62 protein-coding genes (2 of these 62 only partly in view) are annotated in these 53460 nt (G+C 67.4%); 23 read left to right on the top strand and 39 right to left on the bottom strand.

The genetic code is table 11. The features are described 5' to 3' along the window. Together J2Y49_RS05480 and J2Y49_RS05475 are read right to left on the bottom strand one after the other, a co-directional pair. A protein-coding gene (locus tag J2Y49_RS05480; protein WP_310113044.1) for a terminase gpA endonuclease subunit crosses the window boundary here: on the bottom strand, positions 1-1068 show its 5' portion. It extends 879 nt beyond the left edge of the window; only the first 1068 of its 1947 coding nucleotides appear in the window; it begins with the start codon at positions 1066-1068; the stop codon falls past the left edge of the window. After that, a complete protein-coding gene (locus tag J2Y49_RS05475; RefSeq protein ID WP_310113042.1) occupies positions 1058-1555 on the bottom strand; it encodes a hypothetical protein in 498 nt (165 codons plus the stop codon). Before J2Y49_RS05475 ends, J2Y49_RS05480 begins: the two co-directional genes overlap by 11 nt. Before the next feature lie 396 nt (positions 1556-1951). Here J2Y49_RS05475 and J2Y49_RS05470 point away from each other — a divergent pair, with 396 nt between their 5' ends. Continuing rightward, positions 1952-2233 carry a type II toxin-antitoxin system RelE/ParE family toxin gene (locus tag J2Y49_RS05470; RefSeq protein WP_310113041.1) on the top strand — a complete coding sequence of 94 codons (282 nt, stop codon included), beginning with the start codon at positions 1952-1954 and terminating at the stop codon, positions 2231-2233. Between the two features lie 2 nt (positions 2234-2235). Next, positions 2236-2538 (top strand): addiction module antidote protein, encoded by a 303-nt coding sequence (locus J2Y49_RS05465; protein ID WP_310113040.1) that lies wholly within the window; start codon positions 2236-2238, stop codon positions 2536-2538. Positions 2539-2553: 15 nt separating this feature from the next. On the opposite strand, the gene J2Y49_RS05460 is transcribed toward J2Y49_RS05465, so the two are convergent. The 14 genes from J2Y49_RS05460 to J2Y49_RS05395 all read right to left on the bottom strand — a co-directional run bounded on the left by J2Y49_RS05460 (position 2554) and on the right by J2Y49_RS05395 (position 9551). Further along, positions 2554-2787: a hypothetical protein gene (locus tag J2Y49_RS05460; protein ID WP_310113039.1), complete on the bottom strand. Its 234-nt coding sequence runs from the start codon at positions 2785-2787 to the stop codon at positions 2554-2556. Further along, the gene (locus tag J2Y49_RS05455; RefSeq protein ID WP_310113037.1) at positions 2784-3029 is read right to left on the bottom strand and encodes a hypothetical protein; all 246 of its coding nucleotides are present in this window, start codon (positions 3027-3029) and stop codon (positions 2784-2786) included. Before J2Y49_RS05455 ends, J2Y49_RS05460 begins: the two co-directional genes overlap by 4 nt. An 11-nt stretch (positions 3030-3040) precedes the next feature. Next, positions 3041-3688, bottom strand: coding sequence for a DUF6441 family protein (locus J2Y49_RS05450; protein WP_310113035.1), 648 nt, complete (start codon positions 3686-3688; stop codon positions 3041-3043). 4 nt (positions 3689-3692) lie between these two features. After that, complete coding sequence (locus tag J2Y49_RS05445) at positions 3693-3878, bottom strand: hypothetical protein (RefSeq protein WP_310113033.1); 186 nt, start codon at positions 3876-3878, stop codon at positions 3693-3695. 34 nt (positions 3879-3912) lie between these two features. Then, positions 3913-4233, bottom strand: coding sequence for a hypothetical protein (locus J2Y49_RS05440; protein WP_310113032.1), 321 nt, complete (start codon positions 4231-4233; stop codon positions 3913-3915). A gap of 314 nt (positions 4234-4547) precedes the next feature. After that, positions 4548-5222: a hypothetical protein gene (locus J2Y49_RS05435; protein WP_310113031.1), complete on the bottom strand. Its 675-nt coding sequence runs from the start codon at positions 5220-5222 to the stop codon at positions 4548-4550. Further along, positions 5219-5521, bottom strand: coding sequence for a hypothetical protein (locus J2Y49_RS05430; protein WP_310113030.1), 303 nt, complete (start codon positions 5519-5521; stop codon positions 5219-5221). The genes J2Y49_RS05435 and J2Y49_RS05430 overlap by 4 nt, the downstream gene beginning before the upstream one ends. Then, positions 5518-6576 (bottom strand): hypothetical protein, encoded by a 1059-nt coding sequence (locus J2Y49_RS05425; RefSeq protein ID WP_310113029.1) that lies wholly within the window; start codon positions 6574-6576, stop codon positions 5518-5520. The genes J2Y49_RS05430 and J2Y49_RS05425 overlap by 4 nt, the downstream gene beginning before the upstream one ends. A 3-nt stretch (positions 6577-6579) precedes the next feature. Continuing rightward, on the bottom strand, positions 6580-8013 hold the full coding sequence (locus J2Y49_RS05420) for a DnaB-like helicase C-terminal domain-containing protein (RefSeq protein WP_310113028.1): 1434 nt from the start codon (positions 8011-8013) through the stop codon (positions 6580-6582). After that, the gene (locus tag J2Y49_RS05415) at positions 8010-8216 is read right to left on the bottom strand and encodes a hypothetical protein (RefSeq protein WP_310113026.1); all 207 of its coding nucleotides are present in this window, start codon (positions 8214-8216) and stop codon (positions 8010-8012) included. Before J2Y49_RS05415 ends, J2Y49_RS05420 begins: the two co-directional genes overlap by 4 nt. Continuing rightward, positions 8209-8490, bottom strand: a complete 282-nt coding sequence (locus J2Y49_RS05410; RefSeq protein WP_310113025.1) for a hypothetical protein — start codon at positions 8488-8490, stop codon at positions 8209-8211. The genes J2Y49_RS05415 and J2Y49_RS05410 overlap by 8 nt, the downstream gene beginning before the upstream one ends. Beyond that, a complete protein-coding gene (locus J2Y49_RS05405; RefSeq protein ID WP_310113024.1) occupies positions 8487-8753 on the bottom strand; it encodes a hypothetical protein in 267 nt (88 codons plus the stop codon). Before J2Y49_RS05405 ends, J2Y49_RS05410 begins: the two co-directional genes overlap by 4 nt. 29 nt (positions 8754-8782) lie before the next feature. Beyond that, positions 8783-9322, bottom strand: a complete 540-nt coding sequence (locus J2Y49_RS05400) for a hypothetical protein (protein ID WP_310113023.1) — start codon at positions 9320-9322, stop codon at positions 8783-8785. 58 nt (positions 9323-9380) lie between these two features. Then, the gene (locus J2Y49_RS05395) at positions 9381-9551 is read right to left on the bottom strand and encodes a hypothetical protein (protein WP_310113021.1); all 171 of its coding nucleotides are present in this window, start codon (positions 9549-9551) and stop codon (positions 9381-9383) included. 138 nt (positions 9552-9689) lie between these two features. On the opposite strand from J2Y49_RS05395, the gene J2Y49_RS05390 reads away from it, so the two are divergent. Together J2Y49_RS05390 and J2Y49_RS05385 are read left to right on the top strand one after the other, a co-directional pair. Beyond that, complete coding sequence (locus tag J2Y49_RS05390; protein WP_310113020.1) at positions 9690-10061, top strand: hypothetical protein; 372 nt, start codon at positions 9690-9692, stop codon at positions 10059-10061. Positions 10062-10088: 27 nt separating this feature from the next. After that, on the top strand, positions 10089-10391 hold the full coding sequence (locus tag J2Y49_RS05385; protein WP_310113019.1) for a hypothetical protein: 303 nt from the start codon (positions 10089-10091) through the stop codon (positions 10389-10391). 50 nt (positions 10392-10441) lie between these two features. On the opposite strand, the gene J2Y49_RS05380 is transcribed toward J2Y49_RS05385, so the two are convergent. Continuing rightward, a complete protein-coding gene (locus J2Y49_RS05380; protein WP_310113017.1) occupies positions 10442-11365 on the bottom strand; it encodes a hypothetical protein in 924 nt (307 codons plus the stop codon). Positions 11366-11679: 314 nt separating this feature from the next. On the opposite strand from J2Y49_RS05380, the gene J2Y49_RS05375 reads away from it, so the two are divergent. The 3 genes from J2Y49_RS05375 to J2Y49_RS05365 all read left to right on the top strand — a co-directional run bounded on the left by J2Y49_RS05375 (position 11680) and on the right by J2Y49_RS05365 (position 13425). Next, complete coding sequence (locus tag J2Y49_RS05375; RefSeq protein ID WP_310113015.1) at positions 11680-11934, top strand: BrnT family toxin; 255 nt, start codon at positions 11680-11682, stop codon at positions 11932-11934. Beyond that, a complete protein-coding gene (locus J2Y49_RS05370; RefSeq protein ID WP_310113013.1) occupies positions 11931-12239 on the top strand; it encodes a BrnA antitoxin family protein in 309 nt (102 codons plus the stop codon). The genes J2Y49_RS05375 and J2Y49_RS05370 overlap by 4 nt, the downstream gene beginning before the upstream one ends. A 67-nt stretch (positions 12240-12306) precedes the next feature. Beyond that, positions 12307-13425 carry a site-specific integrase gene (locus J2Y49_RS05365; RefSeq protein ID WP_310113011.1) on the top strand — a complete coding sequence of 373 codons (1119 nt, stop codon included), beginning with the start codon at positions 12307-12309 and terminating at the stop codon, positions 13423-13425. Positions 13426-13673: 248 nt separating this feature from the next. On the opposite strand, the gene J2Y49_RS05360 is transcribed toward J2Y49_RS05365, so the two are convergent. The 4 genes from J2Y49_RS05360 to J2Y49_RS05345 form a co-directional block, all read right to left on the bottom strand. Then, on the bottom strand, positions 13674-13877 hold the full coding sequence (locus J2Y49_RS05360; protein WP_310113009.1) for a hypothetical protein: 204 nt from the start codon (positions 13875-13877) through the stop codon (positions 13674-13676). 290 nt (positions 13878-14167) lie between these two features. Next, positions 14168-15241: a linear amide C-N hydrolase gene (locus J2Y49_RS05355; RefSeq protein WP_310113007.1), complete on the bottom strand. Its 1074-nt coding sequence runs from the start codon at positions 15239-15241 to the stop codon at positions 14168-14170. Positions 15242-15445: 204 nt separating this feature from the next. Continuing rightward, positions 15446-15610, bottom strand: a complete 165-nt coding sequence (locus J2Y49_RS05350) for a hypothetical protein (RefSeq protein ID WP_310113004.1) — start codon at positions 15608-15610, stop codon at positions 15446-15448. A 97-nt stretch (positions 15611-15707) separates the two neighbouring features. Beyond that, a complete protein-coding gene (locus tag J2Y49_RS05345) occupies positions 15708-15848 on the bottom strand; it encodes a DUF1289 domain-containing protein (RefSeq protein WP_310113002.1) in 141 nt (46 codons plus the stop codon). Between the two features lie 203 nt (positions 15849-16051). Here J2Y49_RS05345 and J2Y49_RS05340 point away from each other — a divergent pair, with 203 nt between their 5' ends. Beyond that, complete coding sequence (locus J2Y49_RS05340; RefSeq protein WP_310113000.1) at positions 16052-17197, top strand: ATP-grasp domain-containing protein; 1146 nt, start codon at positions 16052-16054, stop codon at positions 17195-17197. 4 nt (positions 17198-17201) lie between these two features. Here J2Y49_RS05340 and J2Y49_RS05335 read toward each other — a convergent pair whose 3' ends face one another. The 3 genes from J2Y49_RS05335 to J2Y49_RS05325 form a co-directional block, all read right to left on the bottom strand. Next, positions 17202-17420: a DUF6494 family protein gene (locus J2Y49_RS05335; RefSeq protein WP_310112999.1), complete on the bottom strand. Its 219-nt coding sequence runs from the start codon at positions 17418-17420 to the stop codon at positions 17202-17204. A gap of 211 nt (positions 17421-17631) precedes the next feature. After that, positions 17632-18051 (bottom strand): RNA polymerase-binding protein DksA, encoded by a 420-nt coding sequence (gene dksA / locus J2Y49_RS05330; protein WP_012974451.1) that lies wholly within the window; start codon positions 18049-18051, stop codon positions 17632-17634. Positions 18052-18240: 189 nt separating this feature from the next. Further along, positions 18241-18666 (bottom strand): flagellar assembly protein FliX, encoded by a 426-nt coding sequence (locus J2Y49_RS05325; protein ID WP_310112997.1) that lies wholly within the window; start codon positions 18664-18666, stop codon positions 18241-18243. A 230-nt stretch (positions 18667-18896) separates the two neighbouring features. Here J2Y49_RS05325 and J2Y49_RS05320 point away from each other — a divergent pair, with 230 nt between their 5' ends. From J2Y49_RS05320 to J2Y49_RS05295, 6 genes are all read left to right on the top strand, one after another. Next, positions 18897-20039: a flagellar basal body P-ring protein FlgI gene (locus J2Y49_RS05320; RefSeq protein WP_149221907.1), complete on the top strand. Its 1143-nt coding sequence runs from the start codon at positions 18897-18899 to the stop codon at positions 20037-20039. A gap of 5 nt (positions 20040-20044) precedes the next feature. Beyond that, positions 20045-20368 (top strand): rod-binding protein, encoded by a 324-nt coding sequence (locus J2Y49_RS05315; RefSeq protein ID WP_310112995.1) that lies wholly within the window; start codon positions 20045-20047, stop codon positions 20366-20368. Next, positions 20361-20870 (top strand): flagellar basal-body protein, encoded by a 510-nt coding sequence (locus J2Y49_RS05310; RefSeq protein WP_310112994.1) that lies wholly within the window; start codon positions 20361-20363, stop codon positions 20868-20870. Before J2Y49_RS05315 ends, J2Y49_RS05310 begins: the two co-directional genes overlap by 8 nt. 297 nt (positions 20871-21167) lie before the next feature. Beyond that, the gene (locus J2Y49_RS05305; protein WP_310112993.1) at positions 21168-23075 is read left to right on the top strand and encodes a flagellar hook-length control protein FliK; all 1908 of its coding nucleotides are present in this window, start codon (positions 21168-21170) and stop codon (positions 23073-23075) included. A 62-nt stretch (positions 23076-23137) separates the two neighbouring features. Continuing rightward, positions 23138-23887 carry a flagellar hook capping FlgD N-terminal domain-containing protein gene (locus tag J2Y49_RS05300; RefSeq protein ID WP_310112992.1) on the top strand — a complete coding sequence of 250 codons (750 nt, stop codon included), beginning with the start codon at positions 23138-23140 and terminating at the stop codon, positions 23885-23887. 201 nt (positions 23888-24088) lie between these two features. Then, positions 24089-24415 (top strand): DUF1153 domain-containing protein, encoded by a 327-nt coding sequence (locus J2Y49_RS05295; protein WP_310112991.1) that lies wholly within the window; start codon positions 24089-24091, stop codon positions 24413-24415. A gap of 102 nt (positions 24416-24517) precedes the next feature. Here J2Y49_RS05295 and J2Y49_RS05290 read toward each other — a convergent pair whose 3' ends face one another. After that, positions 24518-25216: a TetR/AcrR family transcriptional regulator gene (locus J2Y49_RS05290; protein WP_310112989.1), complete on the bottom strand. Its 699-nt coding sequence runs from the start codon at positions 25214-25216 to the stop codon at positions 24518-24520. A 148-nt stretch (positions 25217-25364) separates the two neighbouring features. Here J2Y49_RS05290 and J2Y49_RS05285 point away from each other — a divergent pair, with 148 nt between their 5' ends. Further along, the gene (locus J2Y49_RS05285) at positions 25365-25808 is read left to right on the top strand and encodes a MaoC family dehydratase (protein ID WP_310112988.1); all 444 of its coding nucleotides are present in this window, start codon (positions 25365-25367) and stop codon (positions 25806-25808) included. 85 nt (positions 25809-25893) lie between these two features. Here J2Y49_RS05285 and J2Y49_RS05280 read toward each other — a convergent pair whose 3' ends face one another. The 3 genes from J2Y49_RS05280 to J2Y49_RS05270 form a co-directional block, all read right to left on the bottom strand. After that, positions 25894-26982 carry a TRAP transporter substrate-binding protein gene (locus tag J2Y49_RS05280; protein ID WP_310112986.1) on the bottom strand — a complete coding sequence of 363 codons (1089 nt, stop codon included), beginning with the start codon at positions 26980-26982 and terminating at the stop codon, positions 25894-25896. Positions 26983-27725: 743 nt separating this feature from the next. Continuing rightward, on the bottom strand, positions 27726-28601 hold the full coding sequence (locus tag J2Y49_RS05275; protein WP_310112985.1) for an S-methyl-5'-thioadenosine phosphorylase: 876 nt from the start codon (positions 28599-28601) through the stop codon (positions 27726-27728). Between the two features lie 86 nt (positions 28602-28687). Next, complete coding sequence (locus J2Y49_RS05270) at positions 28688-29392, bottom strand: rhomboid family intramembrane serine protease (RefSeq protein WP_310112983.1); 705 nt, start codon at positions 29390-29392, stop codon at positions 28688-28690. A 234-nt stretch (positions 29393-29626) separates the two neighbouring features. Here J2Y49_RS05270 and J2Y49_RS05265 point away from each other — a divergent pair, with 234 nt between their 5' ends. Then, a complete protein-coding gene (locus tag J2Y49_RS05265; protein WP_310112981.1) occupies positions 29627-30424 on the top strand; it encodes an oxepin-CoA hydrolase, alternative type in 798 nt (265 codons plus the stop codon). A 14-nt stretch (positions 30425-30438) separates the two neighbouring features. Here J2Y49_RS05265 and J2Y49_RS05260 read toward each other — a convergent pair whose 3' ends face one another. Next, complete coding sequence (locus J2Y49_RS05260; RefSeq protein WP_310112979.1) at positions 30439-31917, bottom strand: PAS domain-containing methyl-accepting chemotaxis protein; 1479 nt, start codon at positions 31915-31917, stop codon at positions 30439-30441. A gap of 683 nt (positions 31918-32600) precedes the next feature. Here J2Y49_RS05260 and dprA point away from each other — a divergent pair. From dprA to J2Y49_RS05230, 6 genes are all read left to right on the top strand, one after another. Beyond that, positions 32601-33737, top strand: a complete 1137-nt coding sequence (dprA, locus tag J2Y49_RS05255; protein ID WP_310112976.1) for a DNA-processing protein DprA — start codon at positions 32601-32603, stop codon at positions 33735-33737. 46 nt (positions 33738-33783) lie between these two features. Beyond that, positions 33784-36585 (top strand): type I DNA topoisomerase, encoded by a 2802-nt coding sequence (gene topA, locus J2Y49_RS05250; RefSeq protein ID WP_310112975.1) that lies wholly within the window; start codon positions 33784-33786, stop codon positions 36583-36585. A 35-nt stretch (positions 36586-36620) separates the two neighbouring features. Further along, positions 36621-38435, top strand: a complete 1815-nt coding sequence (locus J2Y49_RS05245; RefSeq protein WP_310112973.1) for a tetratricopeptide repeat protein — start codon at positions 36621-36623, stop codon at positions 38433-38435. A 227-nt stretch (positions 38436-38662) separates the two neighbouring features. Further along, positions 38663-39469, top strand: a complete 807-nt coding sequence (locus J2Y49_RS05240; protein WP_310112971.1) for an enoyl-CoA hydratase — start codon at positions 38663-38665, stop codon at positions 39467-39469. Next, the gene (locus J2Y49_RS05235; protein WP_310112970.1) at positions 39466-39987 is read left to right on the top strand and encodes a CoA-binding protein; all 522 of its coding nucleotides are present in this window, start codon (positions 39466-39468) and stop codon (positions 39985-39987) included. The genes J2Y49_RS05240 and J2Y49_RS05235 overlap by 4 nt, the downstream gene beginning before the upstream one ends. 21 nt (positions 39988-40008) lie before the next feature. Further along, the gene (locus tag J2Y49_RS05230) at positions 40009-41304 is read left to right on the top strand and encodes an O-acetylhomoserine aminocarboxypropyltransferase (RefSeq protein ID WP_310112969.1); all 1296 of its coding nucleotides are present in this window, start codon (positions 40009-40011) and stop codon (positions 41302-41304) included. 21 nt (positions 41305-41325) lie between these two features. Here the strand turns inward: J2Y49_RS05230 and J2Y49_RS05225 are convergent, their stop codons facing one another. The 7 genes from J2Y49_RS05225 to J2Y49_RS05195 form a co-directional block, all read right to left on the bottom strand. After that, positions 41326-42567 (bottom strand): MFS transporter, encoded by a 1242-nt coding sequence (locus tag J2Y49_RS05225; protein ID WP_310112967.1) that lies wholly within the window; start codon positions 42565-42567, stop codon positions 41326-41328. 133 nt (positions 42568-42700) lie between these two features. Beyond that, entirely contained in the window at positions 42701-43120 is a 420-nt protein-coding gene (gene arfB, locus J2Y49_RS05220; RefSeq protein ID WP_310112965.1) for an alternative ribosome rescue aminoacyl-tRNA hydrolase ArfB, read from the bottom strand. Next, complete coding sequence (rsmA, locus tag J2Y49_RS05215; protein WP_310112964.1) at positions 43117-44025, bottom strand: 16S rRNA (adenine(1518)-N(6)/adenine(1519)-N(6))-dimethyltransferase RsmA; 909 nt, start codon at positions 44023-44025, stop codon at positions 43117-43119. The genes arfB and rsmA overlap by 4 nt, the downstream gene beginning before the upstream one ends. Before the next feature lie 56 nt (positions 44026-44081). Beyond that, the gene (locus J2Y49_RS05210) at positions 44082-44390 is read right to left on the bottom strand and encodes an AzlD domain-containing protein (protein ID WP_310112963.1); all 309 of its coding nucleotides are present in this window, start codon (positions 44388-44390) and stop codon (positions 44082-44084) included. After that, positions 44383-45117, bottom strand: coding sequence for an AzlC family ABC transporter permease (locus tag J2Y49_RS05205; protein WP_310112962.1), 735 nt, complete (start codon positions 45115-45117; stop codon positions 44383-44385). The genes J2Y49_RS05210 and J2Y49_RS05205 overlap by 8 nt, the downstream gene beginning before the upstream one ends. Before the next feature lie 33 nt (positions 45118-45150). Then, positions 45151-46035: an AraC family transcriptional regulator gene (locus tag J2Y49_RS05200; protein WP_310112961.1), complete on the bottom strand. Its 885-nt coding sequence runs from the start codon at positions 46033-46035 to the stop codon at positions 45151-45153. 64 nt (positions 46036-46099) lie between these two features. Next, entirely contained in the window at positions 46100-47650 is a 1551-nt protein-coding gene (locus J2Y49_RS05195) for a tetratricopeptide repeat protein (RefSeq protein WP_310112959.1), read from the bottom strand. Between the two features lie 170 nt (positions 47651-47820). Between J2Y49_RS05195 and J2Y49_RS05190 the strand changes: the two genes are divergently transcribed. Then, on the top strand, positions 47821-48330 hold the full coding sequence (locus tag J2Y49_RS05190; protein ID WP_310112957.1) for a DUF4405 domain-containing protein: 510 nt from the start codon (positions 47821-47823) through the stop codon (positions 48328-48330). Positions 48331-48333: 3 nt separating this feature from the next. Here J2Y49_RS05190 and J2Y49_RS05185 read toward each other — a convergent pair whose 3' ends face one another. From J2Y49_RS05185 to J2Y49_RS05175, 3 genes are all read right to left on the bottom strand, one after another. Continuing rightward, a complete protein-coding gene (locus J2Y49_RS05185; protein ID WP_310112956.1) occupies positions 48334-51864 on the bottom strand; it encodes a DEAD/DEAH box helicase in 3531 nt (1176 codons plus the stop codon). Between the two features lie 188 nt (positions 51865-52052). Then, positions 52053-52718: a phosphatase PAP2 family protein gene (locus J2Y49_RS05180; RefSeq protein ID WP_310112955.1), complete on the bottom strand. Its 666-nt coding sequence runs from the start codon at positions 52716-52718 to the stop codon at positions 52053-52055. A gap of 90 nt (positions 52719-52808) precedes the next feature. After that, on the bottom strand, positions 52809-53460 hold the 3' end of the coding sequence (locus tag J2Y49_RS05175; protein WP_310112954.1) for a PleD family two-component system response regulator. 743 nt of this gene lie beyond the right edge of the window; only the last 652 of its 1395 coding nucleotides appear in the window; its start codon lies beyond the right edge, outside the window; its stop codon occupies positions 52809-52811.

Genomic DNA, 53460 nt, shown 5'->3' with positions numbered 1-53460 from the left:
ATAGAGGACGCGCCATTGCGGCGCTTCGCCCTTCACCTCGTAGGTTTCGGCCAGCACCTGATTGACGAACACCCGGAGCTTGTTCGGGTCCTTCCGCGCCCGGACGAACTCCCTGGCGATCTCCAGCCACGCGGCACCGGGGAACTGGCTGTAGGCGGCCCAGATGTGGAAGGAGCGGTGCGGCCAGTTCTGCGGCGCATGCGCCCGCCACTCGCCCCGTTCGTCCATATCGGCCTTGTGCTCCTCCTCGATGACGCAGCCGTTGACGCAGACGTACCACGCCTTGTCCGGTGCCTCCTTCGGCCCCCAGCGGAGGCCGGCGCCGCTGCCGTCGCCGAAGGTGAGGATCTGCATCTCGCCGCAATGCGGACAGGGGACGTAGCGGTATTCCTGCGTCCCCTGCTCGAACAGCGCGTCGATCTTGGAATGCCCCTTGATCGTCGGGGTGGAGCCGGCCGCCTTCAGCGGATCGTCGGAGGTCAGACACCGCTTGAAAGCAAGCTCCACTTGGTCGCCTTCGACGCCGGCCGTCGGCGGATAGCCGTCCGGCTCCTCCAGGATCACCTTGTCGGCGGTGATGCGGCGGAACTCCTTCGGGCTGTTCGCCCCCTTGATCTTGATCCAGCCGCCGGGAAAGCGCTTCGACCGGATGGTGTTGTTGCTGTTCCGCGTCTTGGTGGAGAACAGGCGCCGCACCGCCGGCCACAGGATCAGCTTGGCGACGTCGTCCTTGGCGAAGTCCTCCGCATCGTCGATGGTCGGCTGATAGACCAGCACCCGGCTGGGCAGCTGGTCGGCGCAATAGGCGATGTAGTTCTTGACGATCTGGCTGTAGCCGATGCGACTCGACTTCTTCGCCGTGATCTGCCGCACGCCCGGCTCGGTGAAGGCATCCATCATGCCGACCTGGAAGGGGAACGGGCGGTAGCGCGTGCCGTCCTCCAGCCGGGCATTGCGGAGCGACCAGTCCGACAGCGTCATCCGGCGGCGGGGCTTCAGCGCCAGCAGCCAGCGGGCGACATGCTCCGCCAGCAGGGCGCCGCGAACGCGGACGACGTCACTCGCCATCTTCGTCGTCTCCGTCATCGTCCCCGCCGCCACGCTCTTCAGCGATCCGGGCCGCACTCAACTCGTCCAGCGCATCCTCCAGCGCGTCGGCGATGCGGCCCTTCAGCCGGCTGTCGGTCTTGGCGACCTTGGCCGGGATTCGCAGCAGCTTCGCCTTGACCATCTCGATGACGGACACCACCGCGGCGGTGTAATCGGCGACCGGCACCAGCTCGCCGCGCTTCTCCGCGTTGCGCATGGCGTAGTGGTCGGCCTGCTCCTTCGCCAGCCGCGCTTTCTCCGCGACGAGGTCCAGGCCTTCCGCTTCGGCCTCGTCCGAAGTCCGGCCGGCGGCACGTTCGCGAAGGTGGCGGATGTAGGCGACGCGGCATGCGTCCAGATTCATCTGTCCACGCCCGTCAGCGTTGAAAACACCGCGCTTTTTGAGGTCGCGGACGGTGCGGTCGGTCAGATCGAGATGCGCTGCGATCTCAGCCTGGGTTGCCATGGTTGCACCTCACCGGACGGCCCAACCGGAAGCGGAACCCCCCTATGGAATTTTCATACCTGGACGATGATCGGACTTGTCCCACCCCCTATAGGGGGGCCACCCGGAAGGACCCACGATACCCCCCCTACCCCTGCCCCACCGTGGGGCGACCCCGTCCTGCCCGTCAGGCGGCCCGTGGGTGGCCTCTCCCGCATCGGACGTGCGATGGAGCGTCCCGACGAACAACGCATCAGCGGGCGCCCTATGGACCGGCCCTCTATGGGAGGGTCAGTCTCCCGGCTGGCTTCTGGCCCTGCGGATCGGAGGGGTTTCGCGGTCGATCACCCCACATTCGTAGCCTATGAGCTACGATTTCCCGTTGACACTCTGTAGCCTGTGGGCTACATTGTTCCCATGAAGACGATCCGCACCACTCCCGAATACGACGCTTGGTTCGCTGGTCTCCGTGACACCCGCGCCCAAGGCCGCATCGACGTTCGCATCACCCGCCTGTCGCTGGGCAACGCTGGTGATGCGAAGTTCTTCGACGGCATCGGCGAACTGCGGATCGACTACGGCCCCGGTTACCGGGTCTACTTCGTGGAGCGGGCGGGCGTGATCCTGTTGTGCGGCGGCGACAAGAGCACGCAGAAGCGCGACATCAAGGCCGCCAAGAAGCTGGCAGAGGAGTATTGAGCATGGCGAAGGAAACCAAGGCATGGGACCCGGCGGAACGCCTCACCACACCAGAGGCGATTGCCGACTATCTCGACGCAGCGCTTGAGGATGGAGACCCGAAGGTCATCGCCTCCGTGCTGGGCGATATCGCTCGCGCCAAGGGCATGGCCGAAGTCGCCCGGTCTGCCGGGCTGTCCCGTGAAAGCCTCTATCGCGCCCTCAGTGATAGTGGCAACCCTTCCCTTGCTACGGCCTTGTCGGTCGTCAGAGCGCTTGGCCTGTCTCTGGCAGTCAGAGGGACTGACCACGCGGATGCGGCGTAGCCGACCGTTGTATGGTCACCACCCCACCATGACCCACCCCGCGGCGATGCCAGCCACAGCGGTGAGGATGCCGGCGGCGTAGCCGGTGGCGAACCCAAGGGCGATGCTGTCCCCGTCGGGGAGGCGGTGAGTTGCCGCCCCCTGCGTCGGGACGGAAGGAGTGGCCAAGACGTCCACCGCGGCGATGGTCGACCGCATGGAGCGAGGCGCCCCGTTGATCCAGACGGGCGGGGGAGGAGGAGGCTTCATGCTGGTGCCCCGAAGTAGGCACGGGCCAGCGTGACGAACTCGCTCACCAACCCTTCCGCGTCCCGCTCATAGTCTGCTTCGTCGTCGAAGGTCATGCAGTAGGGGCGCTTGTCCGTGTCGGGCTTGGCGATGGAGACCGTCAGCAGGTCACCCACCAGCGAGGCACTGACCGAGAAGCACGGGCCGAACGCATCACGGATCGTGCGGAGCGTGTCGCGCTGTTCGCTGAAACGGTTCGTCATGGTGCCCCCTCTCACTCGTCCTTCAGCGCTTCAGCGATCATCGCGGGGAAGCGGGTCTCCCACTGCCGGATGACGGCGTCCAGATCGAGGCGCTTGCGAATCGTCGCTTCCTTCACCAGGACGAACATCAACGTCAACTTGGCCTCTCGGCCCTGTGCGAGGCGTCCCGCCGTGGCCTTGCGGACACCACCGGACTTGCCCGCGATGATGTCAGCGAACAGGAGGACCGACTTGCCCGCGGCGATGGAGCGCAGCGGGCCGAACCGTTCGGCGACTTGGTCCGGGGTGAGGTAGCGACCGCGCGAACCCTTGGGGCAATTCTTCGTCGGGATGGCCAGCCAGCCACGCTTGGACCGGATCGTGGCGCCGTCGTTGAAGGCGTCGATGATCCCTTCCCACTTGGCAGCCGATGCGGCTTTGCCCCGGACGAACACCTCCGCGGCGGGGTGGATGCTGTAGTTGCCGCCTCCCGGATAGCCGGCATGGCCCAGAGCCCGCCCCAGTTTGCCAAGACCGGCATTCGACATGGCAGCCCGCATCTCGTCACGCACGGTGGACGCGGCATGCTCCGTGGCGTCGGTCAGCCGGCGGGCCGTCCCTTCCGTCCACTCGTTGAAGGCGTCCTCCAGGCTGCCAGTGATGGTGACGCTGGCGCGCATGGCTTCAGGCCGTCACAGGCGCGTCGAGGGTCCATCCGTCCATGGTGCCGGCAGGCATGCGGTCGGCGACGCGCTCCAGGCTCGGACCGATCAGTTCAGTCGCACGGCGATAGGCTTCGCGCTGGGCGACGCAGTCGATCAGATCGGCCGCGTTGGCGATGCTTTGCGACAGGTTGCGTTCACTCGCCATCGTTCGTCTCCTTGAACAGCGTGGGTGTGATCGGTCAGCCCTGCCCACCGGGAAGCTTGCCGGCCCGCCATGCCAGCAGCGTCTTGAGGATCTCGGAGCCCGCATAACCGGCGCAGGTGCCGATGCCCGTCGCCGTCAGCGTGTCGGCGTTGAGCTGCTGGGCGACTGAGCCGGCGGCAATGGTCAGCGCTCCCATGGTCGGCAAGTCCAGGACGACCATACGCACCAAGCCCCGCCATCCGCTGTTGCGTGCTTCACGAGACCAGCGCGCAACCATGCCGGCGGTAACGCCGATGGCTGTGGGGGAGAGCGACTTCGCCATCTGGACGAGGTCGTGAGCGGCGGGATCGGCCATGGCGGAACTCCAGAAACGACGAAGCCCGCCACAGCTGAAGCCGGGCGGGCGAAGGATGGCGATCGTAGCTGATCGATGGTGTATGCTGGCGACGCTTGCGGCCTCGACAACCGGGAAACCGCCGGTCCGGTTCGGTGGGCGGGAAGCCGCCGACCGTCACGGGGAGAGTGGCGTACCCCCAGGCCGCAAGCGTCACCCGTACCGCCCACTGCTCCAGAAACGACAAAACCCGCCGCGGCGGAACCGGGCGGGTTTGGCGATCAGGCTGGCGGATTAAGTCGAGCCTGAATTAATGACACTCACAGCCCTACCCCTTATCCGTTAACAAATTCTGAAGATTGCACCACTTCCGACTTTCGCGACCCGCCCTCTTCCAGCGGCAGGCGGAAGTGCTCGGCCACCCGATCCAGAGCCACCCGCAACAGCGGCAACCAATCGCGCACCGCCGGCGCGGCCTCTTCGACGCACACCGCCTCCAGCACCGCCACAGCCTCACCCTGCCCAATCAGGCGCTCGAGTTTCCGGAGGTGCAGCTTGGCCCGAAGCCACGCACCGTCCAGGTCCGATTCCCGTTCCAGCGCCAGCAGGTCGATCACCTGTGGCGCGAGGTCTTGCGGGCACTCGGACGCGATCGGCAGGCGCGCGACCTTTGCATGCCGGCTCGGCACTTCGGCCAGGCGGTCCCAGCGCCGGCGGAGGATGGCGTAGCTGGCGCCGGCCCGGAATTGGCGGTCGGTGATCGCCCCCAGCAGCCGCAGCCGGCCGAGCGGATATCCGGCCCACTCGTCCTGCATCGCCTTCCGGAGCTTCGCGTCGACGGTCATGCAGTCCACCCCAATCGCCCTTGCCCGCTGCGCCAGCGCCTCGTCGAGGATCACCGGCCCGTGCTGTTCCTGGCTGGCTCGGCTGACCCGGCCATTCGGTTCTCGGATCGCCACGGACCGCTTGCGGCCGCGGCGGTTCGCCTTGCGCTTCGCCCTCATGCTCACGCAGTGCCCCTCCCCTTCACCTCGCCGAACAGATCCTGCATGGCCGGCGGCTCAGCGCTCTGCCGTCGCCGCGCTGGACGGATCGGCACGTAGACCACCCGCTCCCGCTCGACGACCCGCTCCACCGGCACCAGCACCCTGCGGACGGCCGGCTCCGGAGCCTGCCGGGCCAGCCGGCGCAGGTCGGCGACCAGCTCGGACTTCGCCTCGTGGAACCTCTCCGGGTTCTGCCAGCTGGGCGTCAGCCGGCGGAGACGGGCGGCGAGTTCGTTCAGCGCCTCGGGTAAGGGGGCCGTCATGCAGCACCTCCGGCTCCATTGGCGGCCGCGGCGGGAGGACGCCAACCGGGCTTGAAATCCGGGATGACCTCCCGGACCACCCGGTCCGGGATCAGGCAGCTGCGGTGCCCAGGCATCTCTCCCCACCGCGGTTCCCACCAGCCGGTGCGGACCCAGTGCCGCAGCCGCTGGCGGGACTGGTCGTGCGGATCGACGTCGAGCAGGTCTCCGGCCGAGCCGGATGCACTGCGACCGCCGCCGCCGTCCAGCGCCCGGCGATGCTGCGCCACCCGATCGGCCAGCGAGTTCTTTAGCGCGGCCAAGCTCGTCGGCGGGGTCGGGTTCTTCCAGTCCCGCACGGCACGCTGGATGACCTCGGTCAGCAACTCGACCGTGCCGCCGGCGTCGAGGTGTTGCTGGGCCAGCGCCTCCAGGGTCATCCGGGGGGCGATCTGCTCGGCATGCTCCGGCCATCGGGCGTCCTTCGCCGCGACGAACGCATCGACCACCGCCGCCGCTGCCGGCGACCGAGCCTTCGAGGCGGGGGTAGGGGGTGGTGAGTCTTTCTCTTCTCTACTCCTTTCCTTTCCATTCCCTTCCGGGGGTGAACGCTCGTCGAGCGTTTGGTGATCGTTCGCCGATGCGTCGTCACCTGTTCGCCGAACGCTCGTCGAACGTTCGTCGTCGCCTTTCGGAGCGTTCGGCGAATTCCCACCACTGCGACGTGACGGCGCGGCGGGTACTTCACCACCCGGAAGTGGGTGCCGGTAGTTTGGCTGGTCGATCTTCTGGTGTTTCCGCCACCCGGTTACCCGCAGGAAGGATGATCCTGCCACCTCGTAACGCTCCAGCAATCCGGCAGCGATCAACTCGTCCACCATGGCCGCGACATCCGCCGCGGTGAAGTCGTCGGCCGGGAACACCTCCATCTTGAGCCGCTTCGCGCTGTCGGGGTGGATGCCGCTGTCGTCACAGAAGCACCACATGCAGACGAACAGTAGCCGAGCGTTCGGCGAACACTCGGCGACCTGTTCGGACGTGCAGAACTCGGGCTTGATGGTGCGGATCCGTGCCATGGCTCAGGCGTTCCCGTGGTCGCGATGGAGGTTGCTGAAGAGCGTGCGCGGCCCGTCGAAATGGGCGCGGATGGTGCCGATCGGGCCGTCGCGGTTCTTCTCGATGATGATCTCGGCGATGCCGCGGGCCTCATCCGAGCGCCGGCTCCAGCGCTCATGCCGTTCGTTGAACTTGTCGTCGGATTCGTCCGGCCGGCGGCCGGGCTCGGTGCGGGAGAGGTAGTATTCCTCTCGGTAGAGGAAGGCGATGACGTCGGCGTCCTGCTCGATGGAACCGGACTGCCGGAGGTCGGCCATGCTGGGGCGCTTGTCGTCCCGCGTCTCCAGGCCGCGGTTCAACTGGGCCAGCAGCAGGACCGGCACCTGGAACTCTTTCCAGATCGAACACAGCGCGGCGGTGATCTCGGTGATCTTCGCCGTCTCACCCTGCTTCTCCGCCTGCGGCGAGGCGCGCATGCGGTGGAGGTGGTCGACGATGATCAGGTCCAGTCCGTGGCGCCGCTTGTGCCGGCGGCAGGTGCGGCGGATATGGGAGACGGTGACGCCCGGTGTGTCATCGATGTGGATGGGCAGCGCGCCCAACTCCGCCTTCGCGTCGATCAGCCGGCACCACTCCTCGTCGGTCAGATCGCCCTGGGCCTGACGGTCGGCCGGAATCCCGGTGTGGGCGGCGAGGTGCCGGCGGGACACCTTCTCCGCCGCCATCTCGGTGGAGAAGCCCAGGACGCGGGCACCGGTGCGCGCGGCCGCCAGCATGATGGTGTTGAATGCCAGCGCCGACTTGCCCATCGAGGGCCGGGCGCCCAGCACATAGAGGCCGGGCAGAAGACCGCCCAGCTTCGCGTCGAGATCTGCCAGCCCCGTCGTGATGCCGAGAGGCTGCCCCCGGTTCCGCCAGGCGCGTTCGGTGGCCGCGAGGGCAGCCTCCACCCCTTCGGCCGATGACAGCACTGGGCGCAGGGCACTGCCGCGGTCGCCCAACTCGAAGAGCTGCGATTCGGCTTCCTCGATCAGCGCCGCCGCGTCCTTGTCCAGCCCCGGCCGGCCGGCGGTCTCGATCATGTCGAAACCAATCTCGATCAGCTGGCGACACAGGAAGGCATCACGGATGGTCCGGCCATAGTCGTAGGCGTTCACCACCGTCACGACGCCGCCGACCAGCTCCGCGAGATAGGCGATCTCGTCCCGGCCGCCGTCGCCCTGGCGCTCGAAGGCGGACTGCAGCGTCACCGGGTTGGCCGTCTGCCCTCGGTCGATCATCACCGCGATGGCGGCGAAGATGCGCTGGTGGAGAGGATCGTGGAAATGCTCCGGCCGCAGGAAATCGGCGACCCGCTCGAAAGCACGATTGTTGACCAGGATCGCGCCCAGTAGCGCCTGTTCGGCCTCCTCGTTGCTCGGGACCCTGACTTCCGGCAGGGCGATGGCATGGCTCACGTCGGCATACCCTCCAGATCGCGAGCGAGCGCATCCAGGCGCTGGGTGATGACACGCAGCTCGTCCCGGCTGAGTTCCCGCTCCGCGATGGCCTCGCGCAGGTCGGCGGCGATGCCACGCGCCCGCTCGGCCGGAGGGTGGCGCGCGACGATCCTGCGGGCGGGCTGAACCGGGAGACGCGTGACGTTCGGCAGGTCAGGCAAGGGCGCCTCCCGTGAAGGATGAGGTGCGAAACGGAGACGATTCGTTCGCCGGCTCCGGCAGGTCCATTGGCGGAGCGGGGTCCAGCACCTCCCAGATCATCTCGTCCAGGCATCCGGCGATCAGCCGGGCGCCCATTGGGGAAATGAACCGGGCGGTCGGGCCGGTCGGCCGGCAGTGCGGGCGGGTGATCCGCAGTTGGTCCGCCAGCCGCCGGAAGCGCGACCGGCGGCGCGGACGCGGCGGCTCCTTCAGGGCGGGGATCCTGCGCTTCATGCCGCTCCTCCCCCGCCCTGGGCGGCTTCCTGCTGGGCGATCCAGTTCAGGATGGTGGATTTCCGTGCGCAGATGATGGCGCCGATCCGGAACGTCGGGATCCGGCCATCGGCGACGAAATGGTATGCTTGGCGGCGCGTAACGCCCATGAACTTCGCGATGCTGTCGGCGCCCTGGAGGAGATCGTCGGCGAGCTGCAGCGGGGCGGCGGGAGGAGCGATCTGGGCGACAGGCGCCGGGCAGGCCGGGGCGGTGGCGATCATGGTTGCCGTCTTAGTGGAGGCGCGGCGCATTAGGCGGCCCTCCCCCACTGCCCGGCGGCGATCAGCCGGCGCAGGTCGTTGGCGGCGGCACAAGCGAGGCGGTGGTCGCTTTCGCCATCCGCCGGCACACCCTGCTCGGTCTGCCAGATGACCAGCTTCGCCAGCACGCCGGCAGGAGTGGTCGCCGGGGTGGCAGCGATCTCGGCGCGAACGGCATCAAGAACTTCTTCCTGCGCCTCCAGTTCGGCGTTTAAGTCGGCCATGGCGATGTCGTCGCCCAACGGCTCTCCCTGCGCCCGCAGGTCAGCCGCGCGAGCGGACATCTGATCAGCGCGCTCCTTCGCCTGGGCTTCGACCTCCAGCCAACGCAGGCAGAGGGAAACCGCCCGATCCGGCAAATAGGCCGCCTGATCCGGCAAACAGATCAACAGAGCGCGAGCTTCCGCCTCGAAAGCCGCGGTGGCCACGTCGAAATTGCCGGCCGGTGCGCGGTCATCCTGTTGAAAGCCCGGCGGCGAAGGCGGAGCCTCCTTGCGCCGCGGGCGTACCAAGGGCACATTCACTTTCATCGCTTGTCCTCCTCTTGGGTAAGCGGAAAGCCGGCGCGGTGGGAGTTTCCTAGGCCCTTCACCGTTCGCCGGCTTTCATGTTTGCAGTGCTCGCATTGACGGTGTTTGCCGCTTCCGCCTCCAACCCGGCCTCGATCAGCCTGACCAGGGCTTCCGTCTCAGTTCGGAAGCGCTTAGTGAACCTATAATCATCCACCTTCTGGGATATCTCTGATGGAAGAGTGATCATCTTCCTCGACTTCTTTCCATCCACTTCGTCACCTATAAGTGCATCACCAGTCCATCACTACGTTGCGCGCACGTTGATGCATCTGTCAAGCTTGGCTTGCGCCCTTGACAGCACATTCTTAGGTGTTATGGTGCATCTATGGCAGTGAACCCAAAAACTACCGTTCGGAAGAACGTGGCTCTTCCACTTGAACTCGCCGCTCAAATCGAACGGTTTCGAGAGTCGCGATCATTGCAATCGGAGTCGGATGCGCTTCGGCGGCTAGTCGAGATCGGACTTGGTTCCATCGATACTCCTAATGATCTTGCCAACCGCTGCGCAGATGCAACATCCGCTGGAAACAGTATTAATTATGTAATTGCCAATATTCTTGAAGATCATCCTCTTATTCGAAGCATCAACATAAACAATGAGACCGTCGAAATTTACCTTCACGGCGATCAGGAAATTCATTTCGACAAATTAACAAAGAAATGGCTTTTGAACAGACGTGACTTAATTCCGTTTTGAGGCGAGACAGTTTTCCTAATTGGAGTTTTGCACGATCAAAATGGCGCCATCGGCAAGCTGGTGCGCCGATACTTCCTCTGGTACGAGGAGCGCGCCACGCGGCCGGCCACTCCTACCCCGCCCGAACCGACCCTTGCCGAGCGCCGCCTGTGCGTCATGGAGCGGATCAGCGCCATCCGCATGGTCGATCAGATCCGACGCACGAAAGGCCCCCAGGCCGCCGCCGACAGCCTGCCGGGCATCTACGCCGACGTCGGCGTCCGGGTGATCGCCTCCCCCGCCCCGGCCCAGCAGGAAATGGACCTGTCGTCAGGTAGCGGGAAGGTGTGACGTGATTCCGGCCGGGCTATGTCACGACCCGGCGGCACCTGCGGCTATGCTCACTCGCCGGCCGTCGGCGACGGGCCAGAGAAGGGGAGCGGCAATTGGCGGGCGGCACTGCGATAGTCCAGCACCTTCAGCACCGTGTATTCGGTGCGCAAACTGTCGGCCGTGCGCCACTGCTCGGTCAACAGCCGGCAATGCAGGATATCGCCCTTGGCGAAGGCGACCTCGTTGCGGTTGACCCGCCCCAGGAACTCCTCGTCGGCCATGGTGACGCCGATGGTGTTCTGGCCATCCGACAGGCGCCACTTGTTCCCGTCCTTGAAGGTCACGGCGACGATGCTGAAGAAGGCGTTCCGCTCTTCGCTGACGATCTGTTCCTCGGGCGCTTCGGGCACCACCGTGAAGGAAACGGCGTCGTCCCTCGTCACCGTCTCGACGGGCGAATCGTCGCTGCTGAAGGCGATGGTGTCGATGCCCTCCTTCTCCAGGGGGCGCATCAGGTCGGCCACCGCCTTGCGGGTGTCGAGATCCCGGTAGAGATCGACCACCTCTCGCGGAACATCGATGGCGTCGTCCCCGAGTTCGAGGCGCACATTGCCGTCTTCAAGGACAATCCACCGGCGCGGCTGGCGGCCGCGGAGCTTCTTCAGCAGCTTGAGCAGCCCGATGCCGCTGCCCCCGGCGAAGCCCAGGAAGGTGATGAGGTTCGCCGCCGCGGTGGCGTTGTCGCCAGTCAGCAGGCTCTTCATCTGCTCCAGCAGGCTCTGCACCACGTCGAGGTTGACATGGAAGCTGCCGGCTTCGAAGTCGCTCTTCACCAGGACGGTGACTTCGGTCTTCTTCTCGTTGAGGACCCGGTTTGCCTCTTCGCACAGCTTCCCGACAGCCAGCAGCGCCGGAGCGAGGTCGCGCACGTCCATGGAGCCATTTCGAATGGCCGGACCGTCGAACACGACCTTGAGGGTTGCTCTGCTCATTTCCTCAGCCACCAACACGCTTCCCTCTCCACCAACTCGCCCCATTGGAGAGTAAGCTTAGCAAAATTCGTCAAAGTTGGGAGTCCCGATAGGGACGCAACTTACAGCGGGCATCCCAGGGCGTCAAACACCCGAAAATACCAAATAGGTCCATTGGGGAAGCTACCAAGTGGGGGCATCCCGCATGGGTGGTGCGGGCCGTTCGTTCACCGGGAGCGGCCCGGTCCTGCGGGATAATCCCGCTGCTGGCCAAGCGCATTTGTGTAGTTACGTTTAATCTTGCCCCGGCTATTTTCTGGAGTTACATTAATCCCATGAAGATCGTCTACGACCCTCCGAAGCGCACGGCCAACCTGGACAAGCACGGGCTGGACTTCGCCGATCTGGAGGACGGGGCGTTCTTCGAAACCGCCTTGGTCATCCCGTCACGCGATGGCCGCTTCAAGGCCGTGGGTTGGCTGGGCGACGTGCTGGTGGTCGTCGTGGTGTTCAAGCCGTTGGGAACGGAGGCGCTCTCCGTCATCAGCATGCGCCCGGCAAGCATCAAGGAAAGGAAGCTCCTGACATGACCGAAGACCGGAAGCGGCTGACCGAGTTTCAGCCGGGGCGGGGATACAGCAAAGAGGACTGGGATGAGGTGTCCGACAACCCGCAACTGACCGAAGAGGAAATGCGGCAGGCCCGCCCCTTCGCCGAGGTGTTCCCGCAGCTGGCGGAGAGCCTGAAGCGCGGCCGGGGCCGTCCGCCAGCGGAGAAGCCCAAGCAGCAGGTGACGCTGCGCCTGGACGCCGATGTGATCGAGCGCTTCAAGGCTAGCGGGCCGGGCTGGCAATCCCGGATCAACGACGAGCTGCGCAAATCCGTGGGGCTTTGACGGACACTGCGGCCCTGGCGATGAACGCGCCGGCGACGCCCACCCCAACCGCGTGAGAGGAATCCCCATGGCGTCGGTCCGAAAGCGCACGCTGCCCAGCGGCGAAATCAGATGGCAGGTCGACTACCGCGATCAGGCCGGCAAGCGTCGGTCCCGCCAGTTCGCGACCAAGCGGGAGGCAGTCGAGTTCGAGACGAAGGCGCGGGCCGAGGTTGCCGCCGGCACCCACCTGCCCGCCTCCGACTCGATCACGGTCGCCGAGCTGGCGAAGCGCTACGTCAAGCACCTCACGGTTCGGCGCGACACCGGTCAGGCCATGGAGCGCGCGACCCTCGCCACCTACGAGAGCTGCATCCGCTGTCACATCACGGATCCGGAGGTCGGGATCGGCACGCTGAAGCTGGCGGCGCTGCGCACCGTCACGGTCGCCGAGTTCCGGGACCGGTTGCTGGAGGCCGGCCGGTCGATCGCCATGACGAAGCGGATCATCGCGACGCTGGGGTTCATGCTGGTCTTCGCCCGGGCGAACGACCTGATCTTCACCGATCCGACCGAAGGCGTCGCCGTGCGCCGGCCGGGCCGGTCCAGCGCCGCGATCTCGCACGAGGCGGCGCGGCAGCTGCGGACCAACGTCAAGAGGCTGCTGGATGCCGCGGACGATGACTTCCGCGCCTACCTGATCGTCGCCGCCCTCGCCGGCCTGCGGGCATCGGAACAGCGCGGTCTCCGCTGGGCGCATGTCGATCTGGATGCCGGCTTCATCCATGTCCGCGAGCGCGCCGACATCTACAACGAGATGGGCGATCCGAAGAGCAGCGCCGGCACCCGCGACATCCCGATCGGCCCGATGGTGGTCAACACGCTGAAGGCTTGGAAGCTGCGCTGCCCGCCGTCGGACATGGGTCTGGTGTTCCCGAATCGGAAGGGCGGCGTACGAGCCCAGACCGATATCCACCGGCTCTGGTTCCGGCCGCTGTGCGAGAAGCTCGGGATCGCGATGCGGTGGCACGACCTGCGGCACTTCGCCGTGTCGGCCTGGATCGACCAGGGCTTCAGCGTGAAGGCGGTGATGACCTTCGCCGGGCACAAGGACTACCGGATGACGATGGAGCGTTACGGGAAGCTGTTCCCCTCCGAGGATCACCACCGCGCGGTCGCCGACATGGAGCGTCGGCTGTTCGGCTAGCCGGCGCCGATGCAACACGGCTGCAACACGAAAAAGCTACAGCGTTGATTTTCTGGCGCTTTTCACGCCTGAAAATTGGAATGCCGTTCTGAGGATTGTCCGCCGAGTGATGGCGGGGATGGGGCGTGGGCGCTTCGCTCGTGCGCATCCCTGCCGGATGGGAAATTGCTGCCGCCCGGCGGGTTGTGCCGGGACGATGTTGCCAGGCACAGGAAAACCCTGCGGTCGGCGACCGGCTGGATTGTCGCTCATCGTCTCCGCCGCGGGCCGGCCAGCACATAGCGGCACGCGAGCCCCAGCAGCCAAGGCACGACGGCCATCAGCGCCACGGACAGGGCGTTCCACTTCTGCCCGCTCTTCAACTCGGTCGTCAGAAGCGCGGCGAAGATCAGGATCAGAACGGCGATCCCGCAGCCGGCCCAATAGAGAACATTGCCGAGGCGAGCGATCATGTCGATGCACGGGACCTGTTGACGCAGGCGGATAGGATACCGCACCGGCTTCGAAACCCAAACCGATGGACTTCCACGGAAAATGGAATGGAGGACCGGGGCGGGTCGTGCCGCCGTGTCCGACGGGCGTTCGACAAGGTGAAGTCATCGCAACGCATCGCAGGAAGCCACGGAGGGCCTATGCGCCGTCGGCAGCGTTCCTGTGTTGCGAAGGCCGACGGCGCAGCCTTCCGGTTCGCCGTCGGTCGACCAGCCCCGTGATCGGCTGGGTGGATTGAAGCCTGAAGGGCTCAGAGCGGCAGCGGGTTGGACATTTGCGACGGGATGGCGATCCGCCGGCCGTGATTGATATCGAAATCCAAGGTCTTCAGATCCAAGCTCCAGGGAAGCTGCGACGCGGCCATGCGGATGGTGATGACGCGATTGGTCAGGTCCTTCACCACCGCCCACTGGGTATGGTCGTACTCGTCGACGTCACCATTGCGGGTGCGCACCGTGCCCTTGGCAGTGTGAACGGCGTTCAGCAGATGGAAGGCAAGACTCTGCGCTTCGGCGGCGTTCTCGGGCTGCAGAGAGAATTCCTTCAAGAGCGCGGTGCGGACAAAACGACTGGGTGCCGTGGCATCGCCGGGAAGACCGAGCAATCCTGTGCCAGGTCCGGGAGAGCGCACGAGATGATCCCCGATGCGCCTCTTCTCGACATCATCGGGGCTGAGGTTGATGTAGGTCTCCAGATTGGTCAGGTGCCAGGAGAAGGTCGGCAGGTTGGTCAGCACCTTCACCGGGTTGTCGTTGATGACGGCCTTGCCGCCGATGAACTCGATGACGATGCTCTTCCCTTCGGCATCGTGAACCGCGAAATGCAGGGGAACATCTTCGATCAAACTGGAATCGAAGACGCGCACCTCATCATCACCAAGCAACTGCTGGACATCGGCAACCGTGGCGCAATGCCCCAGCACCCAATCGACGAAGGTGCCGCAGAAGATGTTCGTCGCCTTGAAATCGAATTCCTGGAATTCCGACCCGGTCAGCCAAAGGGCGCCGACGGACAGCCCCTGGCTGTTCATGCCGTCAGCACAGAGTGGGTAGCCTTTGACGGTCATGCCGACATAGCCGTATTTGGGCACCAGATCGAGTCGCCCCTCAATCCAGCTCATTACCCTGTCGATCTCCTCCCCGGCCAGGTAGCTGGCCACCCATTTGAACGTCGAGCCGCCCGGCCATTTGGACAGGTAGTCGGACACAAAGCTGGAAATGATGGCGGCTTTGCCCGGCGCATGCACGATCAGGTCGCTTTTCAGGTCTTCTTCAAACTCAATGCTTCGGCCGTTGACAAACGTCCGGTCGGCTGCGGCGATCATAAAATCTGTACACGAGGTTGCATTAATTATCAAAATTAATCCGAAAACGCGAAAGTGCTGAAAATATAATAACCTTTAAGGAGAACATTGAGCGCAATATATCCTTTTTGGTGGCGCCCGGCGCAGCCCGACATGGAACGGCCCGGCCCCTTATCCGGGAGCCGGGCCGTTCCATGTCGGGCTGCGCCGCTTACCGCTTACCGCTTACTGATAGCCGCCTTCTCGGGCGCGGTCCTTGGCGGCTTCCTCCTGGGCTTTCTCGGTGCGGCTGTCGATCTTGCCGCCTTCGGTCTTGCCGGTAACGCCTGCGGGCTTCTGCAGGTCGTCGCGCTGGGCGTCGGTTTGCTGCTTGTCGGGTTGATCGGCCATGTTGGTGCTCCTCGATCGCGTATCGATTGGCGATGAGGAGGAAACAGCGCAGGCACCGGATCGTCGCGACGATCCAATGTGGCGGCGGGTGGCGATTTCAGCCGGTCGGCGGATCGGTGTCGCGGTCGGTGTCGGCACGGTCCAGCGCGGCGTTGATCTGGTCCAGAGTGCGGCCGCAGCCGGTGCAGATGTCGCCGTCGATGGCGCACATGCCCAGGCAGTCTGGATCGTCGCTCATGCGGTCGGGCCTTTCCGGCTGGTGGCAAAACGCTTCCATCCCTAGCCGAAACCCATCCGCTCATCAAGATGTGTGCCGGCCCGGATGTCACGAGAAGACTTACCCCGATATGCATAGCTGCCCTTCGGCGGGGCGCTCCGGATTGCGGCGCACGACCTATGACGCTAAACCTTCAGCGTAGCCCGCTGATTAAGATGGTATTCATGCCGACGGCGCTGTTGGTGTCCTGCGCGATGTATCGTTACGGCACGGCACGGATGCCGGCAGCCCTGAAGGCTGCGGGCTTTCGCGTCTTCGCCATCTGCCCGCAAAATTCCCTGCTGGAGTTCAGCGACAGCATCGACGGCAGGCACAGCTTTCCTGCCGGCTTCAGTCCCGACGACCTGACCGTGATCACCGCAAGGGCCGCAGCACAGGTTCGGGCCGACATCGTAATCGCTTGCGAGGAAAGTGCCGTCGGAGTGCTGAACTCCGCCGACCGGTTGATGGAGCGGGTGCCGGTGGACAGTGCCGATGCGCGGTGCCTTCGCATGATCGCGGCGTGCTACGGAGGCCGATCCTGGGAGACGGTGCGTTCGCAGTGCGTGCAGCATGCCGCCACCGCCGGTATCCGCACGCCACGGCAGATCATCGTCGATCCTGGTCGAACCAGCGTCTCCGATCTGGCCGGTCTCGGCACGCCGCTGCTGTTGAAGTGGGACTACAGTTCCGCCGGCCGCGGGGTTCAACTGGCCGGTTGCCCTCGGGAGGCGCTGGAGCTTGCGGCGCGGGCCGCGACTGGCCGTCAGGAAAACGGGGCCGCGATGCCCGCCGACGGGCGGATCGCCGCGCAGGAGTTCATCCGGGGACCGGCGGCGTCGGTGTCGTTCTGCGCGCTGCACGGCCGGATGCTGGAGGGATTCGCCTACACCACGCTTCACCATCAGCCGGAGCCCTTCGGTCCGGCGTCCGTGATCGAGGTGGGAGACCATCCCGCATTGATCGACATGGCGCGCCGTGTGGTGGAGATGACCGGCTATTCCGGCTTCGGCGGCATCGATGCGATCCTGCCGGAGGATGGCAGCCCGCCGGTCTTCCTGGAGTTCAACGCCCGTCCGACCCAGACCAGCCATCTCGGCGACTTGGCGGGAGCCGACCTGTGCCGGGCCATGGCCTGTGCCCTGGAAGGCCGCCCCTATGACGGCAACATCGGGCGGAGCGTGGCCATGCCGATCGCCCTGTTTCCGGCGGAATGGGTCCGCGATGCCAACAGCCGCTATCTCAAGTCGGCCCACCATGACGTGCCGTGGAACGAACGCCGGATGACCGCGGCGATCCTCAGCATCACCCCACAGATCCACTCCGCCTGACGCCTCACCCCGGCGGTTTTTCCAGCGACAGCTCGCCGGTGACTTCGTGGGTCAGGCCGATGCCGTCGACGGTCAGGACCATGCGGACGGGCAGCGACGTCACCCCGTCCAGCCGCCCGTCCGCCAATGCGCGGCCGACGGCCAGTTCGATTTCCCGCTGGGAGGTCACGCCGACCTGCTTCAGAAACTTGCGCAGGTCGAGGTTGAAGGTCTCGTTGTCCATGGATCGCCCTCCGGAGTCGGAACCGCTGTATGCCGTGCCGTTCCGAACCCCGGAGTGCTGGCTTTGGTTCCGCCCGGCCGCTGCGCACACGACAAAGGCACCGGTCGGGACGACCGATGCCTTGCCAGAACTGCGTGACGGCGGCAGCGATCACGCAGGGCTTCGCCGCCGACGACCGGGACCGGCGGCTGTTCCCTGCGGCCGCGCGACGTCAGTCGTCGCGCTGGGTCCGTTCCATCCGCTCGTGCCGCTCCTGGGCTTCCAGGCTCAGCGTCGCGATCGGGCGGGCATCCAGCCGGCGGACGGAGATGGGGTCGCCCGTCTCCTCGCAATAGCCGTAGCTGCCGTCGACGAGGCGTTCCAGCGCCGCGTCGATCTTGGAGATCAGCTTGCGTTCGCGATCACGGGTGCGCAGTTCCAGCGCGCGGTCGGTCTCCGCCGAGGCGCGGTCGGCGATATCCGGTTCCTGGATACCGCCTTCCTGGAGGCTGTTCAGCGTGCCGGTGGATTCCGCGAGCAGTTCCGCGCGCCAGCGCAGCAGCTTCTGGCGGAAATACTCCCGCATGATCGGGTTCATGAACTCCTCGTCTTCCGACGGGGAATAGTTCTGGGGCAGAAGCGGCGACGTCATCCGAAAGCATCCAGCGAAAAAGGGGTGATCCGGGCGGCGCGGAGTATAGGCACGCCACGTCGGGACCGCAACCCTATGGTTCGCCCCCGCAACGACCAAACAAGCCCTTGGAATAAAAAAGATTTGTGACCGTGGCGAATCCGCCGCCCCAACCCATGCGCGCAGGGCGGCCGAATGGCCGCCGGCATGTCAGGAAGTGAGCTTCGCCAATTCCACCTGCGCGCGCAGGTCGATCTCGTCGAGAATCTCGGCCAGACCGGGGTCGTCGACCTGGGCGCGGCGCGATTGGACCACCTTGGCGAGATCCACCAGTTTCTGAACCGACAGGGTGCCGGACAGCAGCCCGTGCTGGATTTCCTCCAGCCGGTCAAGCATCTCTTCCGCCCGCATCTTGCCGCGCGACGCACGCGCAGTGGCGTCGTCGGTCGCGTCGACCTCCTGGATGGCGAGCACACCCGCGATCCCGGCCGTCGCGGCGGTGCCGCTGACCCCGTGGGCGGAGCCGGCCTCTCCCACCAGCTGCTTGGAGAACGCGGCGCCGGACGAGCCTTCGGCCTTGCCGGTGCGGCGGACCGAACCGCTGCCGCGTATGTTTCCGGTGCCTTCGACTTTCATGATCCGTGCAACCGTTTGCAGTAAAGGATGCGTAAACGCGCGCACTGTAGATGGATCAACCTTAACATCCGGTCAAGGCTTGCCGCAATCGGGCAAAAATTGCCGGGCGGCTGTGACCGAAACGCGTCATGTTGCGGGTGTTTTTCAGGTCAACGACCGGAAGCCGCCGTTTGCCGCGTCTGGCACGGCGTTTGTATAGGACCGGGCACGAGTTCAGGAGTGTCCGCGTCATGATCCCGACCACCCTTCGCCTTCTGCGCCGCCGCACCGTTCTGGTCGTGCTGACCGCCCTGCTGGCGTTCGGTGTCCAGGCGGCACCGGCTTTCGCCGCGTCCGCCCGTATCAAGGACATCGTCGACGTGGAAGGCGTGCGCGACAACATGCTGATCGGCTATGGGCTGGTGGTCGGCCTGAACGGCACCGGCGACAGCCTGAACAACTCGCCCTTCACTGAACAGAGCCTGACCGGCATGCTGGAGCGGATGGGCGTCAACACCCGCGGCACCAACCTGCGCACCAAGAACGTGGCGGCGGTGATGGTGACGGCGACGCTGGGCGCCTATGCGGCGCAGGGCACGCGCATCGACGTCACCGTGTCGGCGATGGGCGACGCCAAGAGCCTGCTGGGCGGCACCCTGCTGGTCACCCCGATGATCGGCGCCGACGGCGAGGTCTATGCCGTGGCACAGGGGCCGATCGCGGTATCTGGCTTCACCGCCCAGGGCCAGGGGGCCAGCGTGACGCGGGGCGTGCCGACCTCCGGCCGCATTTCCTCCGGCGCCATCGTGGAGCGGGAAATCCAGTTCTCGCTGGCCGAACTGCCGGTCCTGCGCCTCAGCTTGCGCAATCCCGACTTCACCACCGCCCAGCGCGTGGCGACCGCCATCAACATCCAGCTGCGCGGCAACCGCGCCCAGGCGACCGACCCCTCCTCCGTCCTGATCAACGTGCCGGAGACGCGGCGCGGCGACGTGGTCGGGCTGGTGACGGAGATCGAACAGCTGCGCATCACCCCCGATCAGGTCGCCCGCGTGGTGGTGGACGAGAAGTCCGGCGTCATCGTGATGGGGGAGAATGTCCGCATCTCCACCGTCGCCATCGCCCAGGGCAACCTGACGATCCGCATCACCGAAACCCCGCAGGTCAGCCAGCCCGGCCCCTTCAGCCAGGGCCAGACCGCGGTGGTGCCGCGCACCGACATCCAGGTCGACGACCAGTCCAACAACCGCCTCGCCGTGATGAATGCCGGGGTGACGCTGCAGGAGTTGGTACAGTCCTTGAATGCGCTTGGCGTGGGACCGCGTGACATGATCGCCATTCTCCAGTCGATCAAGGCCGCCGGAGCCCTGCAAGCCGAGATCGAGGTGATCTGATGTCGATGAGCTCCGCCCTTTCCGCCGGTTTCGGCATGCGCACCCAGGCAAGGATTTCCGATCTGGAGGCAAAGGCCGACCCGGCAAAGCTTGCCCAGCTGCGCAAGTCCGCCAATGAGTTCGAGAGCCAGTTCATTTCGCAGATGCTGGGCCCGATGTTCGAGGGGATCGGCACCGACGAGACCTTCGGCGGCGGGCGCGGCGAGGAGATGTTCCGCCCGATGCTGATCGAGCAGTTCGGCAAGCAGATCACCCAGCGCGGTGGCTTCGGCATCGCCAATCAGGTTTACGGAGAGCTTCTTCGCGCCCAGGAGGCCAGCCATGGATAAGGTCGATGTCCGTTTTCCCCAGCAGTCCAAGCCGGCCGCCAACCTGCCGAAGAACGCGCAGGAGCGCGCGGTGGCCCTGGTCGAGCTGATGGGCCGCCTGGCGGCCCTGCTGGAGCGCGAGGCCGCCGCCGTCCGCGCCCGCCGCCCGGCGAAGGAATTGGCCCAGATCGTCAGGGACAAGCAGCCGATGACGCTGGTCTACGAAGAGATCAGCCGCCTGCTGCGCGTCGACCGCGAGGGGCTGATCGGCTTGGCGCCGGAGATGAAGACGGCGCTGAAGGATGCGACCGCCAAGCTCTATGCCGCCACCGCCGACAACGCCGAAGCCCTGCGCATCGGCGGCGAGGCCCAGAAGGTGATGGTCGATACCGTGGTCACCGTGATCACCCGCCAGCAGAAGGCGCCCGCGACCGCCTATGCCGCGCATATGGGCGGCGGCCGCGGCTATTCCCCGCCGCCGAGCGGCCCGCGCACCTCGGCGGCGCTCAACACCCGGCTTTGAGCGACGCTCGCCGACAGTCTTCATCCGTGACTGCCGAGTTGTTTCGGACGGCCGCCTCCCGATCGGAGGCGGCCTTTTTCTTTGCGAGGGTCGGTGAGCCGGCATCGGTAAGGCGCCGCGGCAAGAAAGACCGCGCATGGGGACGTTTTTGCCGGTCGCGGCCATGTCATGGGGCCGGAACTGCCGCCCTGCCCCTCCCCGGCACCCCGGCGGAGCCCGTCCGACGTTTGGCCCGCCCGTTGCATTGATCCCGCCGCATCGCCGTCGGTGCGCTCCGCCGTCCTGAGAGGCCGTTCCATGGATATCCAATCGAACAACATCGCCGCATCCTTGTTCGACGGTCTCGGCCAGTCCCAGCAGACACAGGGGACGGGGGCGAAGAATGACCTGTTTTCCAAGATGATGGACCGCATGCTGGCCGACGCCGCCGCGCGCAAGCGCGAGCAGGCCGCCGATGCCGCGCGCGACTCCGCCAACGAGGCGAAGGAAGCCCGCGACGCCCGCGCGGCCGACGCGCAGCGCAAGGCTCCCGTGTGGGCCGAGCCGAAGCCCGAACTCGGCCGCGACACCCGTGCCCAGGCCGCGCGCCGGAGCGAAGCGGATGCCGAGCCCGCCCGGACGCAGGAACCGAAGGCCGCCAAGACGGACGGCGACCGCGAGGTCCAGCCCGGTCAGGACGACCGCAAGCCGGTCAAGAGCGACAAGCCGAAGGATGCCGCCAAAGCCGATGGCGCCAAATCCGACACTGCCAAGGCCAATACCTCGAAGTCCGATGCGGCGAAGACCGATGCGGCAAAGTCCGATGCGGCGAAGACCGGCACGGAAGCCGCCGGCGCCGATCAGGCACAGGCGGGCGATGGGACGGATGCGGCGGTTGCGGACGCCGAGACAGCACAGGCGGACATCGACGCGGCAATGGCCGAGGGGGGTGGGACCGGCGACGCGCCAGCCGAGGATGCCGGGGCGGAAGAGCAGACCGCCGACCAGCCCCTGACCGCCACCGCGGAACCGGCGTTGCAGCAGAAGGCCCCGCAGCCGAGTGACCTGATCCTCGCCGGATTGACGGCGCCCGGCCAGTCCACCGCCGGTGCGGGTGGCGATGCGGCGGTTGCGGCGGCTGATGCGATTGCGGGTGGCGCAACGACCGGTACGGTCGATCCTGCCGCGCAGCTTGCCGCCCAGCTGGCCCAGGCACAAGCCACGGCCGGCACCCCGAGTGCGGCGCAGGCCGGTGCGGATGCCGCGGCAAAGAGCGCCGCCGATGCGCTGGCCGTGGACGGAGACGGCACCCGGCAGTCCCCGGCCGCGGCCTTGACCGGGGTCGATGGCGGCACCCAAAGCGGCGAGGACGCGGCGGAGGCTTTGCCGGACGACGACGACGCCTCCCTGCCCGACCGCTTCGCCGAATTGCTCGCCGCCGCCAAGGCGAAGTCCGGCGAGGCCAAACAGGGCGGCAAACAGACCGGCGCCGACGGCGGCAGCCGCAACGATTCCCAATCGCAGGCCATGCCGCAGCCGGCCGCAGTCGCTCCGGCGGTTCCGCCGGTCGCGGAAACGGTTGCCGCGTCGGCCACCGCCAAGGCCACCGGCGCGTTGGAGGGGATCGAGGGCGCGGGTGCCGTCGCGGGCTCGGCCCACGCCGCTGGGGGCGTCCACACCCATCCGGCGCTGGCCGCCATGGAGGGGATGCACGGCGGCATTCCCGGCGGCATTCCCGGCATCGACCAGCCGCAGGCGACCGCGATGCTGCGCCCGTCGCGCGGCAGCGCCGGCATGCCGATGGGCGTCCATGACCAGATCGCCGTCCACATCAAGAAGCAGGTCGGCGACGAGATCGACCAGTTCACCATCAATCTGCACCCGGCCGAACTTGGGCGGATCGACATCAAGCTGGACATCGGCGCCGACGGCCGGGTCAGTGCGATGGTTGCGGTGGAAAGGGCCCAGACTCTCGAACTTCTGCAGCGCGACAGCCGCGGTTTGGAACGCGCTTTGCAAGAGGCTGGACTGCAGACGGACTCCAACAGCCTGAACTTCAGCCTGCGCGGCGAAGGCAACCCCTTCGGCAATGACGGGCGGGGCGACGGCAAGGGGAACGGGGCGGGCCGGCGCGGCCGCGGACTCGACGGAAGCGACGAGGATGCGTCCGACACCGCCGTCTACACCGCGACGCTCGGCAACGGACGTCTCGACATCCGCGCCTGACCCCGGCAGCACGCCCGCCGCACCCAAGACACCGGCCGCAAGAGCCACGAAGGACGACCGCCATGACGACGACCAACGCCATCACCACCCCGACCGTGAACAAGTACGGCACCTATTCGGGCGGCTTGTCGACCGGGTCCAAGACGGCGGCCGAGACGGCCAAGACCCCGCAGACCGACGCCGACAAGACGGCGTCGGCGACCAAGGGCCTGGGCGACAATTTCCAGACGTTCCTCACCATGCTGACCACGCAGATGAAGAACCAGGACCCGCTGAAGCCGCTGGACACCAACGACATGACCAAGCAGTTGGTCGATTTCGCCAACGTCGAGCAGAACATCGGCACCAACAGCCGCCTGGACAAGCTGGTGCAATTGCAGTCCGCCGGCACCGCCTCCACCAACCTTGCCTATCTCGGCCGCATGGTCGCCTTCGAGGGCGACAGCTTCCAGTACACCCAGGGTATGACCCAGGCCCCGCTGGGCTACGAACTGGCGACCTCCGCCAAGTCGGTCCGCGTCGACATCCTGGACGACAAGGGCAACATCATCCGCTCCATGAAGGGTGAAACCGGCGCCGGGACCAAGCATGCGGTCAACTGGGACTTCAAGGACAACAACGGCCGCGCCGTGCAGCCGGGCGCCTACAGGATGAACGTCGCACCGGTGGCCGAGAACAAGGACGATATTATCAAGACGACCACCTACACCTTCGGCACCGTCGCCGGCATCGGCAACAGCAAGGAAGGCGAAACCGTGCTGAACATCGGCGCCCGTGAAGTCCCCCTGTCCAAGTTGACCACGGTTTACTGACAGGCGTTACTGCCGGGCATTTTCGATGGGGCGGCCGGCAATCTCCGGCCGCCGGACGAGTGCGCCGCCCCTGCTGTCCATTCGGGTTAAGGGATAACCCGCGATAAAAAGTTAACCCTATCGTTTAGGCATTTGTTAAGTGCCGGCGCCTAAAGTACCCCGAAATCGTGGAATCCACAGTTTGGGTTGGAGCGTCCGCGCATGGCACTCATAGAACTCGACACCGCCGACGACTCTGCGGTCGGTGCATCGGTCATTGGTCCTGAGGGGCGTCCCATGACCGAAAACGACCTTCCCCCGCCCGACACCAAGCGTTGGGTGATGCGCCGCAAGGCGGAAGTGGTCGCCGGCGTCCGATCGGGCCTGATCAGCCTGGAGGAGGCCTGTCGCCGCTATACCCTGTCGGTGGAGGAGTTCCTGTCCTGGCAGCGGCTGATCGACAGCCACGGCATGCGTGGCCTGCGCGCCACCCGCCTGCAGGACTACCGTCCCGGCCAGCCTGTCCGCGACCGGATCGGCGCCGACTGACGCATTGGGCAGAATTGAAGAAGCGCCGCAGGTCCAGCCTGCGGCGCTTTTTGCGTTCGAGGTGGTGGTGTTTGGGAAGGCGTCGGCTGACGATGCCCCCACCTAACCTCCCCCGCTGGGCGGGGGAGGGACTGCCGCCACTCTCCCGCATAAGCGCTCGTCCCCTCCCCCGCCCAGCGGGGGAGGGTTAGGGTGGGGGCATCCGTCGGCCGAGGGCTCTCCACCACAAGCCCCGTCGATCAGCGCCGCCGCGGCACTCGCCACCGCCCCGTTGCCGGGCCCCAGATCCAGCGCGCGGCCGGCGGCGTAGGCTCCTTCCATCAGCAATTGCAGTTGCCCGGTCAGCCGGTCCGGATCGTCCGCGCCGGCGGCGGCGGCCAACGCGCGCAGGCGGTCGCGGACCATGCGCTTGTGGGCCAGCGCCAGCGCGTGGGCGGGGTTGGCCGGGTCGCGCAGTTCGGCGGCAGCAGTGGTGAAAGGACAGCCCTGGAATTTGGGATGGTCGATCCAGTGGCCGAGCGCCACGAACAGCGCCTTCATCTGCGCCCGCGGGTCGCCGGAATGGCGGGCGGTCACCCGGTCCCACCACGCGGCATGCTGGGCGATGTTGCGCTCCAGATAGGCGCAGACCAGGTCGTCCTTGGACGCGAAGTTGCGGTACAGGCTCATCTTCGCGACGCCGGATTTGGCGATGATCGTGTCGATACCGACCGCGCGGATGCCCTCGCGGTAGAACAGTTCCGCCGCCGTATCGAGAATCCGTTCCCGCGCCGGCTTCCTGACCGTTGCCGTCTCTGCCATCCGACCCCACCCGTTCAGGACGGCCCCGCTGCAAGCTTGGCCGTTGACAATGATACAGACCTGTCTCTACCATCGGGCGGAAGAGACAGGTCTGTATCATAACCGGCCGAACCGGCCCTGACCACCACAACGAACGGAGTTCCGGGGGATGCGCTATTTCGAGGATATCACGGTGGGCGACCGCTTCACCGGCGGGCCGCTGACGGTCGAGACGGCGGAGATCGTCGCCTATGCCGAGAAGTTCGACCCCCAGCCCTTCCACCTGGATCCGGACACGGCGAAGGACACGCTGTTCCGCGGGCTGGCGGCGAGCGGCTGGCACACCGCCGGGATGACGATGCGCATGATCGTGGGCAGCAACGCGGAGTTGGCCGGCGGCTACATCGGCATGGGCGTCGACCAGATCGGCTGGCCCCGCCCGACCCGTCCCGGCGACGTGCTGCGCATCGAGATGGAGGTGCTGGAGGCCCGGCGCTCCGCCAAGCGCCCGGACCAGGGCGTGCTGCGGGTGAAGACCACCACCTTCAACCAGAATGACGAGGTGGTGCAGACCATGATCGCCAACCTGCTGGCGCCCGGACGCCCGGCCTGACCAAGAAAAAGCCCCCGCGACCGGGCGGGTCGCGGGGGCCTTGACTGCCGATAGAGCCTGCCGATACAGCCTGCCGATATGGCCGTCAGCGCTTCAGGCCGGCGGTGAAGGCGAAGTTGTCGAAGGAGTTCTCGGCCACCCGGAACCACAGATACTCGTCGTCGCGGAACTTCTTCCACGGCTCGTAGATCTTGGCGAACTTCGGGTTGGTCTTCGCCGTCTCCTCATACAGCTCGGTGGCGGACTTGTAGCAGGCCTCCATCACGTCGCGCGGGAAGGGGCGCAGCTGGGCGCCGCCGCCGACCAGACGCTTCAGCGCCGCCGGGTTCTCGGCGTCGTACTTGGCGGCCATGGTCACGTTGGCTTCGAAGCAGGCGGCCTCCAGAACAGCCTTGTACTGCTTGGGGAGCTGTTCCCACTGCTGCTTGTTGACCAGCAGCGAGACGTTCAGCCCGCCTTCCCACCAGCCCGGATAGTAGTAGTACTTGGCGACCTTGTTGAAGCCGAGCTTCTCGTCGTCGTAAGGGCCGATCCACTCGGCGGCGTCGATGGTGCCCTTTTCCAGCGACGGATAGATGTCGCCGCCGGCGATCTGCTGCGGCACGACGCCAAGCTTGGACAGAACCTGGCCGGCGAAGCCGCCGATGCGGAACTTCAGCCCCTTCAGATCCTCGACGTTCTTGATCTCCTTGCGGAACCAGCCGCCCATCTGCACGCCCGTGTTGCCAGCCGGGAAGTTCACGACGCCGTAGCCGTCGAAGAACTCGCGCAGCAGCGGCATGCCGCCGCCATTGTAGATCCAGGCGTTCTGCTGACGGGCGTTCAGGCCGAACGGCACCGTCGCGTCGAAGGTGAAGGTCGGGTCCTTGCCGACATAGTAGTAGCTGGCGGTGTGGCCGCATTCGACCGTGCCGTTCTGCACGGCGTCCAACACCTGCAGGCCGGGGACGATTTCACCGGCGGCGAAGGGGCGGATGGTGAACTTGCCGTCGGTCGCCGCGGCGACGCGCGCCGCGATGGTGTCGGCACCACCGTAGATGGTGTCCAGGCTCTTGGGGAAGCTGGACGCCAGACGCCAATGGATTTCCGGCTGGGACTGCGCGATGGCGGGAGCCGCCAGCGTGCTGGCGGCGACGCCGACGCCGGCCGAGGTCAGGAAGGAACGGCGCTTCATGAACGTTTCCTCATCGTTATGGCCATGACGCCCATTGCGTGAAGGCGTCTTTTGCCGAACAGAAGACACTATGGTGCCTGAACAATCCTAGAAATCGCAGCGGCTTTCCGGCAATTCGTCAAAATGCATGGCTTCCATTCCCGTCCTATTCCACCGCGTGGAAAATACAGCGCGAACGCAAGACTGTACCGGCGCCGACAGCCCATCGCCGCACCAGGGATTTTCAAAGCACTGCATCGCAGGACCATGCGAAGACCGGGTCTGCTCCCGAGAGCATCCATCAGCCGCATCGATCAACCGCCGAACCGTCTTGACGTCACCCGAATGGTTACGTGTGCCGATGATATATTCGACGCCCGGAAAGGTACACACCCCTACTTTCGTTCATGGGCCGATCAGGCAGCGGAGTCATTGTCCCATGCCGTGGGCAAGCGCTTTGTGCACACAAAAAAGCGAGCACGGAAAATTACATACAACTTGCAGCTTCCAACCGGCGGGGATGCTTGGCATGTTTGCGCCGCGGTCGGGGCGGTGGAACGGCCACCGCCCGCGCCGCACTAACGGAGGGCAAGAGGATGAACCAAATCCTCACTCTCCTGATCCTGCTGTTGCAGCTGCTCAAGCTGGTGCTTGAGCATCTGAACCGCTGATCGGGTGGGCGTACCGGGGATAGCAGCCTCGGTACGCCTTCCCCGAAAATAGTGCGTTTTCACGCGGTCGGCAACGGTCCACGCCGCCCCAATTCACCCCAGCGCGCGCTTCACGATCAGCGCCAGCTTTTCCAGCATCGCCGGGTCGCGGTGGGAGGGTGCGGTCATGATCGCGTTGTCGAGCGCGGTGTGGCAGCCCTGGACGCAGTGGCCGTCGCGGTGCGCCACCTTCGGCGCCAGGGCCGAAACCAGCGAGCGCGCCTTGCCGGCATTGGCGACGACCACCTTGATAACCGCGTCGACCGAGACATGGTCGTGCCCCTCATGCCAGCAGTCGTAATCGGTGACCATGGCGACGGTCGCGTAGCACATCTCCGCCTCGCGGGCGAGCTTGGCCTCCGGCATGTTGGTCATGCCGATCACGTCGCAACCCCAGCTGCGGTACAGGTTCGATTCGGCGACGGTGGAGAATTGCGGCCCCTCCATCACCATGTAGGTGCCGCGCCGCTGGTGGGGGATGTCCAGTTCGACCAGCGCCTGCTCGATCATGTCGCCCAGCCGGCCGCAGACCGGATGGCCCAGCGCCACATGGGCGACCAGCCCGCTGCCGAAGAAGCTCTTGTCGCGGGCGAAGGTGCGGTCGATGAACTGGTCGATCACCACGAAGGTGCCGGGCGGCAGATGTTCCTTCAGCGAACCGACGGCGGAGACCGACAGGATGTCGGTCACGCCCAGCTGCTTCAGCGCGTGGATGTTGGCGCGGAAATTCAGCTCCGACGGCGGAATCCGGTGGCCGCGGCCATGGCGCGGCAGGAAGACCAGCTTGCGGCCTTCGTATTCGCCGGTCAGCAGCTCGTCGGACGGGTCGCCGAAGGGTGTCGTCACCTTGACCCAGCGGGTGTTCTCCAGCCCGTCGATGTCGTAAAGGCCGCTGCCGCCGATCACGCCTAGAACCGCGTCGTTCCCCATGGTCCGCTCTCTCCCGCTGACGATGGCGCGAGTATTTCGGGCATGGGAGCGGATTGCAACCGCTCTGGAGACAATACCGAACGCCGCTACCCGACGGTTGCCGGCCGCCGGGGTCCGGCCAGACACAGCAGCAGCGCCCCCAGCAGCAACCCGGCGGACAGCCCGCCGGCATGGGCGCCCCATCCGACTTCCGCGAGCGGAGAGCCGGCGGGCGGCGGCATCAGCGTCATCGCCGCGTTGAGCAGCGCGAAAACGACGATCGCTCCCTGCACCAGCCGCCGGGGAAGGCGCCGCGACAGCAGTCCGAAGCGCGGGCGCATCCACAGGAAAGCCCCCATCAGCGCGCAGATCGCCCCGCTCGCCCCGATCAGCGGCGCCATCCGGTCGGCCGCGAGCAGCCCCTCGGTCAATGCGGCCGCCACGGTGCCGGCGAAGAACAGCAGCAGAAAGCGCAGATGACCGGCCTCGCGTTCCACCACATCGCCCAACAGCAAAAGCACCGCCATGTTGGAGGTCAGGTGCGTCAGGTCGCCATGGATCAGCACATGCCCGAACAGCCCGCGCCATAAGGCGGCGGTGGGCAGCGGCCCGGCCAGTTCGACCGTTCCGAAGAAATAGGCGGGGACGAAGGCGAAGGACTCCGGCGGAAGCCGCAGCACGAAGGCGAGGACGCACGCCAGGATGATGGTGCGGTTGGCGTAGGGCGGCAGGGGCGCGGCGATGCCCGGCCGTTTCCCGCCACCCCCGCCCCGCCCCTGCCGATCCCCCTGCCGATCCAGAGCCAGCGCCATCCCCCGCCTCCGCCCGTCGGTCACGCCATGCCGGCCCGCCAAGCGCTGCCGCGGCGATCGGCCTCACCCCAATGTAGGAAGGGGTATTGTGGAAGAACAGGCGCTTTCCGCGAAATCCGGCTCCTTCCTATACCGGTCGTACGGATTGGAGCGGTGCCCTGCCGCTGTCACAGTGGTTCTACCATCCGGTGAGGATCCCTCCGCCGGACAAGGACAACCGGGGAAGAAACGACCATGAACGAACGTCAGGATACCGGCAGCATGACGGTGGAACGCCAGGGCCGCGTCATGGTGCTGACCATGAGCGACGCCGGCACCCGCAACGCGCTCGGCCTGCGGATGATGGCCGCCGGCCGCGATGCGCTGGACGAGGCGACGCATGATCCCAACATCGGCGCCATCGTGCTGACCGGGGCCGGCGGTGCCTTCAGTTCGGGCGGGCACCTGACCAACCTCTATCACCACGGCAGCCGCTCGCGATCGGAGAACCGGGACGGGATCGAGCGTTTCCACGGCTGGGTCCGCGCCATGCGCGAATGCCCCAAGCCCATCGTCGCCGCGTTGGAAGGGCCGGCCGCCGGTGCCGGCTTCTCGCTGGCGCTGGCCTGCGACCTGATCGTCGCGGCGGAGGACGCGCAGTTCCTGACCGCCTACGTCAAGGTCGGGCTGACGGCGGATGGCGGCGCCTCGGCCTCGCTGGCCCGCGCGCTGCCGCCGCAGCTTTATGCGGAACTGATGCTGACCGGCGGCCCGGTGGATGCCGCCCGCCTGCATGCGGCGGGCGTCGTCAACCGCGTCACGGCGCCGGGACAGGCACTGCCGGAGGCGGTCGCTTGGGCGAAGACCATCGCCGAGGGCCCGAGCGGCGCCATGGGCCGCGCCAAGAAGCTGATGGAACTGGCCTATGGCAGCTTCGCCACCCAGCTCGCCCGCGAAAGCGACCTGTTCGTCGAAGCCCTGCACCATGGCGAAGCGAAGGAGGGCATCACCGCCTTCTTCGAAAAGCGCCCGCCGGCTTTCCACAAGCGCTGATCCGGCCGAGGTCGTCAGCGGACCAGGACGTGCGCCGCCTCCTTGGTCCGTTCGACCGCTCCGGCCACCTGATTGACCGCCGTGGAGATCGCCGTGACGTTGGAGGTCACCGTCGCTACGGCGGCCGACGCTGTCTGCATGTTGGCCGACATGTTCTGGGTGACGGCGCTCTGCTCCTCGACCGCCGAGGCGGTGCCGGTCACATGCTCCCGCACGACGGCCACCGCCTCGCGGATGGCGTTCAGCGCACTGGCGACTTCGGTCGAGGTCGACTGGATGCCCTCGATCTCCGCCGAGATCTGCTCCGTCGCCTTGCCGGCCTGATTGGCGAGGTTCTTCACCTCCGACGCCACGACGGCGAATCCCTTGCCGGCCTCTCCGGCGCGTGCCGCTTCGATGGTGGCGTTCAGCGCGAGCAGGTTGATCTGGCCGGCGATGGAGTTGATCAGCCCGACGATGCCGTTCATTGCCTGGGCGGCGGCGGCCAGCCGGTCGGTGCTTTCCCCCACCGCGACGGTGCGGTCGAAGGCGCCGTCGGTCGCGGCGCGGGCGCGGGTCATGCTCTGAGAAATCTCGCCTATCGAGGCGACGAGTTCCTCCGCGCTGGCGGCCACCGCCTGGACGCTGGCGGACGTCGAACCGGCGGCGGCGTTGGCGGAGCCCGCCTCGCCCAATGACAGGCGAAGCGCCTGATCGACCTCGCCGAAATTCTTGTCGATCAACACCTTGAGATTGTTCAGGAGGGAAACCTGGGCGGTGATGTCCACCGCGAACTTCACGACCTTCGTCACCTGCCCCTTCTCGTCGAAGATCGGGTTGTAGGCGCCTTCGATCCACACCGGATTGCCGGACTTGCCGATGCGCTTGTACTGCGCGGCCTGGAATTCGCCACGGCGAAGCGTATCCCAGAAGCGGGCATAGTCCGCGTTGTCGCGCTGGGCCGGTTCGACGAACATGCTGTGGTGCTTGCCGATCACCTCATCCCGGCGATAGCCCATCACCCTCAGGAAATTGTCGTTGGCCTTGGTGATGATGCCGTCCGTGGTGAACTCGATCACCGCCTGCGACCGGCTGATCGCCGCCATCTGCGCGGCATAGTCGAGATTCTCCAGCCGCTCCTTGGCGTCGGCCCATTCGACGACGAAGCCGATTCGCTGCCCGTCTTCCGTCAGCGGGGTGACCAGCAGGTCGAACTGATGGCCGCCAACCTTGATGGTGGCGCTGTACGGCTTCGTCAGAGCGGCCAGCAACCGGCGCTGGTGGTCGGGATTCTTGTGGAACACGTCGATGTTGGTGCCGACCAGACGACTCACGTCCAACCGGGGCAAATCCTTGCGCAGATCGCTCTCCGCTTCGCGCAGCAATGCGACCACGGCGGGATTGACGTGAACGATGGTCAGATTCTCGTCGGCCACCATCACCTTCGCCCGCAAAGCATCGAGCGCCGACATCTTCCGCGCCAGCGCCCGATTGACCTTTCCCCGTCCGAACATCGCCTGCACCCCACCTCAATCCATATATCCGGGGCTGATGATACCTAAACGTGGAGTGGGTTCTATTGGGGAAACTCCGGCATACGTCGCTATTCCGAAAAGATCACAAACCACTGATTTGCCAGAATTCCATATTTTTTAATTGAGAACACCCGTCATTGCGACACACCCTGATGGAGGACTGTCGTCGCAAACGGATTTCAGCAGACTGAAACTATATTACTTGTGAGCGGTATTTCATTGCATGGACCGGCAACGCAGCCACGCGACTCCCCGCCGCAATTGACACACGCGCAGGTTCCACATAGTGGCGCCGGTCCGGCAGGGATGTGTCTCGGCCGGCGATCCAAGGAGGTGACGCGAGTGAAGCAGTTCCTAGAGTGGCTCGACCGCTTCTGGTTCAAGTGGAAGATCGAGTTCCAAGCCGGCTTCAACAAGGACCGGGATAGCTAAGGGCCGACGGGCGGGGCCGGGCAACCGGCTCCGCCTTCAGGATGGAAACTCGCGTCACCTCCAGCACACAACGTTGTGAAGTTCAACGAGGCAGAAAGACGGCACGACGCCACCCGCTGGATTGCGGCAGCGACGACGCACACCATTTCGAGGAGATTTATCCGGGAGATCGCATCTCCATACGTTTGAATGTTGATGTCCTGTATGGAATGGTTGTATAAATTCCAAGCATGACACAACCGCGTCGCCCCTTGTCCGATGCCGAACGGCTCGACTGGATCCGCCTCATTCGCACCGAGAATGTGGGGCCGATCACCTTTCATCGCTTGCTGGAGCAGTTCGGCAGTGCCCGTGCGGCGCTGGACGCCTTGCCGGAACTGGCCAAGCGCGGCGGGCGGACCAAGCCACTGCGCGTCGCTTCCAAGGCGGAGGCGGAGCGGGAGATGCAGGCGAACCGCCGCTTCGGCGCCCGCCTGATCTGCGCCTGCGAACCCGACTACCCCGAACCGCTGGCCGCGGTCGACGATGCGCCGCCGGTGATCTCGGCGGCGGGCCACGCCCATCTGCTGAGGCGGCGCGCGGTCGCCATCGTCGGGGCGCGCAACGCCTCGCTGAACGCCAAGAAATTCGCCGAGTCGCTGGCGCGGGAGCTTGGCGCGGCCGGGCTGCTGGTCGTTTCCGGCCTTGCCCGCGGCATCGACACCGCCGCCCATGCCGGCTCGATCGGCAGCGGCACCGCCGCGGTGCTGGCGGGGGGCATCGACGTCGTCTATCCGCCTGAGAACGAGGGACTCTACCGCGACATCGTGGCGCAGGGCGTGGTGGTGGCGGAAAGCGCCATCGGCACCCAGCCGCAGGCCCGCCATTTCCCCCGACGCAACCGCCTGATCTCCGGCCTGTCGCTGGGTGTGCTGGTGGTGGAGGCGGCGTTGCGCTCCGGCTCGCTCATCACCGCGCGGATGGCGCTGGAACAGGGGCGGGAGGTGATGGCGGTCCCCGGCTCCCCGCTCGACCCGCGCTGCCACGGCACCAACAATCTGCTGCGCCAGGGGGCGACGCTGGTGGAACGGGCCGACGACGTGCTGCGCGCCATCGAAAACCTGCGGTCGCCGACGCTGGCGGAACGGCCCCGCGACCTGTTCAGCGCCGCCGGACTGGTCCCCGGCCCCACCACGGAACCGGACGAATCCGACCTTGCAAAGGCACGCGCCCTGGTGCTGGAAAACCTCGGCCCCTCGCCCGTCACCATTGACGAACTCGTCCGCGGGTGCCAATTGTCCGCTCCGGTGGTGCTGACCGTGGTTCTGGAACTTGAGCTTGCCGGCCGAGTCCAGCGTCTTCCCGGTCATCAGGTCTCTCTCGCCTGATCGGCATCGCCGTGGTTTGGGTGGGCATACGCGAAGGGCTGGTTTCTTGCCGGGCAGCAACGTCGTCATCGTCGAATCGCCGGCCAAGGCGAAGACCATCAACAAGTATCTGGGCGACGACTACACCGTCATCGCCAGCTTCGGCCATGTCCGCGACCTTCCGGCGCGGGACGGCTCGGTGCGCCCGGATGAAGACTTCGCGATGGAATGGGAATTGGGCGACCGCTCCAAGCGCCACATCGACGAGATCGCCAAGGCGGTGAAGTCGGCCGACCGCGTCTATCTCGCAACCGACCCGGATCGCGAGGGAGAGGCCATCGCCTGGCACCTGTCGGAATTGCTGCGCGAAAAGCACCTGACCGACAATCGCGACGTCCAGCGCATCACCTTCAACGAGATCACCAAGAGCGCGGTGCAGGCCGCCATCGCCAACCCGCGCGACGTGTCGCGCGAACTGGTCGACGCCTATCTGGCGCGCCGGGCGCTGGACTATCTGGTCGGCTTTACCCTGTCGCCGGTGCTGTGGCGCAAGCTGCCGGGCTCCAAGTCGGCCGGCCGTGTCCAGTCGGTGGCGCTGCGCCTGATCTGCGAGCGCGAGTCGGAGATCGAGGTCTTCAAGCCGCAGGAATACTGGTCGATCTCCGTCGGCTTCACCACGCCGGCCGGCGCCGCCTTCACCGCGTCGCTGACCCAGCTGGACGGCAAGCGGCTCGACAAGTTCGGCCTGCCCAACCGCGAGGCGGCGGAAGCCGCGGTGGCGAAGATCCGCCCGCAGGCCTTCGCCGTATCGCAGGTCGAGCGCAAGCAGAGCCGCCGCAACCCGTCGCCGCCCTTCACCACCTCCACCCTGCAGCAGGAGGCCTCGCGCAAGCTGGGCTTCGGCGCCACCCGCACCATGCGGACCGCGCAAAAGCTGTATGAGGGCGTGGACATCGGCGGCGAGACGGTTGGCCTCATCACCTATATGCGAACCGACGGCGTCAGCCTGTCGCAGGAGGCCATCGACGGCGCCCGCAGCCTGATCGGCTCGCACTATGGCGAGCGCTATGTCCCGGCCCAGCCGCGCGTCTACAAGACCGCCGCCAAGAATGCCCAGGAGGCCCACGAGGCCATCCGACCGACCGACCTGCAGCGCCGCCCCGACTCGGTCGCCGGCTATCTGGAAAGCGACGAGCTGCGGCTCTATGAACTGATCTGGAAGCGCACGCTGGCCAGCCAGATGGAAAGCGCCGTGCTGGACCAGGTGGCGGTGGACATCGCCGGCCCGTCCAAGGACGTGGTTCTGCGCGCCACCGGCTCCATCGTCGTGTTCGACGGTTTCCTGAAGGTCTATCAGGAGGACCGCGACGACGCGGCCGAGGACGACCAGCAGGAACGCCGCCTGCCCGCCATGGACCAGGGCGACGCTCTGGCCCGCGGCGACATCGATCCGGAACAGCATTTCACCCAGCCGCCGCCGCGCTATTCCGAAGCCAGCCTCGTCAAGAAGCTGGAGGAGCTGGGGATCGGCCGTCCGTCGACCTACGCCTCGATCCTCCAGGTTCTGCAGGACCGCAACTATGTTCGGCTGGACAAGCGGCGCTTCATCCCGGAAGACCGCGGCCGGCTGGTCACCGCCTTCCTGGAGAATTTCTTCCACCGCTATGTGGAGTACAACTTCACGGCGGAGCTGGAGAACCAGCTGGACGAGATCTCCGACGGCAAGATCGACTGGAAGACCGTACTGCGCGACTTCTGGACCGCTTTCGACGTGGCGGTGAACGGCACCAAGGACCTGACGATCACCCAGGTGCTGACCACGCTCGACAACGAACTGGGCGCGCACTTCTTCCCCGCCGCCACCGAGGACGGCCACGACCCGCGCGTCTGCCCGGTCTGCCGCGAGGGCCGGCTGGGGCTGAAGCTGGGCAAGATGGGCGCCTTCATCGGCTGCTCGCGCTATCCGGAATGCCGCTACACCCGGCCGTTGGCCGTCGCCAACGACGAGAACGGCGAGGCGCAGGAAGGCCCACGCGAGCTGGGCAACGATCCTGAGACCGGCCTGCCGGTGACGGTGCGCCGCGGCCCCTACGGCGCCTACATCCAGCTGGGCCCGGCGCCCACCGCGGCGGTCGCTCCGCCGGAAGAGCCGGCTGCCGAAGAGCCCGCTGCCGACGGCAAGAAGCCAAAGGCGAAGAAAAAGAAGAAGGACGAGGCGCCGAAGCCCAAGCGGGTGTCGCTGCCCAAGGGCATGGCTGCGGCGGACGTCGATCTCGACACCGCGCTGAAGCTGCTGGCCCTGCCCCGCACCATCGGCAACCACCCGGAAACGGGCGAGGAGATCAGCGCCGGCATCGGCCGCTTCGGTCCCTACCTGAAGCATGGCAGCGTCTACAAGTCTCTGACGCCCGATGACGACGTGCTGACCATCGGCATCAACCGCGCCGTCGACCTGCTGGCCGGTGCGGCCAAGAAGGCGTCGGCCCCGGCCAAGACGTTGGGCGACCACCCGAAGACCGGCAAGCCGATCACAATGGGCTCCGGCCGCTTCGGCCCTTATGTGAAGCATGCCAGCGTCTATGCCTCGATCCCGAAGGGGACCGAGCCGGACAGCGTCACGCTGGAACAGGCGCTGGAACTGATCGACGCCAAGGTCGCCAAGGACGCCGCCAAGAAGGGCAAGGCCCCGAAGGACGCCGAACCGGCCAAGGCCGAGGGCACCGACGCGGAAAAGCCCGCCAAGGCCAAGGCCCCGGCAAAGACTGCGGCGAAGAAGCCCACCGCCAAGAAGGCGACCAAGGCCAAGGCCGCCAAGGACGCACCGGCGGAAGCCGCCGCGCCGAAGAAGAAGACCGCCAAGGCATCCTGACCGAACGGAAGGCGGCGTATGGCGGGGGCTGAGCAATGGCGACCATCCGTGAGGCCCTGCTTGCCGCCCTCGACCACCACGCCTCCGGTCGGCTGGATGCGGCGGCGACGCTTTACAGCCGCATCATCGAAGCGGATCACGGCCAAGCGGATGCCCACCATCTGCTCGGCGTCGCGCTGACGCAGATGGGGGGCGCAACGGATGCCGTCGCGTCCTTCCGAACGGCGATCCGTCTCGCGCCGGAGCAAGCCTCATTCCGGTCGAACGCCGGAAACGCCCTGAAGGCGCTCGGGCGGCAGGACGAAGCCCACATTTGCTACCGCATGGCCCTTGCCCTGGAACCCGATCATCCGGATGCGCTGGGCAATCTCGCCGCCATGACCGCCGATCCGGCCGAAGCACTGGCCATCGCCCGCCGCAGCGGCCGTCTCGATCCGCTGAAGGAGGAGACGCTGTTCAACTGCGGCGTTCTCCAGCGCCGGCTTGGACGCGAGGGCGAGGCGCTGGACAGCTTTCGCGCATGCCTGCAGCTTTCGCCCGCGCATGCTGCCACCCTTCATTCGGCAGCCGAACTGCTGGAAGCGGATCGGCCGGCCGAGGCGGCCGCCCTGTTCCTGCGGGTCGCCCGTATGGTTCCGGACTCCCTCGGGTCGTTCCTTCGCGCCGCAACGGCTCTCTCGCGGTCCGGCATGGTGGACAGCGCCATTGCCCTCCTCGACGGGTTGGTCTGCGAAGTTCCGGATCTGGCGGAAGCCCATTTCAACCGCGCCGGCCTTCATCACGAATCGGGCAGTCTGGAGACCGCGTCCGCAGGTTACCGCCGGACTCTCGCGCTGACGCCGGGCGATGCCGAGGCATGGTACAGCCTCGCGTCCGTCGAGAAGGACCGGCACCGGATGGATGCCGCAGTCGCGGGGTGCCGCCGGGCGCTGGCCGTCGAGCCCTCCTTCCAGGCAGCCCAACTCGATCTGCGCCTTGTGCTCGGCAGACAATTTCCCGCCTGGCATTTCACCATGCTGGCGGATCAGGCACGCAATGCCGCCTACCAGCGTGCGATCGACGCAGCCGTGAAGCCCGGCATGATCGTCCTGGAGATCGGCACCGGTGCGGGTCTGCTCGCCCTGATGGCCGCCCGGGCCGGCGCCGCCCATGTCTACAGCTGCGAACTGTCGCGGCCGCTGGCGGAACTCGCGAGGGGAATCGTGTCCGACAACGGCTTGTCGGACCGGATCACCATCATCAACAAGCGGTCGTCGGAACTGCGCGTCGGGATCGATCTTCCCGAACCAGCCGATCTGCTGATCTCCGAAATCCTCGACGCCGGACTGCTGGGCGAAGGAGCGGCGGCAAGCGTGGCCAAGGCCGCGCGCGCCCTGGTGAAGCCCGATGCCGTGATCCTGCCGCGGGGCGCGGTCATCAAGGCGATGCCGATCGAATGCCCCGGCTTGCGAAGCGCAAACCCGGTCGGCACCATCGCCGGATTCGACCTGTCGCGGCTGGAGGCGTATCGCAACCCCTCCTACATGGTGCTGGCGTTGAACGATCTGCCGCACCGGCCGCTGGGGCCGCCGACCGATGTCTGCTGGATCGATCTGCGCAATCCACCCGCACATGGGCCGGTCGGGTCCGCCCGCCTTCCAATCGCCGCCGACGGCGCCTTGCACGCCATCGCCTTCTGGTTCGAACTGCACATCGACGACCACACGATGCTGTCCACCGCTCCGGGTTCGGAGTCGCGGCATTGGCAGCAGGCTCTGCAGTTCCTGATGATCGACCGGCGGATGCGGGCCGGCGACATGGTCGAGGCCCACCTGAGCTACATCGCCGGACGGCTTCACTTCTCGGTCTGACCATCCCCTGCCCCATTGGCCGGAGGTTGGTCCGCACCGCTCTGCTCGAACATATTTCCTATTGTTGTAGTAGCTTTTTGATCGGTTATAGCAAAATTACCTGTTGAATTCCTTCTCCACCTGCCGTCTCATTGTCCCTGCCCTGCAGGTTCCCCGTGTCGCCCGCAGGCCCGGCGCGTTAAGCTGCCGGCGGTGCGCAACCAAAGGAATACGGGAGGACAACGACCATGAGCGCCGCGCTTTCCACACACGATCCCCATGCCCCGCTGGTCCTGCGCGAGGACCGCGAAGGGGTCGCCACGCTGACGCTGAACCGGCCGAAGGCGCGCAACGCGCTGTCGGTGGGGCTGATGGCGGCGTTGCAGGACGCGCTGGATGCGATCCACGAGGACAGCAGCGTCCGCGCCGTGGTGCTGGCCGGGGCCGGCGGCGCCTTCTGCGCCGGGCATGACCTGAAGGAGATGCGCGCCGCCCCGTCGCGCGAGCTGTACGAGGCGCTGTTCACCCAGTGCTCCCGCCTGATGCTGACGATCAACCGCGTCCGCCAGCCGGTGATCGCCAAGGTGCGCGGCGTGGCGACCGCCGCCGGTTGCCAGCTGGTCGCCACCTGCGACCTCGCCTATTGCGAAGAGGAGGCGCGCTTTGCCACGCCGGGGGTGAATATCGGGCTGTTCTGCTCGACGCCGATGGTGGCGCTGACCCGCGCGGTCGGGCGCAAGGCGGCGATGGAGATGCTGCTGCTGGGCGACCTGATCGACGCGGAAGAGGCGGAGCGCATCGGCCTCGTCAACCGCGCGGTGCCGACCGACCAGCTGGACGAGGTCGTGGACAGCGTCGCGGCGAAGATCGCGTCCAAATCGCCGCTGACGCTTGCCACCGGCAAGGAAGCCTTCTACCGCCAGATCGATCTGGATGCCGAAGGTGCCTATGCCTATGCGGCCAAGGTGATGACCGAGAACATGATGGCGCAGGACGCCGCCGAGGGCATCGACGCCTTCCTTGGCAAGCGCACGCCGGTGTGGTGCGGTCGATGAGCGGGCGGAAGATCACGGAGCCGGCTGACTATACCGACGCCTTCCTGCGCGGCGTGCTGGAAACCACGAAGAGCATCGCCGTGGTGGGGGCCAGCGCCGACCCGGTGAAGGCCAGCTTCTTCGTGATGAAGTACCTGCGCGACAAGGGCTATCAGGTCATCCCGGTCAACCCGAAGATGGCCGGCCAGACCATCCTCGGCCTGCCCGTCTATGCGAGCCTCAAGGATCTGCCGGAGCCGCCGGACATGGTGGACGTCTTCCGCAACTCCGCCGCCGCCGGCGGGGTGACGGACGAGGCGATCGCGGCCGGGGCCAAGGTGGTGTGGATGCAGCTGGGCGTCCGCAACGACGAGGCGGCGGCGCGGGCACAGGCCGCCGGGCTGACCGTGGTGATGGACCGCTGTCCGAAGATGGAAATCCAGCGCCTGTACGGCGAGATCGGCCGGATCGGGGTCAATTCCAATGTGCTGGTGACGCGCCGTATGGCGCCGACGAAATCGTTCAAAAAGCTGATCTGAAAAACTGGGGGAAGCACACAGATGACTGAGCAGAAGAGCTTCGGCTTCGAGACCCGCGCCATCCATGCCGGCGCCGCTCCCGACCCGGCGACGGGTGCGCGGCAGACGCCGATCTACCAGACCACTAGCTTCGTCTTCGAGAATGTCGACGACGCCGCCTCGCTGTTCAACCTGCAGAAGGTCGGCTTCATCTATTCCCGCCTGACCAACCCGACGGTGGCGGTTCTGGAAGAGCGGCTCGCCAACCTGGAAGGCGGTGCCGGCGCCACCGCCACCTCGTCGGGCCATGCGGCGCAACTGCTGGCACTGTTCCCGCTGATGGCGCCCGGCGACCACATCGTCGCGTCGAAGAAGCTCTATGGCGGCTCGCTGAACCAGCTCGGCATCAGCTTCCCGCGCGCCTTCGGCTGGCAGCCGAGCTTCGTCGACACCGACACCGTCGACAACGTCAAGGCGGCGCTGACCGAGAAGACCAAGGCGATCTTCGTCGAAAGCCTCGCCAACCCCGGTGGCGTGGTGACGGACATCGAGGCCATCGCCAGGATCGCCGACGATGCCGGCATCCCGCTGATCGTCGACAACACGCTGGCGACCCCCTACCTGATCAACCCGATCCAGTGGGGCGCCACGCTGGTGGTGCATTCGACCACCAAGTTCCTGTCCGGAAACGGCACCTCGGTCGGCGGCGTGGTGGTGGACAGCGGCAAGTTCGACTGGAGCAAGTCCGGCAAGTTCCCGGCGCTGAGCGAGCCCGACCCCGGCTATCACGGCCTGCGCTTCCACGAGACCTTCGGCCATCTCGCCTTCACCATCCACGGCCATGCCGTGGGCCTGCGCGACCTGGGGCCGAGCCAGGCGCCGATGAACGCCTTCCTGACGCTGAACGGCATCGAGACCCTGCCGCTGCGCATGCAGCGCCACGCCGACAGCGCGCTGAAGGTGGCGCAGTTCCTGGAAAGCCATCCGGCGGTCAGCTGGGTCAGCTATGCCGGGCTGGAATCGTCCAAGTACCGTGATCTCGCGAAGAAGTACCTGCCGCGCGGCGCCGGTGCGGTGCTGACCTTCGGCGTCAAGGGCGGTTTCGAGGCCGGCGTGAAGGTGGTGGAGAGCGTGGAACTGTTCAGCCACCTCGCCAACATCGGCGATGCGCGCTCCCTTATCATCCACCCGTCCTCGACCACCCACCGCCAGCTATCGGCGGAAGCCCAGGCCTCGGCCGGCGCCGGCCCCGAGGTGATCCGCCTGTCCATCGGGCTGGAGACGGCGGAGGACATCATCGCCGACCTGGATCAGGCGCTGAACAAGACGTTGGGGTAAATCCCCCGGTTCGGCGGCGGGTTACTCCGCCGCCGGCAGCGGCTCCGCCACCGGTTCGGCCTTGCGGCGGTCGTCGGGCAGCAGCAGGGCGGCGGCGAAGGCGAGCGCGGCCAGCGCCGACAGGGTCAGGTAAAGCATGGTGAACTCGCCCGTGCGCTCGTAGACCCAGGCCACTAGTTGCACCGCCAGCGGGCCGGCGCCGAAGGACAGGATGTATTTGGCGCCGAAGGCCAGCCCACGGTGCTTGTCCGGGGTGTAGCGGGCCAGCAGCATGTTCTCCGCCGGGATCTGCGTCTGCGAGGCGATGACCACGAAGGCGGCGGCGGCGACCAGCGGCAGGTCGGCCAGGACGGCGACGGCGGCCATCATCGGGATCTGGACCAGCAGGCAGAGCATGTAGACCCGCTTCAGTGAATGGCGGTCGGCCAGCACGCCGCCGATCATCTGCGGCAGGGCCGCGATCAGGTAGACCGCCGTCACCAGCCCGCCGACCCCCAGCGTTCCGCTGCCGAGCCAGCCGCCCAGTCGCGCCTCGAACAGCTTGGGCAGCACGACCTGCATGGCGTTGAAGATCAGCCCGGCGCAGACCATGGTCAGCGACAGCACGAAGAAGGCGCGCACCACGTCGCCGCGCGACGGCTTGGGCTGCGGCTTCACGTCGGCGTGACGGTCCTGGACGATGCCGCTCATGATCAGCAGGGCCAGGGCGGCACCCATCACGAGGCAGATGGCGCCGGGGATGATGAAGGCCATGCGCCAGTTCAGCCAGTCCGTCAGGCTGCCGGCGACGATGGCGGCGGTGGCGACGCCGAAGGTGCCGAACAGGCCGAGCCAGCCCATCGCCTTCCCGCGATTCTCGGCATTCGCCATCATCCACGCCATGCCGACGGGGTGGTAGATCGACGCCCCCAGCCCCAGCAGGGCCAGCGACCACATCAGCATCTCCGGCCCGTCCGACAGGCCCGCCATCACCGCCCCGCCGCCGGTCATCAGGTAGAAGACCGCCATCATGCCGGCCGAACTCCAGCGGTCGCCCAGCCAGCCGGCCAGCGGCGCCCCCAGCCCGATCATGAAGGCCCCCAGCGTCCACAGCCGGATCAGTTCGTCATAGGAGAGCTTCCATTCGGTTTCCAGCGCCAGCACGATGGTAAGGAACAGCGCCGACACAATGTGCATCAGCGTATGCCCGACCCAGGCGAAACCGACCGACAGACGGGCCGAGGTCGGCGACGGCAGGGCGGCGCTGGCGGATGGATGACTCATCGAACGTCTCCGGCCCCGGATTTGTCCTCACGGGGGAATGTTTCACGGGCAAGCTATGGGCAAAGGCTGGCACGGGATGGTTGAACCGTCCAATGCGCCTGCCTCATGGCGGGCATGCCCGGAAGACCCGGGATCAGTCGTTAACGTTCCCGCGCATCTTCTTCACCTCCGACCGCTTGGCCTTCCCTTCCAGACGCCGCTCCTTGGAGCCCTTGGTCGGTTTGGTCGGGCGGCGGGGCGGCGGTGGCGGGGCCGCGGCGTCGCGGATCAGGTCGATCAGGCGCTCGCGGGCATCTTCCCGGTTGCGGATTTGCGAGCGGTGGCGGTCGGCGACCAGGATCAACACGCCGTCCTGGGTCAGCCGGGAACCGGCGAGCCGCTCCAGCCGGTAGCGGACCGGATCGGGCAGATTGGGCGAGCGCCGCACGTCGAAGCGCAGTTGGACCGCCGTTTCCGTCTTGTTGACGTGTTGGCCGCCGGGGCCGGAGGCGCGGACGAACTCCTCCTGCAACTCGTTTTCGTCCAGGCTGATGCGGGGCGTGACCCTGATCATTCAGTCCTCTCCGACGGTGGCTCCAGCGGGTGGCGGGCGCGGAAGGCGCGGGCGAGTGCGGCAAAGCCGGCGACGTCGATCTCCTCCGCCCTTGCGGTCGGGGCGAGACCGGTCTCCTCCAGCAGGGCTTCGGCGTTGCCCAGCGACTTCAGGCTCTGGCGCAGCATCTTGCGGCGCTGGCCGAAGGCGGCGGCGGTGACCTGTTCCAGCGCGCGCCAGTCGGCCGCCTCCGGGTTGGCGCGCGGGGTCAGATGGACGACCGTCGATTCGACCTTCGGCGGCGGGGTGAAGGCGCGCGGCGGCAGGTTGAACAGCACGCGGGCGTCGGAACGCCATTGCGTGATCACCGACAGACGGCCATAGGCCTTGCTGCCGGGCTTCGCCACCAGCCGGTCGGCGACCTCCTTCTGGAACATCAGGGTCAGGCTGACATAGGCCTCGATCCGCGCCAGCCAGCCCAACAGAAGCGGCGTCGCGACATTGTAGGGAAGATTGGCGACGATGGCGCGCGGCGCGGGGGCGAGGTCTTCCGGGTCCACCGTCAGGGCGTCGGCCTCGACGATGGACAGCCGGCCTTGGGACGCCTCGATCACATCCTGCAGCGCCTCGATGAAGCGGCGGTCGCGTTCGATGGCGATGACCTTCACCGCGTTGGTCGCCAGCAGCGCGCGGGTCAGGCCGCCGGGACCGGGACCGACCTCGATGGCGGTGGTGCCGGCCGGCAAATTGGCCGAGCGCGCGATCCGCCCCGTCAGGTTCAGGTCGAGCAGGAAGTTCTGCCCCAGCGACTTGCGTGCCTCCAGCCCGAAGCGCGCGATCACGTCGCGCAGCGGCGGCAGGGCGTGCGGGTCGAATGCAGCCGGATTGGATGCGGGCGCGGAAGCGGCATGGATCGGGTCGGTCATCCCCGACTTATAGGCATCCCCCGCGCGCTTCACCAGACGGCAGTTTGCAACAGTTGCTACAGCAGGCGGCGCAGCAGCACGACGGCGACCACGCCGGCCGCCACCGCCACCACCATCGGCACGCGCCGCGCGATCAGGCAGACGAAGGCGGCGGCCAGCGCGTCGGACGGGCGCGACAGGGCGGCGGGCGTCACCAGCGCCACCAGCACCGCGCCCGGCGTGGCCTCCAGCGCCGCATTGGCCGCCGGGCCGAGCCGCACCCGCGCGACCAGCCACGGCCCGCCGATCCGGGTCATCCAGGTGACCAGCGCCCCGCCCAGCACGATGGCGAGGATGCTCCAGTCCAGATGCAGCGACTCAAGCATCGCTCGCCCTCCCCTGCCACTTGGCTTGAACGGCAGCGACGGCGCCGCCGGCCAACGCGCCGGCGATGATGTGCCAGGTGCCGCCGGGCGAAAGGGCATGGACGGCCAGCGCGGCGGCGCCGCTCGCCAGCCAGGGAGGCAGCGAGCCGACGCCGCGCCAGAAACCGGCGAGCAGGCAGAGGAAGACGGCGATGAAGGTGAAGTCCAATCCCCAGGCGGTCGGGTCGGCGATCAGGGCACCGGCCAGCGTCCCGGCCACCGTACTGCCGAGCCACGCCAGATACAGCGTCGCCGCCACCCCGTACCAATAGGCCAGCGTCAGTTCCGGCCCGCGGCGCAGGGCCAGCGCCCATTGCTCGTCGGTCATGAAGAACAACGCCAGACCGGCCCGTGCACGGGGGACGCCGCGGAAACGCGGTTCCAGCGTCGCCCCCATCAGCAGGTGGCGCAGATTGACCAGCAGGATCGCGCCGACCACCGCCAGCCCGGCGCTGCCCCCGCTCCCATTTCTGTCCAGCAGTTCGACCGCGACGAACTGGGAACTGCCGGCGAAGACCAGCGCGCTCATCAGCCCCATGTCCAGCGCCGACAGCCCGGCCTTGGCGGCGAGGCTGCCCAGCAGGAACCCGAAGGGCACCGCCCCCGCCACGATGGGCAGGCAATGGATGACACCCGCCGCGAACTCCTGCCGCGGGGATGCCGGGATGGTGATGCTGTCCGTGCTCATACGTATGCCATATGCTTGCTCATGGGCGGCAAGCTAGGCGGCCGAGGCGCGCGCGTCTTGGACGGGATTGCTGCCGCGCCGGTATTGACCGGGAGAGACGCCGACCCGCCCCTTGAACACCCGGTTGAAATGTGCCTGATCGCAAAAGCCGCAGGCCAGCGCCACATCGGCGAGCGGCAGCGGCCCGATGAGCATCCGCTTGGCTTGCGCGACCCGGCGGTCGGTCAGATAGCCGTGCGGGGTCGTCCCCACCGCCGCCCGGAAGACGCGCAGCAGGTGGAACCGGCTGAGCCCGGCCGCAGCCGCCAGATCGGCCAGTTCGACCGGGCTGTCGAGATGGGCATCCAAAAATTCCCGCGCACGCCGGACCGCCGCCGGCTCCCGCCCCACCTCCCGCGGGCGGGCGCTCAGGTCGCCGTGACGCAGGGCCAGCGCGGTGAAGGCGCGCAGCGCGTCGGTGTCGGTTCGCAAGGGGTCGCGATGCGGCCCCTCCAGCCCATGATGCAGGCTGCGCAAGGCCTGAAACAACTCCGGGTCATCCAGTTCGGTGGCGGCGAAATGCGGCGCGACCGGCCGGCCGATCGCGTCGGCCATCGCCTGCCCGAACAGGGCGACCGACGGGTAGAACATGCGGTAGGCATAGCCGTCCTCCGCCGGCCGGCCATCGTGCAGAACCTCCGGGTCGAGCACCACCACCTGCCCCGCCCGCGCCACCCGTTCGGCACCGCGGCAGCGGTACAGCTCGGTCCCGGCGGTGATGACGCCGACCACATAGGTCTCGTGGGTGTGCGGCGCGTAGCTGTGACGCTGGAAGCGGGCGTTCAGGCATTCCATGCCGTCGAAGCGCGCCTCCCGCCACAGACGGGCGAAGTCGCCGCCGACGGCCGGGGTTCGGATCAATGCGGAGTGCTGGTCCATGCCGCAGTCTAACAGGCGGGCGCGGCGGCCGTCTTGGATAGGATTGCCGGGACCGTATTGCGGCCTACGCCACGCGCCGGCCGACGGCATGCTCCGCCGGGTCGCCGGGATGCTCGGGGAACGAACCCCCATGGGACGGCTGGTGGCTGTCATGGACAAGACAGGCATCGGCGATCAGCGGCCACAGGTGGGAGCGGAGGAAGCGCTGGTCCTGCCAGCGGTCGGCCTCCACCGCAGCGAAGCGTTCGATCAGCGGTTCCAGCGGCGGCAAAAGGCCGGCGGTCCCGCCCCACATGCCCGCCAGCATCAGTTCGCTGTGCAGCGGATGATCGCGCATGACGTGGAAGGGCTTGCCGGAGGCGATCCACGCCTCAACCGCCGCCCGTTCGCGCGGACCGACGCGCGAATCGCAATCGCGGCAGACGAAACGGCGGACGGTCGGATCGTCGGAGGCCAGGAAGCGCCAGTAGAGGCCGCTGACCGGGCCGCTGCCGGGCGGCATTGCCACCCGTTCCGCGCCCAGTTCGTCCAGCTCTGCCAGAATCTCCGGCGGCACGCTGTCGTCGTGGTAAATCCGGCAGATCCAGCCGGGATAGACCGACCGCACCAGCCGGGCATTCGCCACCGCACCACGGCGGTAGATGTCGGCCGTCCCCCATAGGCTGAAGGCGACCACGTCGCGGATGCGCCCCTCCGGAGCGGACGGGTGGCCCCGAAGCGGCGGCAAAGCCAGCGCCGCGCCCTCCTGCACCGCGACCCGGGCTTTCATCGCCAGGAGCAGGCTGCCCTGCACCAGCGCCTCCTCCTCCCGGTAGGACTGGAAGAGAGTGATGGCGAGGTTCTCGCGGGCGTCGAGGAAATCGGGTGCCAGCGCCACCGCCCGGGCCAGAATCGCCGCCGCCTGCTCCAGGGCCTCCAGATCCAGGCCGGCCGCCTGCCGGGTGACGACGCCAAGGTTGAAGACCGCCCCGACATGGCCGGGTTGCAGCGCCAGCGACTGCCGGTAACGGGCCAGCGCATCGCCGGGCCGCCCGGCGCGTGACAAGGCGTTGCCGAGCTGGAACAGCCGCTCCGCCGTCGGCGGCTCCAAGGCGGTCAGGCGCGACAGATCGGCGACGGCCAGCTCCGCCCGCCGCCGCTCCAGATGGTGGAGGCCGCGCAACTCCAGCAACAGGCCCAGCCGTTGCCGGGTCTCGCCGTCGCGCGGGTCGAGCGTCAAGGCCCGGCCCAGCGCGTCGATGGCGGCGCCGGTGTCGCCCGTCATCTGCGCCGCCACGCCGAGGAGAGCCAGGGCCGCCGCGTCGTCGGGCCGCAGTGCGGCGGCGCGGCGCTGGCCGGCCATGGCCTCCGCCGGCAGCCCGAGCGCCTGATGGACCTTGCCGAGATCGCGGTGGTAATCGGCGATGTCCGGCTGGGCGCGAACCGCCGCGGCGATACGCGGCGCCGCGTCCTGCAGGCGGCCGGTCTGCGCCAGCAGCATGCCCAGCAGATGGGATGCGGCATGCGTTCCGGGAGCGGCGTCGAGGATGCGGCCATAGAGGATTTCAGCCTCCCGCAGCCGCCCGGCCCCGTGGTGGTCGACGGCGACCCGCAAGGCTTCCTGAACCGAGGCCATGACACTCCCCAAACACATCGCGGACAATGACGGGCGAAACCTGCCGATAGCATGGCGGCCGGCGCGTTACACACTGTTACACAGCCGCACCCCACCGGATATTGTCCAGTTACAGTCGTGCGCGATCATGGCCGCCAACAAGAAACGACACCGGATCAAGGGCGCCTGCCATGACCATTTCCAAGACCATGACCCGCGACGTGGTCACCCCCGTCACCATCGTCACCTTCGTCGTGTCCACCGTGACCGGCATCATGCTGCTGCTGCACTGGAACACCGGGCTGGTGCGCTTCTCCCACGAATGGCTGAGCGTGGCGTTCTCCGCCATCGCGCTCTGGCATCTGGTGAAGAACTGGCGCGCCTTCGTCGGCTATCTGAAGCGCCATGCGGCGCAGGCGGCCTTCGTCGCCAGCATCGTCGTCTCGGTGGTCTTCACCGGCATGACCGGCACCACCGGTGGCGGCAGCGTCAATCCAGGCGCGGTGTTCGGCGCGCTGTCGGGCGCTACGCTCGAAGCGGCGGCGCCGGCGCTGGGCCTGCCCCCCGACAAGGCGGTGGAGGTGTTGAAGGCCGCCAACATCGACGCCGCGCCGGGCGAGACGCTGAACGCCATCGGCGAGCGCGCCGGCAGGACCGGGGCGGCGGTCGCCAGCATGCTGGCCGCCAAGCGGCCGCGCTGACGCCTACTCCTCCTCGCCGTCGCCCAGCAGATAGTCGATGTCGCCGCCGTCCAGCGCGCTGACCAGCCCCTTGCCCTCGATGGTGGCGGCGGACAGGCTGCCCTTGCGGCGCTGGAGGTCGAGGATGCGTTCCTCCACCGTGTTGGCGGCGATCAGCTTGTAGACGAAGACCGGCTTGTCCTGGCCGATGCGATAGGCGCGGTCGGTCGCCTGATCCTCTGCGGCCGGGTTCCACCAGGGATCGTAATGGATCACCGTGTCGGCGGCGGTCAGGTTCAGGCCGCGGCCGCCGGCCTTCAGGCTGATCAGGAAGACCGGGACCTCGCGGTTCTGGAAGCGGTTCACCGGTTCGGCGCGGTCCAGCGTGCGGCCGGTCAGCTCGACATAGGGAACCGCCGCCTTCTCCAGCTCCAGCTTGATCAGGTCGAGCATGGTCGTGAACTGCGAGAAGATCAGGATGCGCCGGCCTTCCGGCACCATCTCCTTCACCATCTCGGTCAGGGCGGCCAGCTTGGCGCTGTGGCGCCCCTTGCCGCCACCTGCGCCACCGCCGACCCCGCCCAGCGATTTCAACAGGCGCGGGTCGCAGCAGACCTGACGCAGCTTCAGCAGCGCGTCGATCACCGCGATGGCGTTCTGGCCCAGCCCCTTGCCGCTGGCGGCCAGCGCCGCGCGCACCGTCTCGTTCACCGACAGGCGGATGGTCTCGTACAGGTCGCGCTGGTCGCGGTCGAGGTCGATGCGCACCACCACCTCGGTCTTCGGCGGCAGCTCCTTCGCCACCGCCTCCTTGGTGCGGCGGAGCAGGAAGGGGCGGATGCGGCGCATCAGCAGGTTGGCGCGGGTGTTGTCGCCGCGCTTTTCGATGGGCACGCGGTAACGCTTGCCGAACTCCTTGCGGTCGCCCAGCAGCCCCGGCATCAGGAAGGCGAACTGGCTCCACAGCTCGCCCAGATTGTTCTCCACCGGCGTGCCGGACAGGCAGAGCCGGTGCCGCGCCGGCAGCGCCGCCACGGCGCGGGTCGCCTTGCCGTCGGGGTTCTTGATCGCCTGCGCCTCGTCCAGCACGATCATGTGCCAGGTCAGCCGCTTCAGCAGGTCGACGTCGCGCGCCACCACGCCATAGGTGGTCACGACGATGTGGGCACGATCGAGCTCGGCCAGCTTGCCGTGACGGTCGACGCCATGCAGCACCACCACCCGCAGATGCGGCGTGAAGCGTTCCGATTCCGCCACCCAGTTCGGCACGAGGCTGGTCGGCACCACCACCATGCAGGGCTCGGTCAGCCGGCCCTCGTGTTCTTCCATGGCGATATGGGCCAGCGTCTGAGCGGTCTTGCCCAGCCCCATGTCGTCCGCCAGGATGCCGGCGACGTTGTTGGCGCGCAGGCTCTGCATCCAGGCGAGGCCGCCGCGCTGGTAGTCGCGCAGTTCGCCCCGGAAGCCCGGCGGCGGTGCCATGTCGCCGGGCATCTCGTCGGCGCGCAGGCGCTGGAGATAGCCGTCGATCTGCGCCGTTTCGTCACCACGCCGGGCGATCAGGTCGTCGATGTCCAGCAGGGAATCGGCCTCGGCCAGCGGCACCTTCAGCCGGTCGCCGCTGCTGCGCCCGCTGTCCAGCATCGCTTCGAGAACGCTGAGCAGCCGCTCGATCCGCTCGGCCGGCAGGGCCAGGACGTTGCCGTCATCCAGCACGATATGGGCGCGGCCGTCGATGATGCGGGTGGTCGACAGGCCGCCCTTCTCCACCAGCCGGGCGAGGATGGGCAGCAGCGGCTGGCGCTCGCCGTCGATCTCGACGCCGACATCCAGGTCGAACCAGCCGTCGCCGGCGTCGCGCACCGCGACCTCCACCTCGGCACCCGGCTCGATCACCTTGGTGCCGAAATCGGCGCCGACCTCCATGACCCAGCCGGCCTTGGTCAGGGCCGGAACTTCGGTGGCGAGGAAATGCTGCCAGCGCTCCTCCACATCGCGGCCGGTCAGCCAGTGGACCCGCGCACCGCGGGCGTTGAGCGCGCCCTTCGGCGGCTCGATCCGCGCCTGGGCGAAGCCGAGGCCGGACAGACGGTCCAGCGCCGCCTGCTCGTCGGGCTTGTCGCGGCGGACGAAGGTGACGTCGCCGAACTCGTCCTCGTAGCGGGCGAACTGGCGCTGGTCGTCGGGCTCGATCTCAACCGGGCGGCCGGCTTCGCCATAGTCGAAGGACAGGCGCAGCACGTCGACCAGCCCGTCGGCCGGAGTCACCACCCGGCCCAGCCGCGCGATGATGCGCGGCGACCGCTCGACGATGGCCGCGGCGTCGGCGGCGCCGCTGCGCACGCCGGGAATGGCGTTGTCGCGGAAGTTGGAACCCGGCATCGGCGGCGGCGCGGTGATGCGCGGCATCGACGCGACACTGCCGCGCGACGGGCCGAACAGCCGGGACGGCGTCGATTTGGACGGAACCGGCGGCGGGACCGGCGCGGGCGGCACCGGCTTGGCCTTCGGCACCTCCACCACCTGGAGATCGACCGGAAAGACTGTGCCGGTGGCGCTGTCGACGCACCAATAGGACTGGCCCTTCACCAGCACGCTGCGTTCGGGCAGGCCGGTCGGGCGCAGCTTGCGGGTCGCGGGATCGCGGAAGGTGCGGACGGTGCGGCCCGGCGCCTCGGCCAGCGGGGTGCCGTCGCGCCAGCGCAGCCGCCCGGTGGAGAGCAGGCGGCGCAGCAGGCGGTCCACCGCCTCCCCCCGGCTCTTGGCGACGGGCGTGCGCTCGGTCCCGCCACCGCCGAGCAGGCGGGCGATGGCACGGTCGGCGTCGCCGTCGAGCGAGCGCGGCGCCTTCGCCAGCACGTCGCGCGGAGTGGCCGGGCTGCTGTCGGCCGATCCCTCCGCCACGAACTCCGCCAGGATGTAGCAGGCGACATCGCCCTGCCCCGGCTCCAGGGTCCAACGCAGGCTGCGCACCGGCTCCGGCTTCGGCGCGGTCGTCGGCGGAGGGGGAAGAGGCGCGACGTTGCGGATCGGCGGCGGGACCGGCGCGCGGACCAGCGACAGCGGGGGCTTCGGCCCGGGGGGCGCCGATGGGGCCGCGGGCGGCTTCGGCTGCGGGGCCGGCGACAGGCTTGCCGGCGCGGTCACCGGGGATGGGATCGGGGGCGGGGGTGGTGGTGGCGCGATCGGCGCCTTCACGTCGGCGACGTCGAACAGGGAGGCGCGGCGCCATTCCGGACGGCTTTCCAGCGCCAGCATCGCCGCCGCCGCCATGTGGGCGCAGGCGTTGCGGCCGCAGGTGCAGCTGCGGTCGAGCACGATGCCGCGCTTGCCCTGCACCGGATACACCGTCACCCCCAGCCGGCGGCCGAGGTCGCTGACCTCCGCCTTGATCCGGTCGCCGCCGGGGGAGCCCAGCGTTACCGCTCCGGTCATCATCAGCGTGCGGCCGCGTTGCAACGTCTTGGCATCGAAGACGCGCGTCAGGTCCTCCTGGGCGAAGGGGACGGCGGCGCCACCCGAAGGGCCACGCGGCAGGGCATCGAATAGCGACATGCGGTGCGGAAGTGACCTGGCCGGAACGGAACGGAAACGGGGCGTCGGTATAGGACCTTGCGCCGTGGGACGCAAGCCCCTGGCTCACGCTTGCGGAGGTGTCGGGCTTCCGGGGGCTCATGCCACCGGGTCACGCGCGACCGCCCGTCATACCACAGGACGCCGCCGGCTTCATCCCGATTGGTGGCTTATCCGCGGGCGCCGGGGAAAACCCGGCCGGCCAGTTCGCACAGTCCGGCGCCGCTGCCGAAATGGTATGCCACGCGGCGGATGGTTCCTTCGACGAAAGAGGGGTCGCCGGCATGGACCAGCAGGGAGAGCCCCAGCGCGAGAGCTCCCAGCAGCCAGGGAGAGACGCGCAGGCGCGGCGCGCCGTCCTTGCGGCTGGTCCACAGGAACAGCAGGACCGACAGGCCGCCGATCAGCAGCCCGGCCACCACCTCCGCCCCCGAATGGGCCGACACTGCGACACGGGACGCGCCGATGGCCAGCACCAGGGCCACCGCCGCCAGCGGCAGGCCGATCCTGAGCCAGACGGATCGGGCGTCACGCGCGGCCAGTGCAGCCACCGACCCGTAGAAGACCGCGGCGAAGGCGGCATGACCGCTGGGGCTGACGAAACGGTCGCCGGCGAACAGCGAGGGGAACAGCGGAAAGTCCGGCAGGCCGCAGCCATGCCCCACCAGCTTCAGCACCACCATGACACCGAGGCAGAGCGACAGCGCCAGCAGCCAGCGCAGCGCCAGCGGTGCCGAATGGTGCCGCCAGAGGGCGGTGGCGTAGAGGGCGGAAAGCGGGACGAGAAGGCTGCTGCTGCCCAGATGGGTGATGGCGCCGCTGGCGGTGGCGAACATCGGGACCCCGTGGATGGCGGTTGAAGGAACGGCTTTGCCAGATGGTGCGGCGCAGCACGAACGGCAAGGGCCGGGAAATTCCGCCCCGCCCTACCCCTCCACCTGATCGGCGCGCGCGTCGGCGATGACGCAATTGCGGCCCGACCGCTTCGCCTCGTACAGCGCCTCGTCGGCGCGGCGGATCAGTCCCTCGGCCGTGTCGCCCAGCCGGCCGCCGATGGAGATGCCGATGGAGACGGTCACGTTGATCTCGCCGCGGTCGGCCGACACCGCGAAGGGGGTGTCGGCGATGCGCGAGCGCAGGCGTTCGGCGACGATCAGCGCGGCTTCTCCGTCGGTATCCGGCAGGATGACGACGAACTCCTCGCCGCCCAGCCGGGCGACGAGGTCGAAGGTGCGCAGGTTGCGGCTGGCGCGCGCCGACACCTCGCGCAGAACCTCGTCGCCGATGGCGTGGCCGTAGCTGTCGTTGACGACCTTGAAGTGGTCGATGTCGAACATCAGCACCGACACCGGCTTGTGGCTGTCGATGGCGCGTTCCAGCAGCCGCGGCAGATGGGCGTTGACGTAGCGGCGGTTGAAGACGCCGGTCAGGCTGTCGGTCAGCGCCATCGACAGGCTCTGCTCGTAATTGGAGCGCAGCCGTTCCTGGTAGCGCTTGCGCCGGATCTGGGTGCGGGCGCGGGCCAGCAGCTCGTTCCGGTCGACCGGCTTGACGACATAGTCGTTGGCGCCGAGCTCC

It is taken from the genome of Azospirillum sp. BE72, from assembly GCF_031455875.1.
GTDB lineage: Bacteria > Pseudomonadota > Alphaproteobacteria > Azospirillales > Azospirillaceae > Azospirillum.
This window is presented reverse-complemented; position numbering and strand designations above follow the sequence as displayed.

Excerpts from the sequence above, each read along its gene's own strand:
- J2Y49_RS05475 (WP_310113042.1), bottom strand. The coding sequence starts at position 1,555 with ATGGCAACCCAGGCTGAGATCGCAGCGCATCTCGATCTGACCGACCGC.
- J2Y49_RS05470 (WP_310113041.1), top strand. The coding sequence starts at position 1,952 with ATGAAGACGATCCGCACCACTCCCGAATACGACGCTTGGTTCGCTGGT.
- J2Y49_RS05465 (WP_310113040.1), top strand. The coding sequence starts at position 2,236 with ATGGCGAAGGAAACCAAGGCATGGGACCCGGCGGAACGCCTCACCACA.
- J2Y49_RS05460 (WP_310113039.1), bottom strand. The coding sequence starts at position 2,787 with ATGAAGCCTCCTCCTCCCCCGCCCGTCTGGATCAACGGGGCGCCTCGC.
- J2Y49_RS05455 (WP_310113037.1), bottom strand. The coding sequence starts at position 3,029 with ATGACGAACCGTTTCAGCGAACAGCGCGACACGCTCCGCACGATCCGT.
- J2Y49_RS05450 (WP_310113035.1), bottom strand. The coding sequence starts at position 3,688 with ATGCGCGCCAGCGTCACCATCACTGGCAGCCTGGAGGACGCCTTCAAC.
- J2Y49_RS05445 (WP_310113033.1), bottom strand. The coding sequence starts at position 3,878 with ATGGCGAGTGAACGCAACCTGTCGCAAAGCATCGCCAACGCGGCCGAT.
- J2Y49_RS05440 (WP_310113032.1), bottom strand. The coding sequence starts at position 4,233 with ATGGCCGATCCCGCCGCTCACGACCTCGTCCAGATGGCGAAGTCGCTC.
- J2Y49_RS05430 (WP_310113030.1), bottom strand. The coding sequence starts at position 5,521 with ATGACGGCCCCCTTACCCGAGGCGCTGAACGAACTCGCCGCCCGTCTC.
- J2Y49_RS05425 (WP_310113029.1), bottom strand. The coding sequence starts at position 6,576 with ATGGCACGGATCCGCACCATCAAGCCCGAGTTCTGCACGTCCGAACAG.
- J2Y49_RS05410 (WP_310113025.1), bottom strand. The coding sequence starts at position 8,490 with ATGAAGCGCAGGATCCCCGCCCTGAAGGAGCCGCCGCGTCCGCGCCGC.
- J2Y49_RS05405 (WP_310113024.1), bottom strand. The coding sequence starts at position 8,753 with ATGATCGCCACCGCCCCGGCCTGCCCGGCGCCTGTCGCCCAGATCGCT.
- J2Y49_RS05400 (WP_310113023.1), bottom strand. The coding sequence starts at position 9,322 with ATGAAAGTGAATGTGCCCTTGGTACGCCCGCGGCGCAAGGAGGCTCCG.
- J2Y49_RS05395 (WP_310113021.1), bottom strand. The coding sequence starts at position 9,551 with ATGATCACTCTTCCATCAGAGATATCCCAGAAGGTGGATGATTATAGG.
- J2Y49_RS05390 (WP_310113020.1), top strand. The coding sequence starts at position 9,690 with ATGGCAGTGAACCCAAAAACTACCGTTCGGAAGAACGTGGCTCTTCCA.
- J2Y49_RS05380 (WP_310113017.1), bottom strand. The coding sequence starts at position 11,365 with ATGAGCAGAGCAACCCTCAAGGTCGTGTTCGACGGTCCGGCCATTCGA.
- J2Y49_RS05375 (WP_310113015.1), top strand. The coding sequence starts at position 11,680 with ATGAAGATCGTCTACGACCCTCCGAAGCGCACGGCCAACCTGGACAAG.
- J2Y49_RS05370 (WP_310113013.1), top strand. The coding sequence starts at position 11,931 with ATGACCGAAGACCGGAAGCGGCTGACCGAGTTTCAGCCGGGGCGGGGA.
- J2Y49_RS05365 (WP_310113011.1), top strand. The coding sequence starts at position 12,307 with ATGGCGTCGGTCCGAAAGCGCACGCTGCCCAGCGGCGAAATCAGATGG.
- J2Y49_RS05360 (WP_310113009.1), bottom strand. The coding sequence starts at position 13,877 with ATGATCGCTCGCCTCGGCAATGTTCTCTATTGGGCCGGCTGCGGGATC.
- J2Y49_RS05355 (WP_310113007.1), bottom strand. The coding sequence starts at position 15,241 with ATGATCGCCGCAGCCGACCGGACGTTTGTCAACGGCCGAAGCATTGAG.
- J2Y49_RS05350 (WP_310113004.1), bottom strand. The coding sequence starts at position 15,610 with ATGGCCGATCAACCCGACAAGCAGCAAACCGACGCCCAGCGCGACGAC.
- J2Y49_RS05345 (WP_310113002.1), bottom strand. The coding sequence starts at position 15,848 with ATGAGCGACGATCCAGACTGCCTGGGCATGTGCGCCATCGACGGCGAC.
- J2Y49_RS05340 (WP_310113000.1), top strand. The coding sequence starts at position 16,052 with ATGCCGACGGCGCTGTTGGTGTCCTGCGCGATGTATCGTTACGGCACG.
- J2Y49_RS05335 (WP_310112999.1), bottom strand. The coding sequence starts at position 17,420 with ATGGACAACGAGACCTTCAACCTCGACCTGCGCAAGTTTCTGAAGCAG.
- dksA (WP_012974451.1), bottom strand. The coding sequence starts at position 18,051 with ATGACGTCGCCGCTTCTGCCCCAGAACTATTCCCCGTCGGAAGACGAG.
- J2Y49_RS05325 (WP_310112997.1), bottom strand. The coding sequence starts at position 18,666 with ATGAAAGTCGAAGGCACCGGAAACATACGCGGCAGCGGTTCGGTCCGC.
- J2Y49_RS05320 (WP_149221907.1), top strand. The coding sequence starts at position 18,897 with ATGATCCCGACCACCCTTCGCCTTCTGCGCCGCCGCACCGTTCTGGTC.
- J2Y49_RS05315 (WP_310112995.1), top strand. The coding sequence starts at position 20,045 with ATGAGCTCCGCCCTTTCCGCCGGTTTCGGCATGCGCACCCAGGCAAGG.
- J2Y49_RS05310 (WP_310112994.1), top strand. The coding sequence starts at position 20,361 with ATGGATAAGGTCGATGTCCGTTTTCCCCAGCAGTCCAAGCCGGCCGCC.
- J2Y49_RS05305 (WP_310112993.1), top strand. The coding sequence starts at position 21,168 with ATGGATATCCAATCGAACAACATCGCCGCATCCTTGTTCGACGGTCTC.
- J2Y49_RS05300 (WP_310112992.1), top strand. The coding sequence starts at position 23,138 with ATGACGACGACCAACGCCATCACCACCCCGACCGTGAACAAGTACGGC.
- J2Y49_RS05295 (WP_310112991.1), top strand. The coding sequence starts at position 24,089 with ATGGCACTCATAGAACTCGACACCGCCGACGACTCTGCGGTCGGTGCA.
- J2Y49_RS05290 (WP_310112989.1), bottom strand. The coding sequence starts at position 25,216 with ATGGCAGAGACGGCAACGGTCAGGAAGCCGGCGCGGGAACGGATTCTC.
- J2Y49_RS05285 (WP_310112988.1), top strand. The coding sequence starts at position 25,365 with ATGCGCTATTTCGAGGATATCACGGTGGGCGACCGCTTCACCGGCGGG.
- J2Y49_RS05280 (WP_310112986.1), bottom strand. The coding sequence starts at position 26,982 with ATGAAGCGCCGTTCCTTCCTGACCTCGGCCGGCGTCGGCGTCGCCGCC.
- J2Y49_RS05275 (WP_310112985.1), bottom strand. The coding sequence starts at position 28,601 with ATGGGGAACGACGCGGTTCTAGGCGTGATCGGCGGCAGCGGCCTTTAC.
- J2Y49_RS05270 (WP_310112983.1), bottom strand. The coding sequence starts at position 29,392 with ATGGCGCTGGCTCTGGATCGGCAGGGGGATCGGCAGGGGCGGGGCGGG.
- J2Y49_RS05265 (WP_310112981.1), top strand. The coding sequence starts at position 29,627 with ATGAACGAACGTCAGGATACCGGCAGCATGACGGTGGAACGCCAGGGC.
- J2Y49_RS05260 (WP_310112979.1), bottom strand. The coding sequence starts at position 31,917 with ATGTTCGGACGGGGAAAGGTCAATCGGGCGCTGGCGCGGAAGATGTCG.
- dprA (WP_310112976.1), top strand. The coding sequence starts at position 32,601 with ATGACACAACCGCGTCGCCCCTTGTCCGATGCCGAACGGCTCGACTGG.
- J2Y49_RS05245 (WP_310112973.1), top strand. The coding sequence starts at position 36,621 with ATGGCGACCATCCGTGAGGCCCTGCTTGCCGCCCTCGACCACCACGCC.
- J2Y49_RS05240 (WP_310112971.1), top strand. The coding sequence starts at position 38,663 with ATGAGCGCCGCGCTTTCCACACACGATCCCCATGCCCCGCTGGTCCTG.
- J2Y49_RS05235 (WP_310112970.1), top strand. The coding sequence starts at position 39,466 with ATGAGCGGGCGGAAGATCACGGAGCCGGCTGACTATACCGACGCCTTC.
- J2Y49_RS05230 (WP_310112969.1), top strand. The coding sequence starts at position 40,009 with ATGACTGAGCAGAAGAGCTTCGGCTTCGAGACCCGCGCCATCCATGCC.
- J2Y49_RS05225 (WP_310112967.1), bottom strand. The coding sequence starts at position 42,567 with ATGAGTCATCCATCCGCCAGCGCCGCCCTGCCGTCGCCGACCTCGGCC.
- arfB (WP_310112965.1), bottom strand. The coding sequence starts at position 43,120 with ATGATCAGGGTCACGCCCCGCATCAGCCTGGACGAAAACGAGTTGCAG.
- rsmA (WP_310112964.1), bottom strand. The coding sequence starts at position 44,025 with ATGACCGACCCGATCCATGCCGCTTCCGCGCCCGCATCCAATCCGGCT.
- J2Y49_RS05210 (WP_310112963.1), bottom strand. The coding sequence starts at position 44,390 with ATGCTTGAGTCGCTGCATCTGGACTGGAGCATCCTCGCCATCGTGCTG.
- J2Y49_RS05205 (WP_310112962.1), bottom strand. The coding sequence starts at position 45,117 with ATGAGCACGGACAGCATCACCATCCCGGCATCCCCGCGGCAGGAGTTC.
- J2Y49_RS05200 (WP_310112961.1), bottom strand. The coding sequence starts at position 46,035 with ATGGACCAGCACTCCGCATTGATCCGAACCCCGGCCGTCGGCGGCGAC.
- J2Y49_RS05195 (WP_310112959.1), bottom strand. The coding sequence starts at position 47,650 with ATGGCCTCGGTTCAGGAAGCCTTGCGGGTCGCCGTCGACCACCACGGG.
- J2Y49_RS05190 (WP_310112957.1), top strand. The coding sequence starts at position 47,821 with ATGACCATTTCCAAGACCATGACCCGCGACGTGGTCACCCCCGTCACC.
- J2Y49_RS05185 (WP_310112956.1), bottom strand. The coding sequence starts at position 51,864 with ATGTCGCTATTCGATGCCCTGCCGCGTGGCCCTTCGGGTGGCGCCGCC.
- J2Y49_RS05180 (WP_310112955.1), bottom strand. The coding sequence starts at position 52,718 with ATGTTCGCCACCGCCAGCGGCGCCATCACCCATCTGGGCAGCAGCAGC.